Here is a 46664-nt window from a genome sequence, read left to right as displayed (position 1 = left end):
CAGTTGGCAGAAGACGGGGCAATCGAGATGCAGCCGGCGTTGGCTCAGCTGCCAAGCGTAACGCCGGTGGGTATGGCAAGTCTTCTGCCCGGGGCCAACGACCTGCTGGAGCTGGAGAACCAGGTGGCTCGGCCCGGGATACGACGCCGGCGCGCCGAACTCGTCCGTGCCGAAAAGCGCTACGAGGCGCTGCGCGCCCCCGCCGGGCTGCCGGTCAGCTATCACCTGTTCACCCTGCAATTGAAGGCTGAGTCATGACCACTTTCTTCGTGACCGGCACCGGCACGGACGTGGGCAAGACCCTCGTCGCCTGCGCCCTGCTGGCCCGGGCCCGCTCCCTGGGGCTGACCACCCTGGGGCTCAAGCCGGTGGCCTCGGGTTGCCACGCCACGCCGCAAGGCTTGCGCAACGTCGACGCCCTGGCGCTGCAGGCCCAAAGTCACCCCGGCCTGGCTTATGCGCACATCAATCCCGTGGCTTTCGTCCCGCCCATCGCGCCGCATCTGGCGGCCCGCCAGGCGGGTCAGGACGTGACCCTGGACATCCTGACCCGGGCGCTGTCGCCGGGGCTGGCCGAGCCCCGGGATCTGACCCTGATCGAAGGCGCCGGGGGCTGGCGGGTGCCGCTCAACGATCAGGAGGATCTGGCCGGGCTGGCGACACGTCTGGCCCTGCCGGTGATTCTGGTGGTGGGCCTCGAACTGGGCTGTCTGAACCAGGCGCGGCTCACGACGGAGGCGATTCGCGCCGACGGCCTGCCCCTGGCGGGGTGGGTGGGCAATCTGCTGGACGCGGACTTTGCCGCCGACGAGGCGATCTATCGCGCCAACCTGGCGACTCTCGACCGGCACCTGCCCGGCCCCTGCCTGGGGGTGGTGCCCCGGCTCGCCGCCGATACGCCCGAAGCGCTGGCCCGGGTCGGGGCGCGCCATCTTCGATTGCCCCTGTCTTTGTCTCGAAAGGAGAGCCCATGAACTCACCGGTCTGGCATCCCTATGCCCATCTCAAGACCCAGCGGCCCCCGCCCCGGGTCGTGGGCGGCGAGGGCGCGCATTTCCATCTGGACAGCGGCGAGACCCTGCTGGACGCCACCTGCTCCTGGTGGTGCATGATTCACGGCTACGCCCATCCGCGGCTGGTGGCGGCGATCCGCGAGCAGGCCGGCGAGCTGTGCCACGTGATGCTGGGCGGGTTGACCCACGAGCCCGCGGAGCGCCTGGCCCGGGAGCTGGTGCGCATCACCCCGCCGGGGCTCGATCACGTGTTCTTCTCCGACAGCGGCTCCGTGGGCATGGAAGTGGCCATGAAGATGGCGCTGCAGTATCACCATCTGCAGGGCAAGCCCGAAAAGCGCCGGCTGCTGTCGCTGATGAAGGCCTATCACGGCGACACCCTGGGCTGCATGGCGGTCTGCGATCCGGAGGAGGGCATGCATGCCCTGTTCAACGACGCCCTGCCGCGCCACCATTTCGCGCCGGCGCCCCGGGCCGGCTTCGATGCCGAGCCTGAGGCGGTGGAGAATGACCTCGACGGCCTGCGTCGGGTGCTGGAGCGCCATCACCGGGAGATCGCGGCGCTTACCATGGAACCGCTGCTGCAGGCCGCCGGCGGGCTCAACATGGTCTCGCCCCACTATCTGCGCGGCGCACGCAAGCTGTGCGACGAATTCGACGTGCTGCTGATCTTCGACGAGGTAGCCACCGGTTTCGGGCGCACCGGGCGGCTGTTCGCCGCCGACCACGCCGGGCTGTCGCCGGATATCATGGTGCTCTCCAAAGGGCTCACCGGCGGCTATCTGGGCCATGCCGCTACTCTGGCCACCGGCCGGGTGCACGAGGCCTTCATCGGCGACGGCCCGCTGCACGCCTTCATGCACGGGCCCACCTTCATGGGCAACCCCCTGGCCTGCCGGGTGGCGCTGGAAAGCCTGGCGGTCTTCGAGCAGGAAGACTACCTTGGCAGGATCGAAAGGCTCAACGGCGTACTGCGCCGGGAGCTGCTCGAGGACGAGGCGCTGCGCGCCCATCCCGCGGTAGCGGAGGTGCGAGTGCTGGGGGCCACCGCGGTGATCGAGATGCGCGACGCCGCCAGCCTGGCAGGCGTGGCGGATAACGCGCGGCGTCAGGGCGTCTGGCTGCGGCCCTTCGGCCGCTGGCTCTACACCATGCCGGCCTACGTCACCAGCGAGGAAGAGCTTCGTCATATCACTCGTGTGATGAAAGCGAGCATCGGGTGTTAGTCTTGAAAAACGACGCTGACAGGAGAAACGCAATGGCGCGCACCTACGATGACAACTCGCTGTCCATCGGCAACACGCCGCTGGTACGGCTCAATCGGGTCAACGAGGGGGCGATGGTCTGGTCCTGACCGAGCCCGCCAAGGGCATGTCCGGGGCCATCATCAAGACCAAGGAGCTGACCCCGGCGCCGCACAAGGTTCAGGGTATCGGCGCCGGCTTTGTTCCCGGCAACCTGGATTTGAGTCTGGTCGACCGAGTGGAGACGGTGAGCAATTGAGGATGCCATGGCCATAACCCATCGTCTGATGCAGGAGGAGGGCATCCTGTGCGGTATCTCTTGCAGCGCGGTGGTACGTATCGTCAAGCAGCCCGAGCACCAGGGTAAGAACATCGTCGTGGTGCTACCGGACTCCGCGGAGCGCTATCTCTCCTCGGCGCTGTTCGAGGGGCGCTTCGGCGAGTTGGAAACAACGCAGTGAAACGGGGCTGAACAGCTCACGAAAAGCCTGAGTAAAACATTCTGTGTATCTCAAGGCTTCAGGGGGGCTCTTCTCGAAGGACCGTCTTACAAGCCCGTTTTCATCATCGATAAACTCGACAGACCCTGCAGGTCTGCCAATACTGCCTATTGGATGCAGATGAAATCCGCACAACAACAAGGAGAGGGTCATGTCTCTTTTCCAGCGCTTTCTACCAGCGACACTGACAGTGTCATACCTATTGAGCACCTTGCTGTTTGTCGGTTCCGCCCAGGCAGCGACCAGCGTGAACCTGAGCTACAACGGCGCGCCGGACCCGGAGAAGAATGCGGTACACCTGTTCGCCACCAATCTCAAGGAGCTGGTGGCGGAGAAGACCGATGGCGAGCTTGAACTCAAGCTCTATCCCAACAGTCAGCTCGGCGAAGAGCAGGCGCGCATGGAGCAGACCATGAGCTCGCCAAATCTGAATATCGCCTCTTTCGCCGGGGTATCACCGGTGATGCCGGAAATCTTCGTCAGCGCCATTCCTTTCCTGTTCGAGGATTTCGAGGCGGCGCGAAGCTTCTTCGATGAGGGCGACTACTGGCAGGCATTCGACGAGACGCTGCGCGAGCGCACCGGCATCGAGATGCTGGCGGTGGTCGAGGAGGGCGGTTTTCTGGCCTTCACCAACAATGAAAAGCCCATTCGTTCCCCTGAGGATTTCGACGGACTGCGCTTTCGCGCCATGGACCCCAGCCAGGTGGCGCTCTACGAGGCCTTCGGCGCCTCGGGCACGCCGATTCCCTGGACCGAGGTCTACATGGCCCTGCGTACCGGTGTGGCAGACGGACAGATGAATCCGCCGATGTATATCATTCTAGGGAGCCTCTACGAGGTGCAGGACTATCTGACCCTGGCCAACATCCAGTACTCGGATCAGTTTCTGGTGGGCAATGGCGCCATGCTCGACGGCTGGGACGAGCCGATGCGCCAGGCCTTCCTGGAGGCGGTGGACGAGGCCAACGCCATGGCCCGGGAGCACAATGAGGCCAAGGTGGACGAGCGCATCGCCTATCTCGAGGAGCAGGGCATGCAGATCATCGAGCCCTCCGAGGAGAATCTGAACGCCTTTCGCGAGCAGGGGCAGCCGGCTTACCTGGAATGGCTTAAGACCCAGGACATCGAGCAGCGCTGGATCGATATGGCCCTCGATGACGCCGGTATGACCCAGCTGGCCCAGTGACGATGGCGGCCGTTTCACGCCATGGCTAGCGCGCTGCTCACCCTACGGACGCGGGTGCTGACGGTCAGCCGAACGGTATCGCTGACCGTCGCCAGTGCCCTGTTGCTGATCAATCTGGGGGTCATCCTCTATGCGGTCTTTCTGCGCTATCTGGCCGGCGGTGCCCCCATCTGGTCCGACGAGCTGGCGCGCTTTCTGATCATCGGCGCGGTGCTGCTGGCCGCCGGCGCGGTGTGGGTGGAGGGCGGCCATATGCGGGTCGCCTTGATCGAGCGGCTGTTGCCGCTGCCGCTGTGTCGCCTGCTCAATCTGTACCAATGGCTGCTGACGCTGGCCCTGGCCATTGGCGGTGCCCTGTTCAGCTATCGCTATGCCCAGTCGGTGGCCATGTTCACCAGCTCAGGCTTGGGCATCAGCCGTACCATCCCCATGATGTCGATGCCCATCGGCTTTGCTCTGCTGGCCTGGCACGCCCTGTGGTATGGGCCGGCACCGCTTAAGACGATGGCGGAGCAGGACGCATGACCCTCACCATGCTGGCGGTCTTTCTGGTGCATGTGCTGCTCGGCCTGCCGCTGTTTCTTGCGCTGTTGGCCACGGCGGTGGTGGGCTTTCTGTTCGTCGACCCAGGCATGCTGGCGCGCATGATGCCGCAGCAGTTCTTTGGCGGCATCAATGTCTTTTCGCTGATGGCGATACCGCTATTCATCCTGGCGGGCAATCTGATGAACGCAAGCGGTTTGACCGATCGCCTGATGGGCCTGGCGCGCCTGCTGGTCGGGCATCTGCGCGGGGGCATGGGGCACGTCAACGTGGTGTCGAGCGTGTTCTTCGCCGGGGTCAACGGCTCTGCCGTAGCGGATACCTCGGCGCTGGGGGCGCTGCTGGTGCCGCCGATGCGCAAGGAGGGCTACTCCACCGCCTTCGCTGCCGGCCTGACCGCCGGCAGCTCGCTGATCGGGCCGATCATCCCGCCCAGCATCTTCATGATTCTGTACGCTTCCTTGACCAATACCTCCGTGGGAGATCTGTTCCTGGCCGGTGTGATTCCCGGGCTGGTCCTGGGAGCGGCCTTCATGGTGATGAATGCCCTGTACGCCTGGCGCAAGAGCTTGACCAAACGTGGTGGATGGCCTGGGGTCTCTGAGTTGGGCAGGGCGGCGCTGGCGGCCTTGCCGGCGTTGATTGCGCCGTTCATCATCGTCGCCGGCATCGTATTGGGCTTCGTCACACCCACGGAATCCGGTGCGCTGACGGCGCTTTACGTGGCCCTGTGCGGTCTTGTCTTGGGCAATCTGCGCCCGGTGGATTTCTGGCGGGCGATCGTCGAGACGACTCGGCTCACCTCGGCGATATTCTTGATCATGGCGGCCTCGGCGACGATCAGTTGGCTGCTCTCCTATGCCCAGGTGCCCACTCAGTTTGTCGAGCTGCTGGCGCCCTATACCGATCGGCCGATCCTGGTGCTGCTGATGCTCAGCGGCATCACCTTCATCACCGGCATGTTCATGGAAGAGGTCTCAGCATTGATGCTGCTGACCCCGATCTTCGCCCCGGTGGCGATGATGGCGGGCATCGATACGGTGCATCTGGGCATCATCATCACCCTGAACATCACCATCGCCCTGATCACGCCTCCCATGGGGGCCTGTGTGTTCGTCGCGGCGGCGGTCAGCCGTCTCGAGATCACGGCGCTGTTTCGGACCATCTGGCCTTTCGTCTTGACCGCGGTGCTGGTGCTGTTGATATTGATTCTTTTCCCGCCCCTGACCCTGTGGTTGCCCAGCGTACTTGGATGATGCAATGAGCGAGACTGTCTTTACCTCCGCAAGCGTGGAGCCACCGCCGATTCCCAGCCGGCCCGAGCCGGACTGGGCGACCTTGAACTGTATTCCCATTCTGGCGGAGGATGCGCCGCTGGTGCCGGTAAGTCTGGCCCCCGCGCCGCTGAAAACCTTTCCTGTCTATGCCAAGCAAGGCCTTCCTGGCGCGGTGACCGATTGCTATGTGCGCGAAGCGGTTTACCGGCGCCTGCTCGCCGCGGCGCGTTCGTTGCCCGAAGGGCTCGGCCTGGTGGTGCTCGATGGCTGGCGGCCCTGGCGGGTCCAGCAGTATCTGTTCGATACGCTTTTCGAGGCGATTCGCTCTCGTCACCCTGACGCCGACGATGACGTGCTTCTTGCACGCACCCGGGAGTTCGTCTCCGTGCCCAGCACCGACTCAAACGCGCCCAGCCCGCATCTGACCGGTGGCGCGGTAGACGTGACCCTGTGCGACGCGGATGGCTTGATGCTCGATATGGGAACGCTATTCGACGAAGCCGTGCCGGCCTCCCACAGCGATTATTTCGAGCGCCAGGGCGATGATCTCGATGAGCGCCAGCGTCTGGCCCGGGGTCGCCGACGGCTGCTCCATCACGTCATGCGCGAACAGGGCTTCACCAACCTGCCCAGCGAGTGGTGGCACTTCGATTTCGGCGACCAGCTGTGGGCCCTGTATGGCGGCCATGCCCAGGCGCTCTACGGCCCGGCGGAGTTGGAGACGATCGAGAGTCGCTGGCGGCGGCAGCTGTAATGAATGGCTAATGCCCAGCTAATCTGCGTCTGTCAAAATAGGGGTTTACCCTAAATGGAGTGGCTCGATGGCGGACGGTGCTCTGTCGCGTTTATTTATACGGTTGCTATTGCCGTTGATGCTGGTCTTGCTGAGTCAGAGCGCTCTGGCGGCGAATCAGGATTTTCTGCCTGTCGAAAAGGCCTTCAAGCTACATGCCGAGCAGCAGGGCGATGAAGTCCTGCTGCGTTGGGAGATCGCGCCGGGTTACTACCTCTATCGTCACCGCCTGGGTATCGAGGGCGCGCCTTCCGCCATCGCGCCGTTGTCCCTGCGCGATGGCGAGATCATAACCGATGAGTATTTCGGCGAGTCCGAGGTCTATTACGAGGATCTCGAGGTGCGGGTCGAGCCCGAGGAGGCCAAGCGCCTGGCATTGACCTGGCAGGGCTGCGCCGAGGATGGCCTATGCTACGCCCCGCAGCGTGACACGCTGGATCTGGCCAGTATGAGCCTGGAAAACGGCACTCTGGCGGGCAGTGGTTTCTTCTCGTCCCTGAGCGGCTCTGGCTCTAATTCCGGTTCTAACTCCGATTCTGGTTCGTGGTTTGGTTCCAGCGACGCTAGTGAATCCAGCGCCAGCAGCCCGGCGATGAGCAAGGCCGAAGAGAGCGTCACCGGTGACAGCGTTACCGGAGAAAGCGAATTCGAGCAAAAAGGCGCCACGGTCGCGAATTCCCCAGCCGGTGACGCAGCGCTGGGCGAGGATCAGTTCCTGGCCGCGCAGCTATCCGATGCCTCGTTTGGCTGGGCCCTGGCAGCCTTCTTCGGCATGGGGCTGCTGCTGGTCTTCACTCCCTGCGTGCTGCCGATGATCCCGATCCTGTCGAGCCTGGTGGTAGGCTCCGGCGCCAGTGCCAGGCGCGGCCTGCTGCTTTCCATCGCTTTCGTTTTGCCCATGGCGTTGACCTACGCCGTGATCGGCGTCATCGCCGCCCTGGCCGGCGCCAATCTGCAGGCGATGCTGCAGACCCCCTGGGTGCTGGGGTTGTTCGCGCTGCTCTTCGTGGTTCTGGCCCTGGCCATGTTCGGACTTTTCGAGCTGCAGCTGCCTCAGGCGCTTCGTCAGCGTCTCGACAACATGCAGCAGCGCCAGCGCGGCGGTACCTTGGGCGGCGCCGCGGCCATGGGAATGCTCTCGGCGATACTGGTCGGCCCCTGCATGACGGCGCCCCTGGCCGGTGCGCTTCTATATATCGCCGATAGCGGCGATGCCCTGCTGGGCGGTACCGCGCTGCTGGCCTTGGGTTTGGGTATGGGCGCGCCGCTACTGCTGGTCGGCGCCCTGGGTGCGCGGCTGTTGCCTCGACCGGGAGCCTGGATGACTCGGGTCAAGGTGCTGTTCGGCTTCGTGTTGTTGGGCATGGCCATCTGGTTCGTCGCCCGGGTGATTCCGGACAGCATCGAGCTGGGGCTGTGGGGCGCCTGGCTGGTAGGAATCGCCGTCGCGCTGTGGCAGGCGAGTCAGGCCCCCGTGCCGAGCCCCGGGCAGCTGGTCGCTCGTAGCGCCGGACTGATCCTCGGGCTGTGGGGGGCGGTGATGCTGGTAGGCAGCGCCGGGGGCGGTGATGATCCCTATCGGCCCTTGGCGTTTCTCCAGTCGGGCTCGACGAGTGCAGCCGTCCAGGAGGATTTCATGTCCCGCTTCGCGGATGTGAATGATCTCGACGGCCTGTCGCAGAAGCTCGATCTTGCCGGTGAGCGTGGCCAGTGGACCCTGGTGGATTTCTACGCCGACTGGTGTGTGTCCTGCAAGGTGATCGAGGACGAAGTGTTTGGCGATTCTCGGGTGCAGCAGGAGTTGGCAAGCATGCAGCTTCTGCGCCCGGATGTGACAAGAAACGATGTCGCCGATCAGGCACTGCTCAAGGCTTACGGCATCTTGGGGCCCCCGACCATTATGCTGATAGGCCCCGATGGCAAGGAGCGCCGAGACCTGCGAATCGTCGGTGAGATCAGTGCCGAGAAGTTTCTCGAGCGTCTGGACGAGGCACGCGAGGCACCGAGGAACGCCTCATGAGCTCGATCGATCAAAGCTTCGCCCTGGGCCCGCTGGTGATGAGCCTCAGCCAGCTGCTGCTGATTATCGCTTGTGCCATCGCGCTACTGGTTGGAGTGCTGGTTGCGACCCGGCACCGCGTTTCTATTGCCGATACGCTGATCAATCTTTTTCTGGTGGGTGTCGTGGTGGCACGCCTGGTGTTCGTGGCGCGCTACTTCAATGAGTACGACAGCCTTTGGGCCATGCTCGATATCCGTGATGGCGGCTTCAGTCTGGTCGGCGGACTTGTCGCTGCGCTGTTATATACGCTGTGGCGACTATGGCGCGTGCCGCAACAGCGAGCGGCGCTGATCAGTGCGGTGCTGACGGGGGCATTGGTCTGGGGAGGGGCCGTGGGTAGCCTGATGCTGATCGATCGACAGGCACGCCCATTGCCGGAGGTCGACCTGGCCGCTCTCGACGGAGAAACGACATCCCTGCCGGCGCTCTCCGAAGCATCTGGCGAACCCCTGGTGATCAATCTATGGGCCACCTGGTGCCCACCCTGTCGCCGCGAGATGCCGATGCTGGAGGCGGCCCAGCGCCGGGAGAGCGACGTCACCTTCGTGTTCGTCAACCAGGGCGAAGGCACCACCCAGGTGCACGACTTCCTCGAAGAGGAGGCCCTGGAATTGAACAATCTGCTGCTCGATCGCGGTGGCGCCCTGGGTCAGGCCGTGGGTTCGCAGGTCATGCCCACCACCCTGCTCTACGACGCCCAGGGGAAACTGCGCGAGACCCATTATGGCGAGCTTTCCCGTGCCAGCTTAACGGCCATGCTCGACAAGATACGCTGACGACTTTTACGACGAGGCGCTAACGACTTTTCCAGCGAGACGCTAACGGCTTCATTCGAAGCCCTATGACAAAAGGATGTTTTCATGATCGACCATCACCTGCACCGCGGTTTGCTGTTAGCCGCTCTGTCTGGCCTGCTCTGGCCCTTGGCCGGTGTCGCAGAAGACAATGATTCGAAGTGGCCGACACCGGTTCAGGCATTGGAAAAGCAAGGCTTGACCGTGCACGAGCGCTTCGAGGCCCCGGCAGGACTGACCGGCTACGCTGCGAGTGTGCAGGGCCGTGAAGTAGCGGTCTATGTCACCGAGGATGGCCAGCACGCCATCGTCGGCACCCTGCTTGATGCCGAGGGCAACGACCTTTCCGCCGAGCCTCTGGCCAAGCTGGTGGGCGGTCCCCAGGACGCCGCGCTGTGGCAACAGCTCGAGGAAAGTACCTGGATCGCCGACGGCGACGATGATGCCGAGCGGGTGCTCTATACCTTCACCGATCCCAACTGCCCTTATTGCCACAAGTTCTTCGAGCAAACGCGACCCTGGGTAGAGGCCGGGGAGGTGCAGCTTCGCCATATCATGGTGGGTATCCTCAAGAAGGATAGTCCGCAGAAGGCGGTCGCTCTGCTGGCTGCTGATGATCCTGCCCAGGCATTGCGTGCACATCAGCAAGGCGATGAGATCGAATTGCTCGACGAGCTGCCCAAGAAAGAGGAAGACGAGCTGTTCGCCAACAATCAGCTGATGCGTTCTCTGGGCCTTAGCGCCACGCCCAGCACCTTCTATCACACTGGGGAGAATGACCGGCTGTCGATAACCCAAGGTGCCCCGGGGGAAGAGGAGCTGGTGAAGATGATGGGGACGCCCAGACCCTGAACAGGCTCTTAGTTTTGGTGCTCGGGCAGCCGTAACGTCGCGATCAATCCTTGTGGCAGGTTGTGAGCGAACGTCAAATGGCCATCGAAGCGTTCGACGATGGCCGCCACGATGGCCAGGCCCAGGCCACTGCCGTGCCCACCGCCGTGACGCCAGAAGCGTTCGGTAAGCCTGTTCAGGGAGGCTTCGTCTACCCCGGCTCCGAGGTCGCTCACCATGAAGTCCAGTCCTGTATCTTCCTTCTTCAGCGTCAATCGCACCGAGTCCGGCGTCGGGCTGAAGCGTCGGGCGTTTTCCAGCAGATTGCGCAGGGCGGTCACCACCAGTTCATGGGGGCCTGCCAGACAGACCGGTTGCGTGGGCTGATCGACGCGGATGGTCTCGCGCGCCTCTGGCCCCAAAGACAGCAAGGCGTCCTCGACCACGGCGTCCGACCAGCACTCGGCCCGGGGCGCATCATCCTGGCTGCCCTCCAGGCGGGCCAGCATCAACAGCTGCTCCAGGGTGCTCTGCAATCGCGCCACTCCCTCTTCGGCCAATGCCTGGGCCTGTCGGGCCGCCTCTCCTTCACGACGACTGGCGATCTGCAGGTGTGTCTTGATGGCTGTCAACGGCGTGCGCAGTTCGTGAGCGGCGTCGCTGGTAAAGCGCTGCTCGCGTTCGAGGGTTTGCTGGATGCGTAGCAGCAGGTCATTGAGCGTCGCGACCAAAGGGCGCAGTTCCGCGGGCAACCCCTGAGCCGTCACCGGCGCCAGGGCGTTCGGTTGACGCTGGGCCAGGGAGTGCTGTAGCCGAGAAAGCGGACGCAGGCCATGCAGGATGACCACGGCCAGGGTCACCAGGCTGCCGACCAGAGCCACCAGAAAAGGTACCACGGCGACCAGGAGGATATTGCGTAGCAGCCGGTCACGCTCCTCCACCCGATCGGCGGTGGTGATGGTCAGGCCATTCTGGCGGTAGGTGAACACCCGCCACCGCACACCGTCGACCTGGCGATAGCTGTGTCCAGATGCCTGGGGTTCGAGCACGTCGTCCAGATCGTTATGGGTGCGAGCGATGATGTCGCCACCGGGAACCTGCACCTGGCAGGCCAGCCCTTCGATGGCAGGAATAGATAGACGGGGCCTTTCGGCACGATCCCAGACGTTTGCCGGCAGCGTGGAGGCCAGCCCGGCCACCATGCGGGCCGATTGGGCCAGGCGCTGATCGAGGGTGCGCTCCAGCTCATCGTTCAAGTCGCGCAGTAACCAGGCCGCGGCCAGGCCCCATAGCAGGGTCAGGGCCAGCCCCAGGGTCACCAGCAGGCGTGCGCGCAGACTCATTCGGCGCTCTTGGCATCGACGCCGATGGCCTTGGAGCCGCCAAGTCGATAGCCGAGACCGCGGACGGTATCGATCACCCCGCTTCCGAGCTTGCGGCGCAGGAAATGGATATGCACGTTGAGAGCGTTGCTCTCGACCTCGTCGTTCATGCCGTAGAGGCGGTCCTTGAGCTGATCCGCGGACAGCACGCTACCAGGGGACTGCAGGAAAACCTCGAGCAGCATCAGTTCCCGGCGTGGCAGCGAGATTTCATTTCCGTCGAGGGTCAGACGCCGGGCCAGCGGATCAAGGCACAGAGGGCCGTGCTCGATCAGGGCGCGGGAACGCCCGGCGGCGCGGCGCAGCAGTGCCTGCAATCGTGCCACCAGCTCATCCAGATCGAAGGGTTTGAGCAGATAGTCGTCGGCACCGCCCCGCAGTCCAGCGACTCGGTCGCTGACCGCGTCCCGGGCGGTGAGGATCAACACCGGCGTGGCCACCTCGGCGGCTCGCCACTCCGCGAGTAGATTCATGCCGTCGCCGTCGGGCAGACCCAGATCCAGCACCACTACATCGCTGGACAGGGTTCGCATGGCCGCCCGAGCCGAGGCCAGAGTCGCGACATGATTGGCCACGATGTCGTAGTCCGCCAGGCCGGCCTGAATACCCGAGGCGACCAGATCGTCATCTTCTATCAGCAGGACATGCATGTTCTCTTCTCGTGGGTGTCTGCGTTTGCCAGGCTCATGCAGACTTCAGAATAGATTGATGGGCACCTTGATATAGACCTGATCGTTGTTCTCGGCGGGCGGCAGTTGTCCAGCGCGCATGTTGACCTGCACTGAGGGCAATATCAAACGTGGCATGTCCAGGGTGGCATCCCGTTCGGTGCGCATCTTGACGAAGGCATCTTCATCGACGCCTTCATGCACGTGGATGTTGTCCGCGCGCTGTTCGGCCACACTACTCTGGTGCTGATACTCCTCGCGGCCGGGCGCCTTGTAGTCATGACACAGGAATAGCCGGGTCTGCGCCGGAAGTGCCAGCACCTTCTGGATCGAGCGATACAGGGTACGGGCGTCGCCACCGGGAAAATCGCAACGCGCGGTGCCGTAATCCGGCATGAATAGCGTATCGCCGACGAAGGCGGTATCGCCTACCACGTAGGTCAGGCAGGCTGGGGTGTGCCCCGGGGTGTGAAGTACCCGAGCTTCCAGGCCGCCAATGGTGAAGGTATCACCTTCCTCGAACAGACGATCGAACTGGCTGCCGTCCCGGGCAAACTCGGTGCCGGCGTTGAAGGCCTTGCCGAAGGTCTCCTGAACCTCGCGGATCTTCTTGCCGATACCGGTTTTGCCTCCCAGCTTCTCGTGCAGATAGGGCGCGGCGGAAAGATGGTCGGCATGTACATGGGTCTCGAGCACCCATTCGGCCGATAAATCATGGCGCTTAATGAAATCGATGATGGTGTCGGCGGAATGTACGTCGGTGCGACCGGCGGCGTAGTCGAAGTCGAGCACCGAGTCGAGGATGGCACAGGCATTGCTTTTGGGGTCCTGAACGATGTAGCTGAAGGTATTGGTTGGCTCATCGAAGAAGTGGGTCACGATCGGATTACACATGGCAGGTCTCCAGATTCGTTGGCATCATTCAAGATGCAGACACCGTGATGCAAAATAAGTTCTAACGTTAGGCTTTTTTAGCATAAAGATAATAGCGATATGCTATAAGATCGGGATGTCGCGTCAAATTCATTATCAGTAAATCAGAGAGATTGCATGGCGAGTTATCTGCTGATCAAACAGCTTCATATGCTGGCAGCAGGCTTGAGCCTGGCGCTATTCGTGCTGCGCGCCTGGTGGTCGGTACGCCGGTCGCCGCAACTTGGCCAGCGTTGGGTGCGCATTCTTCCGCATGTGATCGACACCCTGTTGCTGACGGCGGGGGTCACGCTAATGATCCTGCTCGAGGCCTGGCCGACCCGGCAACCCTGGCTGGCGGCCAAGCTGGTGGGGCTGGTGGCCTATATCGGCGTCGGGACCATCGCCATCAAACGCGGTCGCACTCCGGCCATACGGGGAGTTGCGGCGCTGGTGGCTATCGTGATCTTTGCTTACATCGTGGGTGCCGCCATCACCCACGATCCGCTCTCCTGGTGGCGAATGATCGCAGTACAGTCATGATCCGGCCAAGTGACACTGCCGGATGAGGATTATCAAACGATCCGGGACAAGCGTCGCCGTGACGTGCCCCGCGGAGGATCAAATAACCCTGCCACCCGTCCCAGCAGCAGATGCCCCGGGGGCAGTAGCCGGAGGGCGTCGGGCTGAATCGTCACCAGACCATCCTCAACGAAGGGCGCCAAGGCGGTCAGTTCCGGTGCGAAATAATTGCGAAAGACGATGCGGTAGCGCTCTTCGATCGCGGTGACGTCAAGCCACTGCCAACAGAGCAAGCAATGGATGATGTCAAGCCGTAGCAGATCGTCGAAACGCAGGTCATGCCCGCGCCAGATCGGCGGCTGTCTCTGATCGAGATGCCTGTAATAGCGTGGTATCTGTTGGGCATTCTGGCTGTAACTATCGTTTATATGGCTGAGCGCACCCGGTCCCAGGCCGATCAGATCGCAAGCCGCATGAGAAGAGTACCCGTGTAAGTTGTAGCTTAGCGTGCCTTGGCGCCAAGCCTGCGCCAGGGCATCGTCGGTCAGGGCGAAATGGCCCAGGCCAAGATGCACATAGCCGGCGGCCGCGAGTGACAGGATGGCGTGCTGCAAACGCGCCGGAGTGAGCGCTGCGGCATTGGTCCGTGTGCCGGCGGGGCGAGGGTGACACAGATTGAGCTGGTCCGGTCGTAGCGCTATTAACGTGGCCAGGTTCGCATCGAAGCCAGCAAGCGTCTGCCCGGGAGGGGCAAGGATCATCGTCATGCTTATCGCATGGAAATACGCATCTCGCGCGGCGTCGACAAGAAGCGCGAGGGCTTCCTCGCTGGGCTGAACCTTTAGATTCAAATGAGTGAATCCCAGCTCGCCGAGCAGCGCTATGTGACCTTCGGAAGTGTCATTCGCGTCCACATCGATAGTGCAGGTGGGCTGGTCGTCCTGAGCCAGACGAAAACGTTGCGCCAATACGCCAAACAGCCTTTCCCACTGCGCGTACTTCATGCATGTCGACAAGCCGCCACTCACATGAATGTGCTCGACGAGACGATCACTATCGAAAAGTGCGGCTTGCAAACCGATTTCCCGTTCGAGATAGCCAAGATATTCATGAATACGGGCTTTGTGATGAACGCTCGTCTTGTGACAGGCATCCGGTCCATCCAGCTCATGGCAGTCTGATAGGTATAGGGAAACCGAGAGTGGCTTGGGGATGGGATCCTCGTTGCTGGCCTGAGCCGCCAGGCGATGGTCCCGGGGCGAGAAGCCTTCGCGTAATAGCGTCAGAGGGAAATAGGGAGCATGACACGGGGCGATGCTGGCGTATTTTTTCAGTAAGACACGATCGAGCGTCGAGTGAGCAACCATCTCGTATCCTTCGAGAAAGGATTTTTACGCTCACTATAGCCAGCGTCGACACGCCCTGTGTTGACTTGAGTCACGTCTAATCAAACATCGCTCAAGGGACAGAGGCCACCGGCGTTACGTAGACACGTCTTGAGTAGAGGTATCACGCATGACGTGAACGTGAAGCCGAGCCAACATCCGGGGCGGCACCATAGGCGAGCTCCGTCAAGGCAGGCTTGTCGACGATGTTGATTTCCTTGCCGGCAATGTTGAGAAGCTTCTGTTCCTCCAGACGGCGGAAGGTCCGGCTCATTGTTTCCGGCACCAGTCCGAGATAATTGCCTAGATCCAGACGCGACATCGGCAGGCGGAAGCGGCTGGCGGAGAGGCCTCGATTGGCAAAGCGCTCCGAAAAATTCAAGAGGATGGCTGCCAGGCGCTGTTCCGCGGAGCGCCGAGTCAGTAGCTGAGCGGTCCCCTGTTCGGTCACCAGCTCGCGACTCATGATGCGAACTAACTGCTGCTGCAGTCCGGGGGCCTTTTCTCCCAAGGCTTCAAGGGAGTGGAAGGGGATCTCGCAGACACTCGAGGTTTCCATGGCGATGGCGGCGTTGGGGTGCCGATCGGACGTGATGGCCTCAAGCCCGATTACCTCACCGGGAAGATGAAAACCGGTAATATGCTCATCGCCGTTGGCCAGCAAGCTCGAGGTCTTGATCGAGCCGGTACGCACTGCATAGATGGCAGTGAAGGGATGCCCTGCCTGGAACAGATAGTCGCCGCGAGAGATGGGTTTGCGACGTTGCACGATCTTCTCGAGCTTGATGACATCCGCATTGGAAAGCGAATCCGGCAGGCACAGTTCGCGCAGACGACAATCGCGACAGTTGTCTCGCGTCTCGTTGAGTGCGGCAACGCGGGGCAGGGACATTTTTTCCTCCTCACTGTGAGCCTTGCCTGAGTTATATGAGCGATTCTAACTAAAAGAGGGCAAGGTCTCGATGGTTGCAGGCACATAGTATAGGTTAAATTGACAGGTGCCCAAGAATGAAAGGATGAAAATCGGATGTTGGCGCAAGGTCATACCTAGATTATTGTCGGCAATCATGACGTTAACTTTATAAGGAGTATGTCTTTATGTCTCAGCAGAATCTACCTTCCGGCGCCGGCGAAGTCGCCGAGCAGTACCCCGAAGTATGGAGTGCCTATGCTGCCCTGGGAGAGGCCTGCGCCGAGTCTGGGCCACTGGATGAGCGCACACGTCGCCTGGTCAAGCTGGCGCTGGCCGTGGGGGCCCGATCCGAAGGGGCGGTGCATTCCCACGCGAGGCGCGCCCTGGAAGAATCCATCGATGCCGAGGAGCTCAAGCAAGTGGCGATGATGTCGATCCCCACCCTGGGCTTTCCGGCGGCCGTGGCGGCCCTGACCTGGATCGAGGATGTCACCGATTCTTGAAAGAAGTGGTTAAACTAAGCTGTTGAAACAAGTGCTTCGATAGCCATGGCGAGAACAGGAATCATACCGCGCCATGATTGACCGCCCAGACGGCAGCTTCTACTCGGGAGCGCAAATTCAGCTTCTTGAGTAGATGCTTGACGTGTACCTTGACGGTGCCTTCGGTGATGGCCAATTGTCGTGCGATCATCTTGTTGCTGCGTCCCTTCGCAAGCGCACGCAGAATGTCCCGTTCCCGAGAGGTCAGGGTCGTCAGGACATCGACGGAGGCGGTTCGCCTGCCACCGATGGCGTCAGCAAGGATGGTCGCCAGCTGCGGGCTGACAACCATAATGCCTTTGGCCGCCTGCTGGATATGCACCAGCAGATCTTCGGGCTCCATGTCCTTGAGCAGATAGCCATCGGCCCCGGCGCGAAGTGCCGCCACGATATCCTCGTTGGCATCGGATACGGTCAGCATGACGATGCGCGTATCGATATCGGCACCGCGTATCTGTCCTAGGGCTTCCAGACCATCCACCTGCGCCATGTGCAGATCCATCAGGATCAGATCCAGGTCGAGCTCTGCCGCCATGCGCACGGCGTCAGCGCCATTGGACGCTTCCCCGGCTACCAGCATGTTGTCATCCATGTCGATCAGCTGGCGAACACCGCGGCGAAACAGCGGATGGTCGTCGACGATCAGGATACGGGGGCTAGTCATCGGTTATCTCCGGATAGCGGGCTCGAGTCATTCTCGTTAGCCAACCGAGGCATGAAGTGCAGTGCGACGAGTGTTCCTCCTTCGGGATGGCGCTGCATAGTGAGACGCCCACCAAGCGCTGCGGCACGCTCACGCATGATGATGGTACCGTAATGGTTCAGTCGCTCCCATTGATCCGGTAATCCGATGCCATCGTCGCGTAGACTCAGTTCTACGCCACCCTCTGCATCGTTACAAAGATGAATATCACAACGATGCGCCTTGGCGTGGTGGATCACGTTGGCCAGCGCTTCCCGCACAAGATGCAGGATATGCACTTCTTCATTAGGGGTAAGCGGAGACTGCTCAAGGGCTTGGTCGAAGGAGTGGTGGAGGGCATCGTTGAGCCGTATCTCGAGTCCACCGCGTCGTGAAAATTCCTGGGTCGTTTCATGCAGCGCTGTTTCGAGCCCCGCGGCGTTCATCTGCAGTCGGAAGGTGTTGAGCAGCTCCCGCAACTGGCGGTAGGCCGCATTGAGGCCTTCGCGTAGCTCATCGATGACGGCCTGCTGATCCGTCTGGGGTTTTTGCTGGCGAATCTGCATCTGCAGTCGGGCCACCTGAATCTTCAGATAGGACAGCGACTGGGCGAGAGAGTCGTGAAGCTCTCGGGCGATGACCGCCCGTTCATCCATCAGGGCCAGCCTGCGTTGCTCATCGGACTTTTTGGCAAGGGATAGAGCCGCGGCAATCAGGTCGGCGACGGTTTCGATCAGTTCTTGTTGCCAATGCTGTGGCCCGTGATCCTGCGGATAGCGCAGCAGAAGCATGCCGTAATGCTGTCCGGCTTTTTCGACGGCAATGGCCCGAGCGTCGGCGGGGGCGCTATCGTTGCCCAGGTACAGGGTGATCGAGTCGACGCCGGTGACCCGCTCGAGCTGATCGAGTACCTCTCGATAGCGCTCATGGCCCGTAGAGAAACCGCTGAACTGGCGCGCCGCCTGATAGAGCAGGCTCAGTGCATCGTTGCTGCGTTGAAGCTCGGCAGTCTTGAGCGTAACCCGCTGTTCCAGCTGAGCATACATCTGCGAAAGACTCTCGTTCATCTGGTTGATGGTGCGCGAGATCAGGCCGAGTTCATTGTCGTTGCGGTAGTGGGTGCGGTGATCAAAATTCCCTTGGCGTGCCTGATTGACCACAGTGAACAACTCTCGCAGCGGGGGCATGATATTGGCTAACTGGTACATTGCGAAAAAGGCCAATACCAAGGTCAGGAAAAGCGCAATCCCCTGTACCAGGCGAAGCATCTCGATGCGCGATTCCGCTCTTTCTTGCAGTTGGCTGACGAATGCATCCATTTCGTCGACGAAGCGTGCAACCCGCTCGGATAACGCCTGCTCCTTTTCAACATCCGGCATCAGCATGGCGGGGCGCAGTATCTCCTGCCATTGGCGAATCACCTCGTTATAGCGAATCGTCAGGGGATGCTGTGATCCACCCGGAACAAACGAGACGATCGAGTCTTCTCGCAGAGTTTCGTCAAGGCGGGTGACGCGTTGCTCGATAAGATCATCTGCCCCCAGCGACTGGTCCAGAGTGCTGTAAAGGCGATAGGCCTGCATGCGTATCGAGCCGGCCTGATTGATCGCCGCGGCGTCGCCGCTGGCCGTTTCGGCAATGACGATCGAGCCCAACATGCTGGTAAGGGCAAGGACGACGATGCCGGCCATGATCAGCCCTGCGCGAAAGAACAGGGATTGGCCAAAGGTGTAAGGCATGAGGGGGTCCATGGGCCACTACCTCTTTTGAGTCGTTATGTCGTTCTTGCCCATAACAAGTCATCTAAAATTCCTATTAATCCATTCGATACAAATACTTGAAATATATTTTTGGAATACCTCTTAAGTGGTATTCCGATCTATTCGGCTACTTTCCAGTCAATCGTTCCTTGATTCAGGTCAATAGGTCTCAAGACTCCCTGTAGCAATGTGCCTCTAGTCGGCTCTTATCCGATTCCAAGGGGACCTGCCATGCCAAACGTATTGTCGCTTCTACGCCAGGATGAGCATCGGGCGCTGGGGTTGTCGACCCTGGCGTTTACGTTGTGCTTCGCGGTGTGGACACTCTTCTCCATTCTCGGGATACAGATCAAGCAGGAGTTCGGGCTTTCCGACACCCAGCTGGGGCTGCTGATGGCCACGCCGATTCTTACTGGCTCTATCTCGCGGATGTTCCTGGGCATTTTGACTGACCGCTTCGGTGGGCGCTGGGTATTCGGGCTATTGATGCTGGTCACGGCTCTTTGTGTTTATTTGCTGACCTTTGCTAACAGCTATGCGATGTTGCTGATCGGCGCCCTCGGTGTGGGTCTGGCCGGTGGTTCCTTCATCGTCGGAGTGGCCTATACCTCCGCCTGGTTCCCGAAGGAGAAGCAGGGGACTGCGTTGGGTATCTTCGGCGCCGGCAACGTGGGTGCCGCGGTGACCAATTTCGGCGCCCCCTTCTTGCTGCTGGCACTCGGATGGCAGGCGACCGCTCTAGTGTATGCCACGGTCATCGGCGCCATGGGTATCGCCTTCATGGTGCTGGCGAAAACCGATCCATTGAGTGCCGGTCGCCGTGCCAACCCGGTGCCCTTGAAGGAGCAACTGGCGCCCATGACCCAACTGCGGGTATGGCGTTTCTCGCTCTACTATTTCTTCGTCTTCGGTGCCTTTGTTGCTCTGGCCCTGTGGTTGCCGCATTACCTGATTGAGGTATACGGGCTGGGCATCGCCGCCGCAGGCGTCATTGCCGCGCTGTATACCATTCCCGCCTCGCTGTTCCGGATTCTCGGCGGCTGGCTATCGGATCGCTACGGCGCGCGTCGGGTGATGTACTGGACGCTGATCGTCTCGGTCATTTGTACGTTCCTGTTGAGTTATCCGCCTACCGAGTACGTGGTGCATGGGGTGGCGGGAGAGATTCGTTTCTCGCTGACCATGCATCTGGTCGCCTTCGTTGCGCTGACCATGGTGCTGGGCTTCTTCATGTCCTTGGGCAAGGCGGCGGTATTCAAGCATATCCCGGTCTACTATCCACAGCATGTCGGCGCCGTGGGCGGCGTGGTAGGAATGATCGGTGGCCTGGGCGGCTTCTTCCTGCCCTTGACCTTCGGCATGCTCAACGACGTGGTAGGTATCTGGCAAAGCTGCTTCATGCTGCTGTTCGTGATTTCCGGTGCGGCTCTGGCCTGGATGCATTACGCCATTGCCAAGGTCAAGCGTGCCGAGTGGGAAAGCCAGCGCGAGAGCACCGACCTGCCGGAGCTTTCCAGCCCGAGTCGCTTCGTGCTGCAGGACTGGCGTCCGGAAGATCAAGGCTTCTGGGAGGCCAAGGGCAAGCGTATTGCTACCCGCAACCTGTGGATCTCGGTTCCCAACCTGCTGCTGGCCTTCGTGGTGTGGATGGTGTGGTCCGTGGTGGTTGCCAAGCTGCCTCAGGTGGGCTTTGATTACACCTCCAACCAATTGTTCTGGCTGGCGGCGCTGCCGGGCCTCTCCGGTGCCACTCTGCGTATCTTCTATAGTTTCATGGTGCCGATATTCGGTGGCCGTCGCTTCACCGCAATTTCCACCGCATCCTTGCTGCTACCGGCGCTGTGGATCGGGTTCGCAGTCCAGAACCCGGAAACACCTTATCTGGTGATGCTGATCCTGGCGCTGATGTGCGGCTTCGGTGGCGGCAATTTCGCCTCCAGCATGGCCAATATCTCGTTTTTCTATCCCAAGCAGGAAAAGGGCAATGCGCTGGCGCTCAACGCCGGCCTGGGCAACCTGGGCGTGTCCGTCATGCAGTTCCTGGTGCCACTGGGCATTACCGCCGGGGTATTCGGCTATCTGGGCGGTGATCCACAGCTTCTCGATAACGGTGATCAGCTATGGTTGCAGAACGCCGGCTTTATCTGGGTGCCGTTCATCATCATCGGCACCCTTGCGGCCTGGTTCGGCATGAATGACATCGCCAGCGCCAAGTCCTCCTTCAAGGATCAGTCGGTCATCTTCAAGCGCAAGCACAACTGGCTGATGTGCGTGCTGTATACCGGCACCTTCGGCAGCTTCATCGGCTATTCCGCGGGCTTCCCGCTGCTGGCGGCCAATCAGTTCCCGGACGTCGATGTGCTCAAGTTCGCCTTCCTGGGGCCGCTGGTGGGGGCGCTTTCCCGGGCCGGCACCGGCTGGGTGTCCGATCGCTTCGGCGGTGAGCGGGTGACCTTCTGGGTGTTCGTGGCGATGATCGCCAGCGTTTTCGGAGTGCTGTTCTTCCTCGGCATCAAGGACCAGCCCGGTGCGTTCTGGGGTTTCTTCGCCATGTTCCTGCTGCTGTTCTTCTTCACCGGAGTCGGTAATGCCAGCACCTTCCAGATGATTCCGGTGATCTTTCGCCAGGAAATTCCACGGTTGATGCCGCATCTCTCCGCACAAGAGCAGCGCCAGCAGGCGGAGCGGGAATCCGCGGCCACCATCGGCTTCACCTCGGCGATTGCCGCCTATGGCGCTTTCTTCATCCCCAAGGCCTATGGCAGCTCCATTGCCTTGACCGGCGGGGCAGAAATGGCGCTCTACGGCTTCATCGTCTTCTACGTGATCTGTATCGCCCTGACCTGGTTCTACTACACCCGGGGCAATGCCGAGATCAGTTTTAACGAAACCGAAATCCCTGTGGCGACAACCGCTTCCTGACTCGGGCTTTCAAGACCGAACAAGCGGTAATGATGAGGAGAAATAATATGAGTCACTTTCTGGATCGACTGAAGTATCTGGCCAACAAGCCACCCCAATTCGCCGACGGCCATGGCGAGACTCGCGATGAAGCCCGTTATTGGGAAGATGGCTATCGTCAGCGCTGGCAGCACGACAAGGTCGTGCGCAGCACCCACGGCGTGAACTGCACCGGCTCCTGCAGCTGGAAGATCTACGTCAAGAATGGCCTGGTTACCTGGGAAAACCAGCAGACCGACTATCCACGCACCCGGCCGGACCTGCCCAATCACGAACCCCGCGGCTGCCCCCGGGGCGCCAGCTACTCCTGGTATCTGTACAGCGCCAACCGTCTCAAGTACCCGCTGGTGCGCCAGACCCTGATCAGCCTGTGGCGCGAAGCACGCAAGACCCACGGCGATCCGGTGGACGCCTGGGCCTCCATCGTCGAGGATCCGGCCAAGACCCAGCAGTACAAGCAGATTCGCGGCCTGGGCGGGTTCGTGCGCGCGGATTGGGACGAGATGAACGAGCTGATCGCCGCGTCCAACGTCTACACCGCCAAGCAGTACGGCCCGGACCGAGTGATCGGCTTCTCGCCGATTCCCGCCATGTCGATGGTCTCCTACGCCTCCGGCGCCCGCTATCTGTCGCTGATCGGCGGGGTCTGCCTGTCCTTCTACGACTGGTACTGCGACCTGCCGCCGGCCAGCCCCCAGACCTGGGGCGAGCAGACCGACGTGCCGGAATCCGCGGACTGGTACAACAGCAATTACCTGATCGCCTGGGGCTCCAACGTGCCTCAGACCCGTTCCCCGGACGCCCACTTCTTTACCGAGGTGCGCTACAAGGGCACCAAGACCGTCGCCATCACCCCGGACTACGCGGAAGTCTCCAAACTTTGCGACGAATGGCTTTCCCCCAAGCAGGGCACCGATGCGGCGCTGGCAATCGCCATGGGCCACGTCATCCTCAAGGAATTCCACCTGGAGAACCCCAGCGTTTATTTCACCGACTACGTGCGCCGCTACACCGACATGCCGTTTCTGGTGGAGCTGGAGCGTCGGGCAGACGGCCTCTTCGTCCCCGGGCGCCAACTGCGCAGCTCGGATTTCGAGGGCGCAATGGGGCAGACCAACAATGCGGAATGGAAGACCGTCGCCTGGGACGAAATCAGCGATAGTCTGGTCGTGCCTCGCGGCTCTATCGGTTTCCGCTGGGAAGAAGACAGTGGTGAGCAGGGTGTTGGAAAAGCCCGCTGGAACCTGGAGTCCAAGGACGCGGACGGCAAGGAGATCAAGCCGATCCTGACTTTGGCCGAGCGTCACGACGAGGTCGCTCGAGTCGGTTTTCCCTATTTCGGCGGCATTCAGCACGAGCATTTCAACCACGTCGCCGCCAATGAGATCCTGCAGCACAATCTGCCCGTCAAGCGCTTGAAGAAGGCGGATGGCAGCGAGGTGCTGGCAGTGACCGTATTCGACCTGATGTGCGCCAACTACGGTATCGACCGTGGCTTCAGTACCGGCAGCAAGGAAGGCGAGGACGATGGCGCCACCAGCTACGACCAGGTAAAGCCCTATACCCCGGCTTGGCAGGAGAAGATCACCGGCGTGCCCGCGAAGCAGGTCATTCGTCTGGCCCGGGAATTCGCCAGCAACGCGGACAAGACCCACGGCCGCAGCATGATCATCGTGGGTGCCGGTATGAATCACTGGTACCACATGGACATGAACTATCGTGGCCTGATCAATATGCTGATCCTATGTGGCTGCGTGGGTCAGACCGGCGGTGGCTGGTCCCACTACGTGGGCCAGGAGAAACTGCGTCCGCAGACCGGCTGGCTGCCGCTGGCCTTTGGCCTGGATTGGAATCGTCCGCCGCGGCACATGAACGGCACCTCGTTCTTCTACAACCATTCCAGCCAGTGGCGTTACGAGAAGCTCAACGTCAAGGAAATCCTGTCTCCCCTGGCCAAGGTCGAGGACTATCCGGGCTCGTTGATCGACTACAACGTGCGCGCCGAGCGCATGGGCTGGCTGCCTTCCGCGCCACAGCTCTCCACCAACCCGCTGCACTTGGCCAAGGCCGCCAAGGACGCGGGTAGCAAGTCCACCGCTGACTACGTGGTCGATCAACTCAAGAGCGGCAAGCTGCGTTTTGCCGCGGAGGAGCCGGACAATCCCCAGAACTTCCCGCGCAACATGTTCATCTGGCGCTCCAACTTGCTGGGCAGTTCCGGCAAGGGTCACGACTATATGCTCAAGTACCTGCTCGGTGCCAACCACGGCATCCAGGGCAAGGATCTGGGCAAGATGGACGGCATCAAGCCCGAGGAAGTCGATTGGCAGGACGAGGCAGCGGAAGGCAAGGTCGATCTGCTGGTAACCCTGGACTTTCGCATGTCCACCACCTGCCTGTATTCCGACATCGTGCTGCCCACCGCCACCTGGTACGAGAAGGACGATCTCAACACCTCGGACATGCACCCGTTCATCCATCCGCTGACCGCAGCGACGGACCCGGCCTGGGAATCCCGCAGCGACTGGGACATCTACAGGGGAATCGCCAAGGCATATTCCAAGGTGTGCGTGGGTCATCTGGGTGAAGAAACCGATCTGGTGACCCTGCCCATGCAGCACGATTCCCCGGGGGAACTGGCTCAGGCCCAGGTGCTCGACTGGAAAAAGGGCGAGTGCGATCCGATCCCCGGCAAGACCATGCCGAGCCTGATCGAGGTCAAACGCGACTATCCGGCGACTTACGAGCGCTTCACTTCCGTGGGACCGCTGCTGGAAAGCCTGGGTAACGGCGGCAAGGGCATCAACTGGAAGACCGAAGACGAGGTTGAACTGCTGCGCGGTCTCAATCATCGCAAGCTGGACGGCCCGGCCAAGGGTCAACCGATCATTGATTCCGCCATCGACGCGGCGGAGATGATCCTGACCCTGGCGCCGGAAACCAATGGCAAGGTGGCGGTCAAGGCCTGGGAAGCGCTGTCCAAGATCACCGGGCGCGATCACACCCATCTGGCGGCGCCCAAGCACGACGAGAAGATCCGTTTCCGGGACGTGGTGGCCCAGCCGCGCAAGATCATCTCCAGCCCGACCTGGTCCGGCCTGGAAGACGAGCATGTGTCTTACAACGCCGGCTACACCAACGTCCACGAGCTGATTCCCTGGCGCACCGTCACCGGCCGTCAGCAGCTTTATCAGGATCATGCCTGGATGCGGGCCTTCGGCGAGAGCCTCCTGGTTTATCGTCCACCCATCGACACCAAGGCGGTGGCCAGCGTGCATGCGCCGAAGAGCAACGGCAACCCGGAGATCGCGCTGAACTGGATCACCCCGCACCAGAAGTGGGGTATCCACTCCACCTACTCGGACAACCTGATCATGCAGACCCTGTCCCGGGGCGGTCCGATCGTGTGGATCTCCGAGGACGATGCCAAGGCCATCGGCGTCGAGGACAACGACTGGATGGAGCTGTACAACGCCAATGGCGCCGTTGCCGCCCGCGCTGTCGTCAGTCAGCGGGTCAAGGTAGGCATGGCGATGATGTATCACGCCCAGGAGCGCATCGTGAATATTCCCGGTTCGGAAATTTCCGGTACCCGGGGCGGTATTCACAACTCGGTCACGCGGATCTGTCCCAAGCCGACCCACATGATCGGTGGCTATGCTCAGCTGTCCTACAGCTTCAACTACTACGGCACCGTGGGTTCCAACCGGGACGAGTTCGTCATCGTGCGCAAGATGAAACGTGTCGACTGGCTGGACGGTGAAGGCAACGATTACGAACAGGAGGCCGTAAAATGAAGATTCGTTCTCAAGTCGGCATGGTGCTCAATCTCGACAAATGCATCGGCTGTCATACCTGCTCGATCACCTGCAAGCAGGTCTGGACCAGCCGGGAAGGGGTGGAGTACGCCTGGTTCAACAACGTCGAGACCAAACCGGGCATCGGCTACCCCAAGGAGTGGGAGAACCAGAAGAAATGGCGCGGTGGCTGGCTGCGCCGCAAGGATGGCGGCATCGAGCCGCGTATTGGCGGTAAATGGCGGGTGCTGGCGAACATCTTCGCCAACCCGGATCTGCCGGAGATCGACGACTACTACGAGCCGTTTACCTTCGACTATCAGCATCTGCATACCGCCAAGGTCAGTGAGCATCAGCCGGTCGCCCGTCCGCGCTCGCTGATTTCCGGTCAGCGCATGAAGAAGATCGAATGGGGCCCGAACTGGGAGGAAATCCTCGGCACCGAGTTTGCCAAGCGACGCAAGGACATCAACTTCGAGAAGGTCCAGGCGGATATCTACGGCCAGTTCGAAAACACCTTCATGATGTACCTGCCGCGCCTGTGCGAGCACTGCCTGAACCCGACCTGCGTGGCGTCCTGCCCGAGCGGGGCGATCTACAAGCGCGAAGAAGATGGCATCGTGCTGATCGACCAGGAAAAATGCCGGGGCTGGCGGATGTGCATCTCCGGCTGTCCGTACAAGAAGATCTACTACAACTGGAAGACCGGCAAGTCCGAGAAGTGCATCTTCTGCTACCCGCGCATCGAGGCGGGTCAGCCGACGGTGTGTTCCGAGACCTGCGTGGGGCGTATCCGCTATCTAGGCGTGCTGCTCTACGACGCGGATCGCATCAAGGAAGTTGCCGCCTCCGAGGATGAGCGCGATCTCTATCATCGCCAGTGCGAGATCTTCCTGGATCCCCACGATCCGGCGGTCATCGCTCAGGCGAGAAAGGACGGCGTGCAGGACAACGTCATCCAGGCGGCACAGGCCTCGCCGGTCTACAAGATGGCTATCGACTGGGGCCTGGCACTGCCACTGCACCCGGAATATCGTACCCTGCCCATGGTGTGGTACGTGCCACCTCTGTCGCCGATCCAGTCCGCGGCAGAAGAGGGTCATGTGGAGTTCGACGGCATACTGCCGAAGATCGAATCGCTGCGTATTCCGGTACGCTATCTCGCCAATATGCTTACCGCCGGAGAAGAAGAGCCGGTGGTACTGGCACTCAAGCGTCTGATGGCGATGCGTCTTTATATGCGCGCCAAGCACGTGGAGGGTGAGGGCAGTACTGCAGTGATCGAGGAGGTTGGTCTGACCGAGGCCAAGGTAGAGGAGATGTATCGCTATCTGGCCATCGCCAACTACGAAGACCGCTTCGTGATTCCCACCAGTCATCGGGAAATCGCCCGGGATGCCTACGCGGAACGTGGCGGCTGTGGCTTCAGCTTCGGTGACGGCTGTGGCGGCAGCAATAATCGTACCGATCTGTTCGGTGGGCGCAACCAGGCCACCACCCTGGTCAAGCCGGTGGAAACCTTCGATCCCGGTCAGGACAAGGAAAAAGAAAAGGAGGTGCAGCCATGAGCCAGGAAACAGCCATGAGCGAACCAACAGCGATGAGCGAGCAAACCCTGCTGAGTCTGCGGGTGCTGGCCCGCTTGCTGGACTATCCTACCGCGGAGCTTCAGGACGCGGCCCCGGAAATGATCGAGATCATCGTTGCGGAACGTCGCCTGCCGGCGGCGCAGCGCCGTGCGCTTATCGATTGGTGCCAGCGCACTCAACACGCGAATCTGCTCGATATCCAGGCGGAGTACGTCGGCTTGTTCGATCGCGGCAAGGCGACGGCGCTGCTCTTGTTCGAACACGTGCACGGGGAGTCCCGGGATCGCGGCCAAGCAATGGTCGACCTGCTCGCGGAATACGAAGCGGCAGGCTTTGTGCTGGATGCCCGGGAACTACCGGACTATCTGCCGGTGTTCCTTGAATACCTTTCTACCCAGAGCGAAGCGCAGGTTGGCCGTTGGTTGGGAGAGATTCGCCATATTCTGGCGCTATTGGCGGCGCGCCTGGAAGAGCGCGAGGCGGATCATGCCCTGGTGCCCACGGCGCTGCTGGGCCTGATCGGCGCGGAAGAGGACATCCAGGCGCACCGACCCAAGGTCAAGGAAGAAGAACCTGACCATACCGCCGAGGCGCTGGACGCGGTGTGGGAAGAGGAAGCGGTGCGTTTTTCCGCGGAGTCCGATGAGGACTGCGCCCTGCAATCCGCGGAAGGGCGTCGCCGGGCGGAGCGCAAAAACGAAGTCGCCAGCCAAACCGTTCGTATAATGCCCGCGCCGAACGCTACGTCCGCAGCGATAGAGCGCTAATCGGAGAATTGCCATGTTTGTAGAATACTTGCAGCACCTCATCTACGGGTATTATCCGTATCTCGCCGGCACGGTGTTCCTGGTAGGCAGCCTGCTGCGCTACGACCAGGGCCAGTTCACCTGGAAGACCGGCTCCAGCCAGATGCTGTCATCGAAAAACATGCGTCTGGCCAGCAATCTGTTCCATATCGGTATCCTGGTGATCTTCTTCGGCCACCTGTTCGGCATGCTCACCCCCCACTGGGTCTATGCGCCTTTCCTGAGTGCCGGATCCAAGCAGATCCTGGCCATCCTCATCGGTGGCATCGCTGGGGTGCTGGTGCTGATCGGGGGCGGCATGCTGCTGCATCGCCGCCTGACTAACCCGCGGGTCAAGGCCTCTTCCAGCATCATGGATACGCTAATCCTCGCTATCCTGGTGTTCCAGGCGGCGCTGGGTATCGTCACCGTGTTCTTCTCCCTGGGTCATCTGGACGGCGAGATGATGCTGACCCTGGCCGCCTGGGCGCAATCCATCGTGTTCTTCAGCGGTGGTGCGGCGGACTACATGGCGGAGGTCTCCTGGATCTACAAGCTGCATGTGTTCCTGGGGCTGACCATCATTCTGCTGTTCCCGTTTTCGCGCCTGGTACATGTGTGGAGTATTCCACTGGGATACCTGGGACGGAATTACCAGATCGTCCGCCGCAGGGGCTAATAAATGCCTGCGCGGGCGAATCGCTGTGTTGCGCGGTGCTCGGGATCCTCACATATACCCCATATGCTCCGGTCCCTGTGCGCCGCGCGCCTTGCGCTTCACGCCGCTCGGCGATTTATTCAGTGGCCTATGCAATGAAATCATAGGAGAAGCACATGCAGATGATCGAAGTCGAAAACCTGCCAGGGGGGAGCGCCGCTCCCCCGATCCGGGTCGGTGAGGTGGCGATCGCCGAGGAGGCGATCGCCCAGGAGATGCAGTACCACCCGTCGGAGAATGTCGCCGAAGCCCAGCTCAAGGCAGCACGCGCCCTGGTGGTGCGCGAGTTGCTGAGTCAGCGGGCGGCTGAGCTCGGCCTTCCACCGGTGGTGGATGGGCAGGGCGTGGAGAACGATGCAGCAATGACCGCGCTGCTGGATCGGGAACTCGAGGTGCCTGAACCGAACGAAGACGCTTGCCGACGTTTTTTCGAGGCTAATCCCCAGCGCTTTTATGCCCCGGTACGCCTCAAGGTACGCCATGTTCTGCTGCCGGCGATGCCGGACGATGCGCCAGCGCGAGACGCCCAGTACCATAAGGGTGTCGAATTGCTCGAGCAACTGGCCGCGAGCCCGGAACGCTTTACCGAGTTCGTCCTGCGCCATTCCGCCTGTCCATCGAAGGACGATGGTGGAGAGCTTGGCTGGCTGAGTAGCGGGCAAACCGTGCCGGAGCTCGATCGTGCCCTTGAGCACCTGCCGGTGGGTCTACACGATCGACCATTGGCCACCCGTTATGGCTGGCATCTAGTGGAGATCGAGGAGCGCCTGGAATCCGAACCCTTGCCCTATGAAGTGGTCGCGGACAGGGTGCGTCACACCTTGTATGAGCAGGCTACTCGCCGCGCGTTGCGTCACTACCTGCTGGCGCTGGAAGAAACCTATGGCGTCGAGGGGCTGGCCCTGGACGAGGATGCGGGCGGAGCCCTGATGCAGTAGGGCTGGCAAGCGAGCATCGTGGCCTACTGAATCAACAATAAGGAGAAGACAGACGTCATGTGTCCTGGCACATCTTCCCCATCAGAGCGGAAGCCATCGCTCACGTCGGCGCAGCTGCGTGAGCGGGTGCTGCAGGTGCCCTGGTTCAGTCACCTGCCGGCCACGGCAATCGATGCCATGCTGGCGTCGTCCCGGGTACGGGTGATCGAGCATCACGAATGGTTGTTTCGTCAGGATGAAACGGCACAAGCGCTATACGTGGTGATCAGTGGTGGATTACGCCTGGTGCGTACCGCCGAGGATGGTCGTCTGGCAACTATTCGATGCGCCGAGCGCGGCGACACCGTGGGCGAATTGAGCATGCTGTCGAACACGCCCCGTTACCTGTACTCCGCCGAGGCCTTGGTGCGTACAGATATCTTGGAGTTGGATCTTGCGCAGTGCTGGCGCTATATCGACGGCAACACTAAGTGCCGCGCGCAATTCATGCTTCAGTTGTCGGGCGAGTTGACCGACAGGTTGGAGGACATGGTGTTGCTGACCCAGGGCGATGCTCTGTCGCGCCTGATCGGCTTCATCCTGCGTCAGTTGCCCGTATCGCCGCAACTACCCGGCGTGGTCCATCTGGATACACCCAAGTACCTGCTGGCGGCGCAGCTGACGATGACGCCGGAAACCTTGTCGCGGTTGCTCACCCGCTTGCGTGAGAGCGGCGCCATCAGCGTCGAGCGTCAGCGATTGATCGTGCACGATGATCAGCGGTTGAGGGAGATGATGGCGGTGAAGAAGGCGTAGCATTCGTGAAAAAGAAAAACGGCCGGATCGTTATTGACGGGCTTCCTCACTGTGGCAATGTATCCATAAACACAGGGGATCCGGGGAGAGATAGGCGTGAGAACGGAAAACAAGAACCTGGATAAGAATGACGTGAAACCCTTGGCGAAGGCATCCCGAAGAGCCCGGTTTCCTTTTACCGAGGCGCAGCTACTTCAAGGACTCGATGCCAATACGAGCCACGCTGATGAGCTGGCGGATCTCAGACGGGATGAGTGGAGCGGATGAGTACAATCAATTCGCCAATCTCTTTGCAACAAACGTCGCCATCGCCTCTGCCGCCGGTGACAGACTCCGACGACTCGATTTAAGCAGGCCGATCTCGCGCTCGACCTTGGGATCGGCGAAGGGAATGAAGCATAGTCTCGGGTGCCCTTCCGGAAAGGCTAGCTGTGGCAGCGTTGTTATGCCCACCCCGGCTTCGAGCATGGCGATTAGCGAGATCATGTTGGAAATGAAGAAATCATTTTGGGCGAGTAAGGCCGATGCTGGCGTGTTTTCCAGCAGCCGTGATGTGCCATTTCCGATCAATACCTGACCTTGCAGTTCCTGCCAGTCAAGGGCTTTGCGTTCGGCGAAGGGGTGATCGGCGCGACATATTACGCCCACTCTATCACGCAGCAGCGGCGTGAAGTCCAGCTCATCGTCCGCTTGCCCATCGCCCTTCAACCATACGCTGCCCACTCCCAAGTCCACTTCACCACCTGTCACCTGCCGGCGCACGAACTCTGCGTTACCGTCCTGCAGGCTGACCTTGAGATCAGGGTAGGCGGCGATGAACTCCCCCAATATGTCCGGCATGAGTCGACTGGCCACTGAGGGCACCGCGGCAATATCAAGATGCCCGGCCTGCTTGTCGACCTGGGCCTTGAGTTCGCGACTCAGCCGGTCGTGCTGAGCGACGAATTCGCGAAAGCGCGGCAAGCAATAGATGCCGAAGGGTGTCAGCTCCGCTTTTCCGCTCTTTTCGAACAATGGCTGTCCCAGACGTTGTTCGAGCTCCTTGATCGCCATGGAAAGCGCCGGCTGGCTGCGGTGCAGATGCCGCGCTGCTGCATTGAAACCGCCTTCATCAATGATGGCCAGCACATAGCGCAAAGGCTGAATCTTCAATTCCGGCGGCATCGCTTTAGCCTCTCCATGTTATGTGATCGGTAGTAAGTAAAACTTATTATTCAATTTTTATAATTGATTATATTTATAGATCAATCCCCGCTAGGCTGACAGCAATCTTTGCAAAATTGCTAAATAAATTGCCGAACGAAATGAAGAGCAAGGCGCACGGAACGCAGAAGGCGAGACACAACAAGAGTTAGGCGAGTCTTTGAGTACCGTGCAACGCAGCAATTCGTTCGTGCAGGCATTTAGTCAGTGACTTCTTCAGGAGGTTTTCATGTCACAGGACCATTCCCTCTATATCGACGGCCAATGGATCGCCGGTAGCGACACTCTGACCAACACCAACCCTTCGGATCTCAGCGATGTGATCGGTGAATTCGCCCAGGCTAGTACTGAACAGGTGCGGGATGCCATTTTGGCAGCGCAGCGTGGCACCCGCGAGTGGGCCAAGAGCGGCCTGGAAGCGCGTTACGGTGTATTGATGGCCATCGGCGACGAATTGATCGCCCGCAAGGACGAACTGGGTCGCTTGCTCTCCCGGGAAGAGGGCAAGACCCTGGCGGAAGGCGCAGGCGAAGTCTATCGCTCCGGGCAGTTCTTCCATTATTACGCCGCCGAGGTGCTGCGCCAGATCGATGACCGCGTCGATTCCGTTCGCCCGGGTGTTGAAGTAGAAACCCGCCGCGAACCCGCGGGGGTCGTCGGTATCATCAGCCCCTGGAACTTTCCGCTGGCAACGGCGGTGTGGAAGATCGCCCCGGCACTGGCCTTCGGCAACGCGGTGATCTTCAAGCCGGCCAATCTGGTACCCGCTAGCGCCTGGGCCCTGGCCGAGATCATCAGTCGCCAGGATCTACCTGCGGGTACCTTCAACCTGCTGATGGGCTCCGGCAGCCAGGTCGGCGATGCGCTGATCTCGAGCCCGGATATCGATGCGGTGAGTTTTACCGGTTCTCTGGAAGTCGGACGCCGAGTGGCCGCCGCCACCGCGAGCAATCTGGTCAAGTGCCAACTCGAGATGGGATCGAAGAACGCACTGATCGTCGCGGACGACGCGAATCTCGATCTGGCGGTAGAAGCTGCCTTCGCCGGGGCCTATTCCGGCACCGGCCAGAAGTGCACCGCCTCCTCACGCTTGATCGTGACGGAAGCCGTTCACGACGCCTTCGTCGAGAAGCTGATCAGTAAGCTCAAGACCATCAAGGTCGGTAACGCTCTGGAAGAAGGCGTGCACCTGGGGCCGGTAGTCGATTCGCGCCAACTGGAATCCAATCTGGCCTGGATCGAGCGGGGCAAGAAAGATGGCGCGACCTTGGCCTTCGGCGGTGAGCGGCTAGAGCGCGACACAGACGGCTTCTACATGGCGCCGACGCTGTTCACCGATACCCGCAATGACATGGCTATCAACCGTGAGGAAGTGTTCGGCCCCATCGCCTGCGTGATCAAGGTAAAGGATTACGAGGAAGCCATCACCACCTTGAACGACACCAACTTCGGTCTGACTGCCGGCATCATCACCGACTCCCTGAAACTTGCCAGCGACTTCAAGGCCAGGGCCGAGACTGGCTGCGTGATGGTCAATCTGGCCACCGCCGGCACGGATTATCATGTGCCCTTCGGCGGGCGCAAGGATTCGAGCTTCGGGCCTCGGGAGCAGGGCCGCTACGCCCGGGAGTTCTATACCCAGGTCAAGACTTGCTACGTGAAGGCGTGAGGTAGGGTTATGTCTCAGGAAATGCTCATCGTCGATGGCCTGCAGTATTCCAACTGGTCCCGGGAGATCTTCGAGCAGATGCACGAGGGCGGCGTCGATGCGGTGCACGCCACCCTCGTTTATCACGAGACCACGCGAGATACGCTGAGCCGACTCGGCGAGTGGAATCGGCGCTTCGAGGCCAACAGCGATCTGATCATGCCGGTCCATGAGCCGGCGGATATCCAGCGCGCCCGTGAGGCCGGGAAGGTGGGCATCTTCCTGGGCGCCCAGAACTGCTCGCCCATCGAGGACGACATCGACATGGTGGCGATTATGCGCCGCCTGGGTCTTCTGATCATGCAGTTGACCTACAACAACCAGAGTCTTCTGGCCTGTGGCTGCTACGAGAGCGAGGATAGCGGCATCACGCGCTTCGGTCGTCAGGTGATCAAGGAGATGAACCGGGTCGGCATGGTCATCGACATGTCCCATAGCGCTGAGCGCTCGACCCTGGAGGCCATCGAACTCTCCGAGCGCCCGGTGATCGTCTCACATGCCAACCCCAGCGCCTGGCATTCGGCCAAACGCAACAAGTCGAACAAGGTACTGAGTGCCGTTGCCGAGTCTGAGGGAATTCTGGGGTTTTCGGCTTACCCTTTTCATCTCAAAGACGGCCCGGACTGCACCCTGGCGGCATACTGTGACATGATTGCGGCCACGGCTGACCTGATGGGTATCGAGCATATCGGCATCGGTACCGATCTTTGTCAGGCTCAGCCGACCTCGGTGCTGGAGTGGATGCGTAACGGTCGTTGGTCGAAGGAGATGGATTACGGCGAGGGAAGCAAGGCCAATGCCGGCTGGCCGCGCCCGCTGTCCTGGTTCCGGGACAATCGCGACTTTCCCAATTTGATCAAAGGACTGCGCCAACGCGGGTTCGATGAAAGGGAAATCGAACGCATCATGGGTCGTAACTGGATCGAGTTGCTCGAGCGGGCCGCAACGCCGATGGCTACCTGATCGTTTTTCGACATGCCACACGCCCAGTACCAACAGTCGACAATAAAGGGCTTTAATCATGAGCAATGACAGTGCAAAGAGCCACTCGTCATCACAAAGCAGGACCTCACGCTGGGGCGACCCAGTGGTTCTGGGTATCAGTATCGGTTTCATCGTGGCATTCGTGGCGCTGTCGCTCTACGACATCGACATGGTGGCCAGCGGCATCAGCGCAGGGTTTGCCTGGACCGCCAAGATCTTCGGCAGTTATTTTCAATTATTACTGCTGTTGACCTTCTTGATTGCCATCGGCGTTACCATATCGCCGGCGGGCAATGCTCGGGTCGGCAATCGCGACACCCCGGAAATTACCACCTTCAAATGGTTGTCCATCATCATGTGTACCCTGCTGGCCGGGGGTGGCGTGTTCTTCGCCGCCGGCGAGCCGGTGTATCACTTCGTGGTCACGCCGCCGGCTTTCGACACCGAGCCGGGCTCCCACGAAGCGGTATCGAACGCCTTGGCGCAATCTTTCATGCACTGGGGCTTTCTGGCCTGGGCGGTGCTTGGGTCTCTAACCGCTATCGTGCTGGCGCACATGCACTACGATAAGGGGCATCCGCTACGGCCCCGCACGTTGCTCTATCCGGTGCTGGGTGAGAAGGTCATGGGCGGCTGGTTTGGCGGCGTGGTGGATGCATTGTGCGTCATCGCCGTAGTGGCCGGTACCGTGGGACCGATCGGCTTTCTGGCTACTCAGGTCAGTTTCGGCCTGCATGAGCTGTTCGGTTTCTCGGAAGGCTTTGGTACCCAACTGGTAGTGCTTGCAGTGCTCGGCGTAGTCTATGTGACCTCCGCGGTAAGTGGTATTGAACGCGGCATCCAGATGCTCAGCCGCTTCAATGTGTTCCTGGCCTTGGCTATCGCCGCTGTGATCTTCATTTTCGGTCCTACGCTGTTTCTGACCAACGCCTTCTTCCAGGGCTTCGGCGAGTATCTGTCGTCGTTTTTCACCATGGCCACCATGACTACGGAAACCGCCCCGGAATGGTGGATGCAGTGGTGGACGGTGTTCTTCTTTGCCTGGTTTCTTGGTTACGGCCCACTAATGGCCATTTTCGTGGCGCGCATCTCGCGAGGCCGCACGGTTCGTCAGATGATCGTGGCCGTGGCGATACTGGCACCCATCGCCACCACGATCTGGTTCACGCTGTTGGGGGGCTCCGGCATCTATTATCAGCTGAACGGCGTATTCGATCTCACCGATGCGCTCAACAACTTCCAGTTCGATGTGGCGACCCTGACCGTGGCCCAGGCGCTGCCCGGCGGCACGATCATGGCCTTGGCCATTCTGCTCTTGACCACCATCTTCGTGGCCACCACCGGTGACTCCATGAGCTATGCCATCGCCGTGGTCGGTACGGGTCACGATGACCCCAACCCGTTCATTCGCGCTTTCTGGGGCATTGCCATGTCATTGATGGCGGGCATTCTGCTGTACATGGGAGCGGGTCAGATCGGCGCCCTGCAACAGTTCATCGTGATTACCGCGATCCCCGTATCGCTTGTACTACTGCCCTCGCTCTGGACGGGGCCCCAGGCGGCTTACGCCATGGCGCGAGAGCAAGGGCTAGTGCCCAAGGAGAAGGAGCATGCACGATCTTGATAGCCAACCAAGTGTCAGATCATTCCTGCGCCCGGCCGAACAGGTCATGGGGCTGGAACGGCTGGGCAGTCTACATGCCAGCCGCCTGAGCTTCGTGCGCTCGCTGGTGCGCCAGATGGCGCGCCAGCGCTGGCAGGTAAGCTGTAGCCGCTTCGATCTCGACGACAATGGTCATGGCACGGCTATCTATCGTGTGCAGACACCTCATGAACGTTATCATGAGGTGATATTCTCCCAACCCTTGAGTGATGAGGCCCGTTCCGACCGGGTCATCGCCGAGGCCTGGGATGTCACCTTCGGTCTGGTCGAGGGGGACGTCGATGAGTCCCTGCTCGAGCAAATGGCGGCCAACGTGCCGCTGCAAGAGGCTGGCCGCCAGCATCCACGGCTGCTGGTACTGTCCCGGGCCAATCGCAGCCTGCGCAATTTCAGCCATTTCACCCAGGCACTGGCGCAAGGCCGTCAACCGGATCCTGCCTGGTTGACCAAGGTGGGATATCTGTACCGTACTACCGCCGTCTACGGTAACGGCAAGTTCGGCATCGCGGATTTCGCCCGGCTGCAGGACAGCCCCGACTTCAAGCGACCGTTCTCGGTGCAGATGCTGGCGGTCTATCTGCTGCGCCATTTTTCCATTGCTCAGGTAGAGCACATTGCCCGGGTGCAAGCGCCCCAGACAGCGGTGGCCCTGAACCCGGAGCTGAGTCGCTACCTGGGCATCGGCAACTCCACGGGCCTGGGCATGGCGCCGTTTCTGATCAATCATCCCAAACTGATTCAGCAGTGGGTGTATTGCCGTGAGCAGGCACTGGGCCTGGCCGTCGATCAGGCGCCGAGTGATGCCGATCGCAGGCGACTGATCACTTTGACTCGCCGCGCCCTCGAGCATCTAAGGCAGACCGTTACCGAGGACACCGAGCAGGGTGAGCGTAATGCCGCTACCGTGGCGGCGCTACCGGAAGTAGTGATCTGGCTGGAGCAGGTGCCGCTGGATCCGGATCTGTGGCAGCAGCTGCTGGCCTGGGGAGAGCGTACGTTGCCCCTGGAAGCCCAGGAGCTCATCAATACGCTATTGATCGAGCTTTATCCCTTGCAGATAGACGCTCTCGAGGATCATATGGGATCCGATGAGCGCATGGAGTTGGTGCCGGACATGCCCTTGGTACGCCTCAAGCAACTGATCGAAACCCACTACGATTGGACGCTTGCCGAGGACTACGATGCGCCGGATGCCTGCTACTGGTTCTGGTATCGCTCGGCGGAGAAGGAGGAGCCGCGTCTTGGGGTGCGCTACACGGAGCCAGGGCAAGAAAAGGAGATGCCCCTGGCCATGGCGCCTCGGGTACGCAAGGCCCATGAAGCATTGAGTCGCTTTCTCGAGGAGCACCCCCGCGCTTTGGTCGTGGAATTCCTGATGGTCAACCCGAGCCACAAGGCGATTGTACGCCGTATCCAGGGGATGACGGAGACGCCTTACGGAGAGATTCGCGCCAATCTTTGGCATCGCGACATGAAGCCCATGCATTTGCTACGCACCAAGTTATCGTTCTTCGGCGCCAGCCGTTTTGATCCCAAGTCTGATCGCTGGGTGCGCATTACCCTGTTCCAGGGCGCGCCACTGGTCGAGGAACTGAACGCCGAGCCGTCGAACCTGGCCGACTTCGATGACTGGAGCTTTCCCTTGGAGCCCAGCGTCCATGGTATGCCGATGACGGGTGGATTGGCCGTTCAACAGGGTTGATCGCAAAAACTGGTGGGAGAGAGGCAGGATGAAAGTATCCTACAACGAGCTTCAAGGTGTATGCCGCAAGGCGTTCAGCGGCATGGAGTTTGAGGAGGGTGATGCGGCGGATGCGGCAGACATGGTGGCCTGGATGCAGTGCCATGGCCTGGAAGGACTCAATGCCTTGGATCGTGGGCTGGATCATCTGTTGCGGGAAGATCCTAATCAACTGACCAGCATTCTCTACAACGACGGCGACCTTGCCGTGCTCGATGGTCATGGCCAGAGCGTGCTGCGTGCCTCGAGCCTGGCGGTGGAACTGGGCTTCGCCAAGGCCCGGGCACGCGGGCTTGCCATCATCAAGATTCGTCGCTGCCACAATCGCCAATTGATCATGGGCTACCTGTCTCGACTTGCAGGCCGGGGCATGAATGTTACCGCCTTCTGGCGCAACGCCCAGATGCCGCTGACCGAGCAGGTAGTGGGGTTTCGTGCCAACAGCACTGTACCGGAAATTCGTGTTTACGCCGTTCACGAGGTGCCGGAAGAGAACGAGCCCAACGACGGCATTACCCTGATCCTGGCCAACCATGTCGACCTGCTGCCAGCGATGCGCTCGGACTATCACTACGAAGTGCTGGCGCGTCAGGACGAATCCGAACTGCTGGCCTGTCGTGAACGTGCCTTTGCGGAGGGCATCGATGTCGACGATGCCCTATGGCAGCGGCTCAAGAGCCTGGCCTCCCGCATCCTGGTGGAGGCCAGTGACGCCTCGCGCAGTGGGGCGGGGGCCGGCAACGGCGATAATGATTGATGGGACAGTCTCAGGAGCATGTCATTCGGAGGGCGTGAGCCGAATCCCTGCCGCTTCGATAACGATTCGTCGCTGTTTGTAGAGCTTGCCGATGGCTTGCTTGAAGGCGCTCTTGCTGATCCCCAACTGCGATTTGATGGTCGCTGCCGAGCTCTTGTCGCTTAGGGCCAGAAAACCCTGATGTGCTTCCAGGGCCTTTATCACCTGCTCCGCGGCCAACTGCTGTTTTTCCGCCCCGCTGGGCATCAAGGAAAGATCCAGCCGGCCATCCTCCCGGACCCGGCGCACATAGCCCTCCAGACGTTCACCGCGCTTCAGGGGTCGCGTCAGCTCGTCGTGATACAAAAGTCCCCAGAAACGCTGATCGACCACCGCTTTGATACCCAGATCAGTACGCTCTCCGATCACCAAGGCGACCTTGTCGCCATTCTTTAGTCCCTCTGCCTGGTCGTCGATGAAATCCTCGAGTCGCATCGACGCCGCCGGGCGGCCCTGGTCGTCCTCGAAGATCATTACTAGCACCTGCTGGCCAACCCGGGGACGACCGCGCTGCTCGCTATAAGGCAGCAGCAGATCATTGGGATGCCCCCAGTCGAGAAAGGCGCCGGCATCCTTGACCGCGACCACCTCGAGCAAGACGACATCTCCGATAGCAGATTGACAGGAAGGGTCTTGGGTCATGGGTACACTTCCTTCAGCGTCGTTCGGAATAGGATCATTCTAACTGCGGATGGCTAATATAATGCGATAGCAACGCCAGCACCACCAGCCGCATCGGCTCAGATTGTCGTGACTCTCAATCGAAAGCGACGAGCTGATCAGGGACGTATTCGATGTGTGCAGGCAAATTTTTCAAAAGAAAGCTCACAAACGCTCAATCTTGAGCTTTATTAAGGAAAATCGCTTATCTAAGAAGACATAACACGCTAGAGTTTGCTGGTACCGGCATAGTAGTGATGGGCCAAAAATTATAATGCCTCGTGCCAGGCATGTCAGTACATCGTACTGATACAGGGAGTGGGTCATGGGCGGTTTTGAAAACTCGGCTGAGGAAGCTCAGCCTCGAGAGTGGGCGTGGCCGTTCCCTGCAGAAGAGGGAGTAGACTTCGCACACCTCTCCACTTTGGCCAGGGATATCTTCGACGCATCTGCGGCGCTGCTTTTACTTGAAGATGCGGATTGCCGCTGGGTGAGCTCCCGGCCGGACTTGGAACTGACCACCTGTGCCAGCACTGCACTGTGTCGCCTTGTCGTCGATGGCAATACGCCACGACTCATCGAGAATACGCTCGATCTGCCCGTATCAGAAAGCGATTTTCCACTGGACCAGATCCCACAGGCTCGCTTCTTCGCCGGCTACCCCCTCTACCTGCAGGATTCCCATCCGGTGGGCGCTCTATGCCTTTTGGATGACGCTCCCCGCAAATTCGATGATCGTGCCTGGCGCCTGTTGCGCGGTTTGGCCTGTCAGGCCGAGGAGCTCTTGCGATTGCATGTACAGTGTCATGAGAAAGCACAGGAGCAGGCGCGCAGTCGCAATCTCTCGATGCTGTACTACAACGTGTTCGACAGCTGTCGTGAACCCATCTATGTGCGCAATCGCAGCGGTAAGTTTTTGGCTGCCAATCGCGCAAGCTTTGAGCTGGTGGATGAAAAGACAGGGATAGAGGATCTGTCAGAGCAGGTGCGTCTGAGCGATTATTTTCCGCCGGAGGTGGTGAAGCGACTCGAGCAGGGAGAACGCGAGGTCATCGAACATCGCGAGTCACGCAACGTGCTGTTGCCGCCTATCAAGAATCGCCAGTTCGAGATCACCATTTCGCCTCTGATCGATGAGCATGGCGATGTCCGCGGGGTGGTGTCCGTGGCCCACGATATTACCGAGGAGCATCGTCAGGGACTGCTGCTCAAGGTGTTGCACCAGGGCATCACCGATTACCAGGCGCTGATGTCCGGTGAGCGGCTATGGGATTTTTTGCTTCAGGCACTACTCAAGCTGACCTGGAGTGATTATGCCTTGATTGGCGAGGTGATCGATCAGGCGGGCACGCCGTCGTTGAGAATCCATGCCATTACCGATCTCATCTGGGATGAGCAGTCGCGACAGCTGATGCAGGGACTGCGCAGTGGCGACGTGCTGCTCTCCAATCCCGAGAGTCTGCTGGGACGTGTGTTCGCCCAGGGCGAAACGGTGATGACCGAGGATCTCTATAGCCGACCCAAACAAGGCGGCTTTCCGCCGGATAACCCACGCCTGCACAACTATCTGGGCGTACCGATCTATGATGGACAGACATTGATCGGCATGTACGGCATCGCCAATGGGCATCAGGGTTACGATGAGGCATTGCTCGAGCGGCTCGAGCCTTTCACGGCCACTTGCGCGCTATTGATCAATCTCTATCGTCAGTTCGCTGAACGCGAACAGGTAATGCAGGAACTGGCTCATGCCCGGGATCAGGCGGAGCGGGCCAGTCAGGCCAAGACTGAATTTCTCTCTGTGATGAGCCATGAACTGCGGACACCCTTGAACGCCATTCTTGGCTTCGCGCAACTGCTCATGAACAGTCGCCGGTCGCTGCTGGATGAGCGGCAGCGGCGACAGGTGGCGCATATCGAGAAAAGCGGCCACCACCTGCTGAACCTGATCAATGAAGTGCTCGATCTATCGCGCATAGAAGAAGGGCGTTTACAGCTTTCCCTCGAAGCGGTTTCGTTACAGGCGGTGATCCAGGATGTGATCGAAACGCTGTCTTCTGCTGCGCGGCAGGGCAATGTGGCGGTCGAATGCGACGATTGCGCCGAGGACTTGCGTGTGCGCGCCGATTACACACGCCTCAAGCAGGTGCTGCTCAATTTGCTCTCCAATGCCATCAAGTACAACTCGCATCCCGGGCACGTGCATATCGATTATCGTCGCCGGTCCGAGCGGGTGCGCGTCACTGTGAGCGATACCGGGCCAGGCGTTCCCACGGAACGTCATGACGAACTCTTTCAGCCCTTCAGCCGTCTGGATGCAGAGCATGGCGCCATTGAAGGCACCGGCATCGGTCTCTCGCTGACCAAGAAGCTCGTCGAGCGCATGGCCGGCACCATCGGCGTCGAGAGTCGGGTGGGGCAGGGCAGCCATTTCTGGTTCGAGCTCCCCATGGCGATGACGAGTGCCAACATCCCGGGGGTGAAAAGCAAGGCGGCCAACTCGTCACTGGATCGACTCGCGAATCGTCGCCGTCATGTGTTGTACATAGAAGACAATCCTGCCAATCAGCGATTGATGGAGGATATCTTCACCGATTACCGCTTTCTTACGCTATACAGTGCCCCAAGCGCCGAGATCGGGATGGCGTTGCTTGAACATCAGCCCATCGACCTGATTCTGATGGATATCCATTTGCCGGGCATGGACGGCTACGAGGCCTTGGCTCACTTGCGCCAGGATCCGCGCTTCAAGGATATTCCGGTCATTGGTCTGTCGGCCAATGCCATGCATCATGGCGGCCACCGGAATACAGCCATCGAATTTACCGATTTCCTGACCAAGCCTCTCGATATCGCGGCATTGCTCGAGGCCATCTCGAAGGCATTACCCGAAAGCCTGACCTCCTCATGAAAAACATTAATCGTCGGGTGGAGCTCATCAAGAAGCGTGTGTTGATCGTCGACGATCAGCCCACCAATGTGGAACTGTTGGAAACATTGCTGGAAGAGCATGGCTTCGAAGATGTGGCCGGTCTCAGCGATCCTCGCCAGGTGCTGGGCTATTGCCAGCAACAACGGCCCGACTTGATTTTGCTGGATATCCGCATGCCTCACCTGGACGGCTTCCAGGTGCTGGAACAGCTTGAAACGCACCTCGACGAGCAGATGCCCCCGGTGATCGTGCTCACCGCTCAGATCGATGACCAGACCCGTCTGCGGGCCTTGGGCATGGGAGTAAGAGACTTCCTGGACAAGCCTCTGAAGCACGATGAAGTGATCCAGCGGCTGAGCAACGTGCTCACCGTTCAGCATCGCTACCAGCTACGCGATAGTGAGGCGGAGGAACTCGAGCGGATGGTCGCTGAGCGCACCCGGGAGCTGGAGTATCAGTCGCACACCGATCCCATCACCGGGCTACCCAACCGTCGCGCGCTACTTCAACATCTTGAGACCCTAAGCCGCACGGGGCGCCCGATCGGTCTGTTGTTCATCGCCTTGGATAGCCTGGATGACATCATTCTGCTGCACGGCTACAGCATGAGTGAAGCGCTGTTGTGGGAATTGAGTGACACGCTACAGGACCATCTTGGTGAGGAGCATTATCTTGGCCTGTGGGCGGGTAGCGAGTTGTTGATCGTATGGGCAGGCGCGCCGGATCATGGTGCCCTGGAGCAGCTGGCCCGGGAAATACACGTTCAGTTACATAACGATCATCGCGTCGGCGACCTCCTGTTGCCGCTCAAGGCGCGTATTGGGCTTCATCACGCCCACAGCGGAGAACCCGAGCGCTTGGTGCAGATGGCAGCGCTGGCATTGCCACGACCGGGCGATCATTCGATACAACGCTATACCCGCGAACTCGAGGCCACCCAGCAGAAACAGCTTTACATGCAACAAGCGCTACGCGGCGCGGTACAGCGTGGCGAGTTCTCGCTGACCTACCAGCCCAAGGCGTCATTGGTGGATGGGTGCATCCAGGGTTTCGAGACGCTATTGCGCTGGCACCATCCATCCTTGGGATGGGTGCCGCCGGAGGAATTCATTCCGTTGGCAGAGGCCACCGGCGATATTCTGGTCATTGGGGAGTGGGCGCTCGAGAGTGCCGTTATCCAAGCTGCCGGTTGGCACGCCCAGGGGCTACTCGACAGTGGGCTCGATATCGCGATCAATGTGTCGGTGCGGCAACTGTCCAAGGATGGCTTCACCGATCGCTTGCTGGCATTATTGAGCGATCATGGTCTGCCCTATCGGCACCTTTCGTTGGAAATCACCGAATCCGATCTGATGGTCGATGTGGAAATGGCCTGCCGTCAATTGCGGTCCTTGTCTCGGCTGGGAATCCGTATTGCTATCGACGATTTTGGTACCGGCTATTCCTCCCTGGCGTACTTGAAGACCCTGCCGGTGTCGGTACTCAAGATCGATCGTGCCTTCATCGAGGGGCTGGTCGACAACGCCGATGACCAGCGTCTGGTCAGCATGATTCTGAGCCTTGCTCATGGCTGTGGTTGTCTGGTCGTGGCCGAGGGCATCGAGACCCGGGCGCAGGCAGAACTGCTGGCGCAAATGGGCTGTGATCAAGGACAGGGGTATTTTTATTCCCCGCCGCGGACCGCCGAGGAGCTGGTTGGATGGTGTCGCAGTATAACGCCTGGCAGCGCGAGCTTGAGTGTTTGCGTAAGATCCTGATTGGAATGTTTGTTTCTTGAGTTATTTATGAGGGCAATGAGCGCATTTACGCTTGTCATTTGCCCTTTGAGCGGCCGCTATCGATAGTCGGGGTGAGGCCAACACAACAACTCAAGGAGCATGTCATGCAGTTGCCATCACTCATCGAAATTCCCAACGGCGATAAAGTCACCCCCACGTTTTCCGATCAGGAAATGCAGTCACGTCTGGCCCGGCTGAGACGCCTCATGGCCGACAACGATATCGACGCGGCGGTTTTTACCTCCTATCACAACATCAATTACTTCAGCGATTTCGTCTACTGCAAGTTCGGTCGGGACTATGGTCTGGTCGTGACCCAGGACAAGTTCACCACGGTGACCGCCAACATCGACGGCGGCCAGCCTTTCCGTCGCAATCGTCTAGGCGACAACATCGTCTATACCGATTGGCAGAAGGATAATTTCTTCAAGGCCATCAAGCAGCTGTGCGAAGGTAGCAAGCGCGTTGCAATCGAATACGATCACGTTACCTTGCAAAATCAGCAGAAGTTCAAGGATGCCCTGGGCGGCGTGGAGTTCGCCGACATCGGCGTCCCCACCATGAAGATGCGCATGTTCAAGTCCGCCGAGGAGATCGAGCTGATTCGCAATGGCGCCCAGGTGGCGGACGTGGGCGGTGAAGCGATACGCGATGCGATCAAGGCCGGCGTGCCGGAATACGAAGTGGCCCTGGCGGGCACTCAGGCCATGGTGCGCGAGATCGCCAAGCGCTATCCCCACGGCGAGCTGATGGATACCTGGGTCTGGTTCCAGTCCGGTATCAACACCGACGGCGCCCATAACCCGGTCACCAGCCGCAAGGTACAGCCCGGCGACATCCTGAGCCTCAACACCTTTCCGATGATCTCGGGCTACTACACGGCGCTGGAACGCACGCTGTTCTGCGAGCATGCCTCCGACGAGCACCTGCGCCTGTGGGAAGTCAACTGCAAGGTCCACGAGCGCGGCCAGGAGCTCATCAAGCCCGGCGTGCGCTGCTGCGACATCGCCCATGAACTCAACGAGATCTTCGCCGAGCATGATCTGCTCAAGTATCGCACCTTCGGCTACGGTCACTCCTTCGGCACCTTGAGCCACTACTATGGCCGCGAGGCGGGTCTCGAGCTGCGCGAGGACATCGAAACCGTGCTCGAACCCAACATGGTCGTCTCCATGGAGCCGATGATCATGATTCCGGAAGGTCAGCCCGGTGCCGGTGGCTATCGTGAGCACGATATCCTGGTGATTCATGACGCCGACAACGTCGAGAACATCACCGGCTTCCCGTATGGACCGGAACACAACATCATCAAGTAAGCAGGCATCAGGGGAGCAGTGGCTCCCCTTCTTGATCACAGGCTTGATTACAAGTTTTAAAAGTATTTCCTAATAAAAAAACAACAGGAGAAACCTATGGTACTGCATTCCGGACCCTTCAAAGGTATAAACCCGTGGGTAACGACCATCTCGCTGATCATCGTTACGGGCTTTATCCTCTCTTCGATCATTTTTCCCGACACTTTCCTGCAGTTGATCAATCTCGGGCGTACCTACATCACGCTCTATCTCAACTGGTGGTATGTAGGGCTTGCCGCGTCCTTCCTGGTTTTTCTGACATATCTTGCCTTCAGCAAGCATGGCAGTATCAAGCTCGGGGCTCCGGGGGAAAAGCCCGAGTTCAGCTATTTTGCCTGGTTCGCCATGCTTTACGCGGCGGGTCAGGGTATCGGCATCATCTTCTGGTCGATTGCTGAACCGATAATGCATTTTTCCGGTGGGACACCCTTCTCCGAGGCGGTGGCCAATCCTGAAGCGGCCACAGTGGCGATGCGGCTCGCCTACTTCCATTGGGGATTCAATGCCTGGGCCATCTACTGCATCGTGGCGCTGGGCCTAGCCCTGATGGCCTATCGCTATAACAAGCCCTTGAGTATCCGCTATACGCTGTATCCTTTGCTAGGCGAACGGGTCAATGGATGGATCGGTAATCTCATCGATGTCATCGCTATCTTCGCGACCCTGTTCGGTATTGCCACGTCTCTGGGTCTGGGGGTTCAGCAGATCAACGCCGGCATCAACTTCCTGTGGGAGGTTCCGATATCGGTCCAGGTCCAGGTCGTGCTGATCGCCATCATCTCCGTTTTGGCTCTGATTTCGGTGATGACCGGACTCAAACGCGGTATCAAGTACTTGTCCATTGCCAACATGTACTTGACCTTCGTGGTGCTGGCCTTCTTCTTCATCTTCGGGCCGACGCGCTACATCATTACCAACATGTTCGATTCCTTCGGTGATTACCTCTTCAATCTGATACCGCTCAATTTCTACGCCGGTTCCACGGAGCTTGCCAGGAATCAGGGCGGTTCCTGGCAGGATGTCTGGCAGGGCTGGTGGACCATCTTCTATTGGGGCTGGTGGCTCTCCTGGGCTCCGTTCGTCGGTATGTTCATCGCACGGGTCTCGCGGGGGAGAACCATTCGCGAGTTCATTTTCGGCGTCATCGGGGTTTCAGGGCTGCTCTCCTTCGTTTGGATATCGGCTTACGGCGGTTCGGCCCTGTACGTTGAGCTGTTCGGTGATGGCGGTATCTCCGAAGCCGTCAGTG

36 protein-coding genes and 2 pseudogenes (1 of these 38 running past the window's edge) are annotated in these 46664 nt (G+C 60.1%); 29 read left to right on the top strand and 9 right to left on the bottom strand.

Annotated elements, in window-relative coordinates:
- The 11 genes and pseudogenes from ACPF7Z_RS03315 to dsbG form a co-directional block, all read left to right on the top strand.
- Positions 1–258 (top strand): annotated as a pseudogene (locus ACPF7Z_RS03315) (hypothetical protein); the annotation flags it as partial.
- Entirely contained in the window at positions 255–974 is a 720-nt protein-coding gene (gene bioD / locus ACPF7Z_RS03310) for a dethiobiotin synthase (protein WP_425191738.1), read from the top strand. The pseudogene ACPF7Z_RS03315 and the gene bioD, both read left to right, overlap by 4 nt.
- Positions 971–2239, top strand: coding sequence for an adenosylmethionine--8-amino-7-oxononanoate transaminase (gene bioA, locus ACPF7Z_RS03305; RefSeq protein WP_425191737.1), 1269 nt, complete (start codon positions 971–973; stop codon positions 2237–2239). Before bioD ends, bioA begins: the two co-directional genes overlap by 4 nt.
- A gap of 169 nt (positions 2240–2408) precedes the next feature.
- Positions 2409–2718 (top strand): annotated as a pseudogene (locus ACPF7Z_RS03300) (pyridoxal-phosphate dependent enzyme); the annotation flags it as partial.
- Between the two features lie 190 nt (positions 2719–2908).
- On the top strand, positions 2909–3946 hold the full coding sequence (dctP, locus tag ACPF7Z_RS03295; protein WP_425191736.1) for a TRAP transporter substrate-binding protein DctP: 1038 nt from the start codon (positions 2909–2911) through the stop codon (positions 3944–3946).
- Positions 3947–3967: 21 nt separating this feature from the next.
- Positions 3968–4471 carry a TRAP transporter small permease gene (locus ACPF7Z_RS03290; RefSeq protein ID WP_425191735.1) on the top strand — a complete coding sequence of 168 codons (504 nt, stop codon included), beginning with the start codon at positions 3968–3970 and terminating at the stop codon, positions 4469–4471.
- On the top strand, positions 4468–5745 hold the full coding sequence (locus ACPF7Z_RS03285; RefSeq protein WP_425191734.1) for a TRAP transporter large permease: 1278 nt from the start codon (positions 4468–4470) through the stop codon (positions 5743–5745). Before ACPF7Z_RS03290 ends, ACPF7Z_RS03285 begins: the two co-directional genes overlap by 4 nt.
- A 4-nt stretch (positions 5746–5749) precedes the next feature.
- Complete coding sequence (locus ACPF7Z_RS03280) at positions 5750–6520, top strand: M15 family metallopeptidase (protein WP_425191733.1); 771 nt, start codon at positions 5750–5752, stop codon at positions 6518–6520.
- A gap of 67 nt (positions 6521–6587) precedes the next feature.
- Positions 6588–8579, top strand: a complete 1992-nt coding sequence (gene dsbD, locus ACPF7Z_RS03275) for a protein-disulfide reductase DsbD (protein ID WP_425191732.1) — start codon at positions 6588–6590, stop codon at positions 8577–8579.
- Positions 8576–9397 (top strand): prolipoprotein diacylglyceryl transferase family protein, encoded by an 822-nt coding sequence (locus ACPF7Z_RS03270; protein ID WP_425191731.1) that lies wholly within the window; start codon positions 8576–8578, stop codon positions 9395–9397. The genes dsbD and ACPF7Z_RS03270 overlap by 4 nt, the downstream gene beginning before the upstream one ends.
- 84 nt (positions 9398–9481) lie before the next feature.
- Positions 9482–10267 carry a thiol:disulfide interchange protein DsbG gene (gene dsbG / locus ACPF7Z_RS03265; protein WP_425191730.1) on the top strand — a complete coding sequence of 262 codons (786 nt, stop codon included), beginning with the start codon at positions 9482–9484 and terminating at the stop codon, positions 10265–10267.
- Positions 10268–10275: 8 nt separating this feature from the next.
- Here dsbG and ACPF7Z_RS03260 read toward each other — a convergent pair whose 3' ends face one another.
- From ACPF7Z_RS03260 to ACPF7Z_RS03250, 3 genes are read right to left on the bottom strand one after another with little or no spacing between them, the layout of a single operon-like run.
- Positions 10276–11589 (bottom strand): ATP-binding protein, encoded by a 1314-nt coding sequence (locus ACPF7Z_RS03260; RefSeq protein ID WP_425191729.1) that lies wholly within the window; start codon positions 11587–11589, stop codon positions 10276–10278.
- Positions 11586–12278 (bottom strand): response regulator, encoded by a 693-nt coding sequence (locus ACPF7Z_RS03255; RefSeq protein WP_425191728.1) that lies wholly within the window; start codon positions 12276–12278, stop codon positions 11586–11588. The genes ACPF7Z_RS03260 and ACPF7Z_RS03255 overlap by 4 nt, the downstream gene beginning before the upstream one ends.
- A 45-nt stretch (positions 12279–12323) precedes the next feature.
- A complete protein-coding gene (locus tag ACPF7Z_RS03250; protein WP_425191727.1) occupies positions 12324–13190 on the bottom strand; it encodes an MBL fold metallo-hydrolase in 867 nt (288 codons plus the stop codon).
- 156 nt (positions 13191–13346) lie between these two features.
- Between ACPF7Z_RS03250 and ACPF7Z_RS03245 the strand changes: the two genes are divergently transcribed.
- Positions 13347–13751, top strand: a complete 405-nt coding sequence (locus ACPF7Z_RS03245) for a SirB2 family protein (protein WP_425191726.1) — start codon at positions 13347–13349, stop codon at positions 13749–13751.
- Between the two features lie 32 nt (positions 13752–13783).
- Here ACPF7Z_RS03245 and ACPF7Z_RS03240 read toward each other — a convergent pair whose 3' ends face one another.
- Together ACPF7Z_RS03240 and fnr are read right to left on the bottom strand one after the other, a co-directional pair.
- A complete protein-coding gene (locus ACPF7Z_RS03240; protein ID WP_425191725.1) occupies positions 13784–15097 on the bottom strand; it encodes a hypothetical protein in 1314 nt (437 codons plus the stop codon).
- Positions 15098–15239: 142 nt separating this feature from the next.
- A complete protein-coding gene (gene fnr / locus ACPF7Z_RS03235; RefSeq protein ID WP_425191724.1) occupies positions 15240–16007 on the bottom strand; it encodes a fumarate/nitrate reduction transcriptional regulator Fnr in 768 nt (255 codons plus the stop codon).
- A 206-nt stretch (positions 16008–16213) separates the two neighbouring features.
- Between fnr and ACPF7Z_RS03230 the strand changes: the two genes are divergently transcribed.
- Entirely contained in the window at positions 16214–16531 is a 318-nt protein-coding gene (locus ACPF7Z_RS03230) for a carboxymuconolactone decarboxylase family protein (protein ID WP_425191723.1), read from the top strand.
- Between the two features lie 61 nt (positions 16532–16592).
- Here the strand turns inward: ACPF7Z_RS03230 and narL are convergent, their stop codons facing one another.
- Both narL and ACPF7Z_RS03220 read right to left on the bottom strand, forming a co-directional pair.
- Positions 16593–17234 carry a two-component system response regulator NarL gene (gene narL / locus ACPF7Z_RS03225; protein WP_425191722.1) on the bottom strand — a complete coding sequence of 214 codons (642 nt, stop codon included), beginning with the start codon at positions 17232–17234 and terminating at the stop codon, positions 16593–16595.
- Entirely contained in the window at positions 17231–19003 is a 1773-nt protein-coding gene (locus tag ACPF7Z_RS03220; protein ID WP_425191721.1) for a histidine kinase, read from the bottom strand. The genes narL and ACPF7Z_RS03220 overlap by 4 nt, the downstream gene beginning before the upstream one ends.
- Positions 19004–19243: 240 nt before the next feature.
- Here ACPF7Z_RS03220 and ACPF7Z_RS03215 point away from each other — a divergent pair, with 240 nt between their 5' ends.
- From ACPF7Z_RS03215 to ACPF7Z_RS03185, 7 genes are all read left to right on the top strand, one after another.
- On the top strand, positions 19244–21934 hold the full coding sequence (locus ACPF7Z_RS03215) for a nitrate/nitrite transporter (protein ID WP_425191720.1): 2691 nt from the start codon (positions 19244–19246) through the stop codon (positions 21932–21934).
- A 47-nt stretch (positions 21935–21981) separates the two neighbouring features.
- Entirely contained in the window at positions 21982–25770 is a 3789-nt protein-coding gene (locus ACPF7Z_RS03210; RefSeq protein WP_425191719.1) for a nitrate reductase subunit alpha, read from the top strand.
- Positions 25767–27338 carry a nitrate reductase subunit beta gene (gene narH, locus ACPF7Z_RS03205; RefSeq protein WP_425191718.1) on the top strand — a complete coding sequence of 524 codons (1572 nt, stop codon included), beginning with the start codon at positions 25767–25769 and terminating at the stop codon, positions 27336–27338. Before ACPF7Z_RS03210 ends, narH begins: the two co-directional genes overlap by 4 nt.
- A gap of 14 nt (positions 27339–27352) precedes the next feature.
- On the top strand, positions 27353–28126 hold the full coding sequence (gene narJ / locus ACPF7Z_RS03200; RefSeq protein WP_425191717.1) for a nitrate reductase molybdenum cofactor assembly chaperone: 774 nt from the start codon (positions 27353–27355) through the stop codon (positions 28124–28126).
- A 13-nt stretch (positions 28127–28139) separates the two neighbouring features.
- Positions 28140–28823, top strand: a complete 684-nt coding sequence (narI, locus tag ACPF7Z_RS03195; protein ID WP_425191716.1) for a respiratory nitrate reductase subunit gamma — start codon at positions 28140–28142, stop codon at positions 28821–28823.
- A gap of 155 nt (positions 28824–28978) precedes the next feature.
- Positions 28979–29800: a peptidylprolyl isomerase gene (locus tag ACPF7Z_RS03190; protein ID WP_425191715.1), complete on the top strand. Its 822-nt coding sequence runs from the start codon at positions 28979–28981 to the stop codon at positions 29798–29800.
- 57 nt (positions 29801–29857) lie between these two features.
- Positions 29858–30595 carry a Crp/Fnr family transcriptional regulator gene (locus tag ACPF7Z_RS03185; protein ID WP_425191714.1) on the top strand — a complete coding sequence of 246 codons (738 nt, stop codon included), beginning with the start codon at positions 29858–29860 and terminating at the stop codon, positions 30593–30595.
- A 273-nt stretch (positions 30596–30868) separates the two neighbouring features.
- On the opposite strand, the gene ACPF7Z_RS03180 is transcribed toward ACPF7Z_RS03185, so the two are convergent.
- Positions 30869–31759: a LysR family transcriptional regulator gene (locus ACPF7Z_RS03180; protein WP_425191713.1), complete on the bottom strand. Its 891-nt coding sequence runs from the start codon at positions 31757–31759 to the stop codon at positions 30869–30871.
- A 268-nt stretch (positions 31760–32027) separates the two neighbouring features.
- On the opposite strand from ACPF7Z_RS03180, the gene ACPF7Z_RS03175 reads away from it, so the two are divergent.
- Genes ACPF7Z_RS03175 through ACPF7Z_RS03155 form a run of 5 tightly spaced genes read left to right on the top strand, consistent with a single transcriptional unit; the run spans position 32028 to position 38651 of the window.
- Entirely contained in the window at positions 32028–33467 is a 1440-nt protein-coding gene (locus ACPF7Z_RS03175) for an aldehyde dehydrogenase family protein (RefSeq protein WP_425191712.1), read from the top strand.
- A 9-nt stretch (positions 33468–33476) separates the two neighbouring features.
- Positions 33477–34469, top strand: a complete 993-nt coding sequence (locus tag ACPF7Z_RS03170) for a membrane dipeptidase (RefSeq protein ID WP_425191711.1) — start codon at positions 33477–33479, stop codon at positions 34467–34469.
- Between the two features lie 58 nt (positions 34470–34527).
- Positions 34528–36114, top strand: coding sequence for a BCCT family transporter (locus tag ACPF7Z_RS03165; RefSeq protein ID WP_425191710.1), 1587 nt, complete (start codon positions 34528–34530; stop codon positions 36112–36114).
- Positions 36101–37855 (top strand): hypothetical protein, encoded by a 1755-nt coding sequence (locus ACPF7Z_RS03160; protein WP_425191709.1) that lies wholly within the window; start codon positions 36101–36103, stop codon positions 37853–37855. Before ACPF7Z_RS03165 ends, ACPF7Z_RS03160 begins: the two co-directional genes overlap by 14 nt.
- Before the next feature lie 28 nt (positions 37856–37883).
- Complete coding sequence (locus ACPF7Z_RS03155; RefSeq protein ID WP_425191708.1) at positions 37884–38651, top strand: Ldh family oxidoreductase; 768 nt, start codon at positions 37884–37886, stop codon at positions 38649–38651.
- A 21-nt stretch (positions 38652–38672) separates the two neighbouring features.
- Here ACPF7Z_RS03155 and ACPF7Z_RS03150 read toward each other — a convergent pair whose 3' ends face one another.
- On the bottom strand, positions 38673–39332 hold the full coding sequence (locus ACPF7Z_RS03150) for a CvfB family protein (RefSeq protein ID WP_425191707.1): 660 nt from the start codon (positions 39330–39332) through the stop codon (positions 38673–38675).
- 343 nt (positions 39333–39675) lie between these two features.
- On the opposite strand from ACPF7Z_RS03150, the gene ACPF7Z_RS03145 reads away from it, so the two are divergent.
- From ACPF7Z_RS03145 to ACPF7Z_RS03130, 4 genes are all read left to right on the top strand, one after another.
- Positions 39676–42261 (top strand): ATP-binding protein, encoded by a 2586-nt coding sequence (locus tag ACPF7Z_RS03145; RefSeq protein ID WP_425191706.1) that lies wholly within the window; start codon positions 39676–39678, stop codon positions 42259–42261.
- Positions 42258–44039 carry a GGDEF/EAL domain-containing response regulator gene (locus ACPF7Z_RS03140; protein WP_425191705.1) on the top strand — a complete coding sequence of 594 codons (1782 nt, stop codon included), beginning with the start codon at positions 42258–42260 and terminating at the stop codon, positions 44037–44039. The genes ACPF7Z_RS03145 and ACPF7Z_RS03140 overlap by 4 nt, the downstream gene beginning before the upstream one ends.
- A gap of 125 nt (positions 44040–44164) precedes the next feature.
- Positions 44165–45376 carry a M24 family metallopeptidase gene (locus ACPF7Z_RS03135; RefSeq protein WP_425191704.1) on the top strand — a complete coding sequence of 404 codons (1212 nt, stop codon included), beginning with the start codon at positions 44165–44167 and terminating at the stop codon, positions 45374–45376.
- A gap of 96 nt (positions 45377–45472) precedes the next feature.
- Positions 45473–46664, top strand: the 5' portion of a protein-coding gene (locus tag ACPF7Z_RS03130; RefSeq protein WP_425191703.1) for a BCCT family transporter. The gene runs 398 nt beyond the window's last position; 1192 of the gene's 1590 nt are visible here — the first part of the coding sequence; the start codon lies at positions 45473–45475; its stop codon lies beyond the right edge, outside the window.

Origin of the sequence: Halomonas sp. GXIMD04776 (assembly GCF_049808615.1) — a bacterium.
Lineage (GTDB): Bacteria > Pseudomonadota > Gammaproteobacteria > Pseudomonadales > Halomonadaceae > Modicisalibacter.
The sequence above is the reverse complement of the archived record's forward strand: the minus strand, read 5'-3'. Positions and strand labels throughout refer to the sequence as shown.

What these genes read in the sequence shown, in the direction of transcription:
- bioD (WP_425191738.1), top strand. Translation starts at nt 255, where the DNA reads ATGACCACTTTCTTCGTGACCGGCACCGGCACGGACGTGGGCAAGACC.
- bioA (WP_425191737.1), top strand. Translation starts at nt 971, where the DNA reads ATGAACTCACCGGTCTGGCATCCCTATGCCCATCTCAAGACCCAGCGG.
- dctP (WP_425191736.1), top strand. Translation starts at nt 2,909, where the DNA reads ATGTCTCTTTTCCAGCGCTTTCTACCAGCGACACTGACAGTGTCATAC.
- ACPF7Z_RS03290 (WP_425191735.1), top strand. Translation starts at nt 3,968, where the DNA reads ATGGCTAGCGCGCTGCTCACCCTACGGACGCGGGTGCTGACGGTCAGC.
- ACPF7Z_RS03285 (WP_425191734.1), top strand. Translation starts at nt 4,468, where the DNA reads ATGACCCTCACCATGCTGGCGGTCTTTCTGGTGCATGTGCTGCTCGGC.
- ACPF7Z_RS03280 (WP_425191733.1), top strand. Translation starts at nt 5,750, where the DNA reads ATGAGCGAGACTGTCTTTACCTCCGCAAGCGTGGAGCCACCGCCGATT.
- dsbD (WP_425191732.1), top strand. Translation starts at nt 6,588, where the DNA reads ATGGCGGACGGTGCTCTGTCGCGTTTATTTATACGGTTGCTATTGCCG.
- ACPF7Z_RS03270 (WP_425191731.1), top strand. Translation starts at nt 8,576, where the DNA reads ATGAGCTCGATCGATCAAAGCTTCGCCCTGGGCCCGCTGGTGATGAGC.
- dsbG (WP_425191730.1), top strand. Translation starts at nt 9,482, where the DNA reads ATGATCGACCATCACCTGCACCGCGGTTTGCTGTTAGCCGCTCTGTCT.
- ACPF7Z_RS03260 (WP_425191729.1), bottom strand. Translation starts at nt 11,589, where the DNA reads ATGAGTCTGCGCGCACGCCTGCTGGTGACCCTGGGGCTGGCCCTGACC.
- ACPF7Z_RS03255 (WP_425191728.1), bottom strand. Translation starts at nt 12,278, where the DNA reads ATGCATGTCCTGCTGATAGAAGATGACGATCTGGTCGCCTCGGGTATT.
- ACPF7Z_RS03250 (WP_425191727.1), bottom strand. Translation starts at nt 13,190, where the DNA reads ATGTGTAATCCGATCGTGACCCACTTCTTCGATGAGCCAACCAATACC.
- ACPF7Z_RS03245 (WP_425191726.1), top strand. Translation starts at nt 13,347, where the DNA reads ATGGCGAGTTATCTGCTGATCAAACAGCTTCATATGCTGGCAGCAGGC.
- ACPF7Z_RS03240 (WP_425191725.1), bottom strand. Translation starts at nt 15,097, where the DNA reads ATGGTTGCTCACTCGACGCTCGATCGTGTCTTACTGAAAAAATACGCC.
- fnr (WP_425191724.1), bottom strand. Translation starts at nt 16,007, where the DNA reads ATGTCCCTGCCCCGCGTTGCCGCACTCAACGAGACGCGAGACAACTGT.
- ACPF7Z_RS03230 (WP_425191723.1), top strand. Translation starts at nt 16,214, where the DNA reads ATGTCTCAGCAGAATCTACCTTCCGGCGCCGGCGAAGTCGCCGAGCAG.
- narL (WP_425191722.1), bottom strand. Translation starts at nt 17,234, where the DNA reads ATGACTAGCCCCCGTATCCTGATCGTCGACGACCATCCGCTGTTTCGC.
- ACPF7Z_RS03220 (WP_425191721.1), bottom strand. Translation starts at nt 19,003, where the DNA reads ATGGACCCCCTCATGCCTTACACCTTTGGCCAATCCCTGTTCTTTCGC.
- ACPF7Z_RS03215 (WP_425191720.1), top strand. Translation starts at nt 19,244, where the DNA reads ATGCCAAACGTATTGTCGCTTCTACGCCAGGATGAGCATCGGGCGCTG.
- ACPF7Z_RS03210 (WP_425191719.1), top strand. Translation starts at nt 21,982, where the DNA reads ATGAGTCACTTTCTGGATCGACTGAAGTATCTGGCCAACAAGCCACCC.
- narH (WP_425191718.1), top strand. Translation starts at nt 25,767, where the DNA reads ATGAAGATTCGTTCTCAAGTCGGCATGGTGCTCAATCTCGACAAATGC.
- narJ (WP_425191717.1), top strand. Translation starts at nt 27,353, where the DNA reads ATGAGCGAACCAACAGCGATGAGCGAGCAAACCCTGCTGAGTCTGCGG.
- narI (WP_425191716.1), top strand. Translation starts at nt 28,140, where the DNA reads ATGTTTGTAGAATACTTGCAGCACCTCATCTACGGGTATTATCCGTAT.
- ACPF7Z_RS03190 (WP_425191715.1), top strand. Translation starts at nt 28,979, where the DNA reads ATGCAGATGATCGAAGTCGAAAACCTGCCAGGGGGGAGCGCCGCTCCC.
- ACPF7Z_RS03185 (WP_425191714.1), top strand. Translation starts at nt 29,858, where the DNA reads ATGTGTCCTGGCACATCTTCCCCATCAGAGCGGAAGCCATCGCTCACG.
- ACPF7Z_RS03180 (WP_425191713.1), bottom strand. Translation starts at nt 31,759, where the DNA reads ATGCCGCCGGAATTGAAGATTCAGCCTTTGCGCTATGTGCTGGCCATC.
- ACPF7Z_RS03175 (WP_425191712.1), top strand. Translation starts at nt 32,028, where the DNA reads ATGTCACAGGACCATTCCCTCTATATCGACGGCCAATGGATCGCCGGT.
- ACPF7Z_RS03170 (WP_425191711.1), top strand. Translation starts at nt 33,477, where the DNA reads ATGTCTCAGGAAATGCTCATCGTCGATGGCCTGCAGTATTCCAACTGG.
- ACPF7Z_RS03165 (WP_425191710.1), top strand. Translation starts at nt 34,528, where the DNA reads ATGAGCAATGACAGTGCAAAGAGCCACTCGTCATCACAAAGCAGGACC.
- ACPF7Z_RS03160 (WP_425191709.1), top strand. Translation starts at nt 36,101, where the DNA reads ATGCACGATCTTGATAGCCAACCAAGTGTCAGATCATTCCTGCGCCCG.
- ACPF7Z_RS03155 (WP_425191708.1), top strand. Translation starts at nt 37,884, where the DNA reads ATGAAAGTATCCTACAACGAGCTTCAAGGTGTATGCCGCAAGGCGTTC.
- ACPF7Z_RS03150 (WP_425191707.1), bottom strand. Translation starts at nt 39,332, where the DNA reads ATGACCCAAGACCCTTCCTGTCAATCTGCTATCGGAGATGTCGTCTTG.
- ACPF7Z_RS03145 (WP_425191706.1), top strand. Translation starts at nt 39,676, where the DNA reads ATGGGCGGTTTTGAAAACTCGGCTGAGGAAGCTCAGCCTCGAGAGTGG.
- ACPF7Z_RS03140 (WP_425191705.1), top strand. Translation starts at nt 42,258, where the DNA reads ATGAAAAACATTAATCGTCGGGTGGAGCTCATCAAGAAGCGTGTGTTG.
- ACPF7Z_RS03135 (WP_425191704.1), top strand. Translation starts at nt 44,165, where the DNA reads ATGCAGTTGCCATCACTCATCGAAATTCCCAACGGCGATAAAGTCACC.